Origin of the sequence: Xenorhabdus doucetiae (assembly GCF_000968195.1) — a bacterium.
In the GTDB taxonomy this organism is placed as follows: Bacteria; Pseudomonadota; Gammaproteobacteria; order Enterobacterales; family Enterobacteriaceae; genus Xenorhabdus; species Xenorhabdus doucetiae.
Genome location: NZ_FO704550.1, coordinates 2,825,063 through 2,882,733, shown reverse-complemented (window position 1 = coordinate 2,882,733; position 57,671 = coordinate 2,825,063). Strand labels below are relative to the sequence as shown.

Genomic DNA, 57,671 nt, shown 5'->3' with positions numbered 1-57,671 from the left:
TGCGATGTTGATCGGTTTTATTGCCCTGATCGCGGGAATTAATGCCATTTTCCATCTGGTATTTGGGATCACGTTCCAAGAGTGCATGGGATATGTGTTCTATCCGTTTGCCTGGATCATTGGCATTCCAAGTGATGAAGCACTGAAAGTCGGCAGTATCATGGCGACCAAGATGGTTTCCAATGAATTTGTGGCGATGCAGAGCCTGCAAGAAATTGCGGGTCAACTGAGTGAACATTCGAAAGGAATCCTGTCAGTATTTTTGGTTTCTTTCGCTAACTTCTCATCCATCGGGATTGTTGCCGGTGCCATTAAAGGGTTGGATGAAAAACAGGGTAATACGGTTGCACGTTTTGGTCTGAAACTGCTGTTTGGTTCAACGCTGGTAAGCTTCCTGTCCGCAGCCATTACCGGATTGATTTTGAGCTTCTAATCGATTTCATCGTTGGATTTGATAACAACAATCGAAAGTGGCATCTTGGCAGATGCCACTTTTTTTATATTTATCAGGCTAAAAGGAGATTCATAATGGGCTATTTTGACGGGAAAATTGCGATTGTCACGGGAGCGACAACCGGCGTTGGCGAAGGTATTGCGGAAGAATTATTCCATCGGGGAGCGACGGTCATTATTACGGGACGTCAATTTTCCCGTGCCAAACAAACAGCAAGGCGAATCGATCCCACGGAGCAGTGTGTGATCCCGATGGAAGCCGATGTCAGGGATCACCTTTCAGTCAAGGCATTGATTGACAATACCGTCAAGCAATGTGGTGGATTACATCTGTTGGTCAATAATGCAGGCATTACCGGGCCGCATGGTATCAATATTTGTGACTATTCCATTGATGATTGGAATGATGTGATTAATACCGATCTCAGCGGCACCTTTTTCGGCTTGAAATATGGTATTCCGGCGATCATTCAAAGCGGAGGCGGGGCGATTGTTAACCTGTCTTCCTCTAATGGAATTGTGGGTATTCCTGGCATTGCACCTTACACGACCGCCAAACATGGTGTGCTTGGCCTGACGCGTTCCGTTGCCCTGGAATTTGCAGATAAAGGGGTTCGCATTAATGCCGTTGGACCCGGTTATGTTGATACGCCGCATATGCAAACACTACCCGCAGAAGTTCGGGAATGGATGGCAAAGAGTCACCCAATGAAACGTATGGCAACCAGAGACGAAGTCGCAAAAACAGTGGCATTTTTACTGTCAGAGGAAAGCTCATTTACGACGGGCGCTTTCTACGCGGTGGATGGTGGTTATACGGCACAGTAGTATTGCTATTTATAGCCGATCTATAAGAAAAAATCCCTGAAAACTTGCGTCTTCAGGGATTTCTGAATTTTGGTGGAGCTAAGCGGGATCGAACCGCTGACCTCTTGCATGCCATGCAAGCGCTCTCCCAGCTGAGCTATAGCCCCACGAGTGGGTTCAGGTTTTGAAGACCAAATACTGACTGGAAATCACACCTATTTGGTGGAGCTAAGCGGGATCGAACCGCTGACCTCTTGCATGCCATGCAAGCGCTCTCCCAGCTGAGCTATAGCCCCAAATCAAAATCCTGTGGAACGGGGCGAATCATATGCAACCCAGAGAATTCTGTCAATGAATTCATTAATATTCTCGGTGTAAGCGTTGAAAAAGCCATCAATGACCCATTTTGAGCGCAAAAATAAAGGCACGACAATCAATTGCGTGCCTCTATTATTCCTGTTATTCACGCCATACTATTGACGGTAACAACATCTGACGGTAACAACATCTCTAAATAACGATTTATTGTGCCTCACGCTGCGCAATATAAGCCAGCGCCTTATCAATACGAGACAGTGAACGTGCCTGGTTAATCGCATGGATGGTGACATCCACACTCGGAGACTGGCCTGCACCGGTTACCGCAACACGCAGTGGCATACCGACTTTACCCATGCCAACTTCCAGCTCGTCAGCCGTCGCTTGAATCGCGTGATGGATATTCTCTGGTGTCCATTCAGTCAGCGCGGCCAGTTTCGCACGGGCAACTTCCAATGGCTGGCGGGCAACTGGGCGCAGATGTTTTTTCGCCGCATCGGCATCAAACTCAGCGAACTCTTCATAGAAATAACGACAAGATCCCGCCATCTCTTTCAGCGTCTTGCAGCGCTCACCCAGCAGTTTGATCAAATCAACCAATTCCGGGCCAGTGCGGGTATCAATCCCTTGCTGTTCAATATGCCACGCTAAATGTACTGCCACTTTCTCTGCCGGCAGGGTATTGATGTAATGATGGTTCAGCCATTGCAGTTTTTCCGTATTGAATGCACTGGCGGATTTACTGATCGCATCAAGGTCAAACAGTTCAGTCATTTCTTCAACGCTGAAAATTTCCTGATCGCCATGTGACCAGCCCAGACGAACCAGATAGTTCAATAGCGCCTCTGGCAGATAACCTTCATCACGGTACTGCATGACACTGACAGCGCCGTGACGTTTGGATAGCTTTTTACCATCGTCGCCGAGGATCATCGAAACATGGGCATATTCCGGAACAGGAGCGCCAAGCGCTTTCAGGATATTGATCTGACGCGGCGTGTTGTTGATATGGTCTTCACCACGAATAACGTGGGTGATTTCCATATCCCAATCATCAATAACCACACAGAAATTATACGTTGGTGAACCGTCGGTACGGCGAATGATCAAATCATCCAGCTCTTGGTTGCTGAATTCAATCGGGCCACGGATGCTGTCATTAAAAATAACAGAACCTTCTTGTGGGTTGCGGAAACGGACAACATGTGGCTCATCGTGGCTGTGCTGGCACTCGCTATCACGGCATCGTCCGTCATAACGTGGCTTTTCACCCTTCGCCATCTGAGTTTCACGCAGTTGTTCCAAATGCTCTTTAGAACAATAGCAGCGGTAAGCCGTGCCTTGCGCCAACATGTTATCAATAACGTGGTTGTAACGGTCGAAACGTTTAGTCTGATAATAAGGGCCTTCATCCCAATTCAGATTTAACCAGTTCATTCCGTCCATAATTGCGTCAATGGCTTCTTGCGTGGAACGTTCCAGATCGGTATCTTCGATGCGAAGAACAAATTCACCTTTATTGTGGCGACTGTATAACCAGGAATAAAGCGCAGTACGCGCACCACCAACATGCAGATAGCCGGTAGGACTTGGTGCAAAACGGGTTTTAATTTTACTCATCAGGAATTGCCTTAATTACCTTTCTCTTAATAAGGAGGGCATTTTATCACTGCACTTCAATTCCTCAATGGCGTTAACGGTGGGTTATTGAGAAAAGCCAAAATAGGTTGACCAATTGATACCCTGCCGTGATTATAATTGTTTCATTCTGTTTAATTTTACGACGAACGGTTGTTTTAGTAATAAAAAGCGTTGACTCACCTCGAACTATCCCTATAATGCGACTCCATCACGACGGGGCGATTAGCTCAGTTGGTAGAGCATCTCCCTTACAAGGAGGGGGTCATCAGTTCGAATCTGGTATCGCCCACCATATTTCTCGCCGTGATAAACATGATTTTATGATTGGGCGATTAGCTCAGTTGGTAGAGCATCTCCCTTACAAGGAGGGGGTCATCAGTTCGAATCTGGTATCGCCCACCAATCATGAATCAGTGGTATTGATGTCGTTATAGTCATCTTGAAGTGGGCGATTAGCTCAGTTGGTAGAGCATCTCCCTTACAAGGAGGGGGTCATCAGTTCGAATCTGGTATCGCCCACCACTTCATCAGGTTGTTTCGTAACAGTATCACATTGATATTGAGAATGGGTCGTTAGCTCAGTCGGTAGAGCAGTTGACTTTTAATCAATTGGTCGCAGGTTCGAATCCTGCACGACCCACCATTCAAATATCAAAATCAAAATTATCTAATTGGGTCGTTAGCTCAGTCGGTAGAGCAGTTGACTTTTAATCAATTGGTCGCAGGTTCGAATCCTGCACGACCCACCATTTAGGTCTGAATCATGAAGTGGGCGATTAGCTCAGTTGGTAGAGCATCTCCCTTACAAGGAGGGGGTCATCAGTTCGAATCTGGTATCGCCCACCACTTCATCCCTCTCCCCTTTATCCGACTTTCTCTTTGCTCTAGAAATCTATCTCTTTAATCCATAATGCTTGAATTTTTCCAGCACCCGCTGCATTTCTGTTGCAGAGAGTATTGGAACAGTCTCCACAATTGGCAGCACTTTTAAGTAAAGTTGTGCTAATATCTCAATTTCATTTGCCAACCAGAGCGCTTTTTCCAGACTCACTTCCATGGCAATCATGCCATGATGCTGCATCAATAATGCCTTACTGTGGGTGATCCCCTTTTTTACATAGTCAGCCAATTCAGCCGTGCCAAACGTGGCATAGGGAATGCAGGGAACGTGATCGGTGCCTGTCACCGCGATCATATAGTGAATGGCGGGTATTGCGTGATTGAGAATGGAGACGGCCGTTGCATTAACCGCATGATTATGGACAACGGCATTGAGATCAGGGCGTGCTTGATAGCAAGCGAGATGAAAATGCCATTCGCTTGAAGGCACTTTATCGGCGGCATATTCACCTTGATAACTGACATAAACGATGTGATCCGGTGTCAGCTTTTCATAAGCGATGCCGCTGGGTGTTATCAAAAAACCATCCTGATAGCGGGCACTGATATTGCCTGATGTCCCTTGGTTCAATCCAAGTGCGTTCATTTTAAGGCAAGTTGCAATAATCTCTTGGGCGATTTGCTCTCTATTCATCATTTTTACCTTGCGTGATCATTACGGCTGTCGCCACAAATCAGGGAAAAGGGCCTGTAATCCTTCCGCACTGGCATCGCAAATTCCCCGTTCAGTAATCAACCCGGTGATAAGTTCAGCCGGTGTCACATCAAACGCATAATTTCCACATGATGTCCCGGCTGGTGCTGTATTGACCCAACTGCGTATCCCTTCAGGTGTGATGCCATAGACGTGGGATTGTTCTTCGCCCGAACGCTGTTCAATGGGAATTTCTTTGACGCCGTCCCAGACGGTAAAATCCAGGGTCGGGGATGGCAGAGCAACATAAAAAGGCACCTGATTGGCTTTGGCTGCCAATGCCTTGAGATAAGTCCCTATTTTGTTGCATACATCGCCTCGTGCGGTTGTCCGGTCTGTGCCGACAAGACAGAGATCGACTTTGCCGTGTTGCATCAAATGCCCGCCGGCATTATCCGCAATCAACGTATGGGGGACACCGTGTGAACCTAATTCGAACGCGGTTAATCCTCCTTGATTACGTGGGCGGGTTTCATCCACCCAGACATGCACCTTGATCCCGGCATCATGCGCCATATAAATGGGCGCCAGTGCGGTTCCCCAATCTACTGTCGCGAGCCAGCCGGCATTACAGTGTGTCAAAATATTGACGGTTTTGTCTGTGGGTTTGTTTGCTGCAATATGCTGGATTATTTTTAGCCCGTGCTCTCCAATTTTGCGACAGAGTTCCACATCTTCATCTGCGATGTCATTGGCGATACGATAAGCCGTTGTTTCACGTTGTGAACGCTCGCTATTTTCCAGTACTCGACAGGTTCGATCCAACGCCCACTTTAAGTTGATCGCGGTGGGACGAGTTTTAACCAAAATAGCGTAAGCCTGCCGCAAATTTTCATCGCTGTTTTCCTGACGCATGGCCAACGCCATACCATATGCGGCAACCGCACCAATCAACGGCGCTCCCCGCACCCACATCTCTTTGATAGCGGTTGCAGCATCTTGCAGAGTGCGCAGTTGAACAGTTTGTACTTCAAAAGGAAGTTTGGTCTGATCGAGAATTTCGACAGTATAACCATCGTCAGCCAGCCAAACAGAACGATAATGCGTGCCATTAATTTTCATATCAACCTCTTAACACTGTGCAATATAACGTCTAATCAGCGAAAACGTCGGATAATTTTCCCGATTGACTATCAATTCCCGCGCTAATTTCAGCGCCCGCTTCTCACAGATAGCACGCTGGTTTTGATCCTCAATCTGTTTGAAATCGGCAACTCCCGCAAACCCGACAATACGTCGATTGATCTCCAGACCGGCATAAGCAAGCGTGTCTTTCAATAAGGTGGATAAAAAATCATCCTGTACGGTTTTTAAGAAGGAAGCATCGAACGAACCTGGCTGATAAAGCACAACAGGATAGGCATCCCCAATCTCTTTTTCGTTCCATAATTGGCGGAAATGGCGTTCAAACACCGACCAGGTTGTTTCTATTTGCGCCAGAAGCCAGGTTTGATAATCAACACATTGCGCATGATTTTCTCGTAGGGCGGGTTGGGCAAAGTAAGCCATCAATAAATTACCGAGGTAGTTACCGATATCAAACGCCATGGGTCCCATAAAACTGAATTCCGGGTCAATGACCTTGGTAGAATCTGGCGTCACCATGATGGAGCCAGAATGAAGATCACCATGCAGCAAGGCTTGGGCTTGCGTCATGAATTGATACTTATACTGCATGGCGGCTTGAATAAGTGCTCGATCTTGCCAGATGGAATAGATTTCATCGTCAAGCTGAGGAGCCGTCCAGTTATTTCTTTCGGCATCAAAATAGGGTTCAGTAAAAATCAGATCTTCAGTGATCTTGCAAAGTTCATGATTATTGGCAAAGCGGGCAGTGAGATCTTTTTTCCCTTTACTGGTCATGCCGATATCGGAAGTATGGAACAGGGTATTCGCGAGAAAAATTCCCACATCTTCGGCGAGATTAGGCAGTTTTTCTCCAGCGATAAGGCGCTTACGTAGAATAATATGCTGAGACAAATACTCCATAACAAAGAGAGACATCTTCTCATCATAAAAATAGACCTCAGGGACATAGGCGTTGGCGACTCTTTTTTCTTCAATCAGGGCATGATATTCAAAATGCGAACGCATAAGGGAAAGCGGCCATGACTCCCCCGCAGCCCGTACATAAGGCAGGGCTTGTTTCACGACAATGGTTTTTTCTTTTCCGGAGACAATAAAGACTAAATTGAGATTTCCATCACCCACTTCTTGAATTTGCCAGGTTTCAGGAGAACCGCCGAGTGAAAGAGAGGTTGGTAAATTTTTAGCAAGATAGTGTGATAAAGATCCGCAAGTTTGTGGGATATACCCTATAGGGACATGAGCAGACATTATTTTTCATCCTGATAATTTCATGAAGGAAAGTTCATAAACGGCACAGCGATAACTCATTCTGCTGTAATGAAATTGACATTGGCTAACTATAAATATGCAGAAGTAAGCTGTCTGTGATGAAACTAGAATATCAGCTATGTTTGAGGTTAAATAACCTTACCCTTAAAAGCCCGTTTTGCAAGTTGTAGTGCTATTGACTACAATTTGCAGCCTATTGAGCGTTTTTTTATTCCTTAAGCAAGGAAAATATCGCTGGATAAACCTTATCTAAATCAATGTTATTGACATTTTCAGGATCATATAATGTGACACATTTATCTTTTTTAGCCAGTGGTGCCCAATTTTCAGGTTTTGTTACACCATAAAAGGCGACAAGTTTTTTCTGTAATGAAGCGGCTAAATGGCAGAGACCACCATCACCGACAACAATCAGTGTCATGTTATTCAATAAAGCTAAAAAAGCACTTAGCGAATCAGAGACGACAATTTCACTGCTTGCTCCTATACGTGATCTTAAATTCTCAGCTAAAAGAATATCCTGTTTAAAGGAAGAAATAATAAATCTTGCCTCTGGATACTTTTCAAGTATTTTATTTGCTATTAGCGTCAAGCGATCATTATTAATTAAACTGTACTTTCTGTTATTAGAAACAGAAAACAAGATCATGGGATATTGATATTCAATGGACTGAAAAGTCTCTTCAAATTTAATGTAAGGAAAAAACTCAGCAGATAATTCATTCTCATTAGGTGAAAATGTACGTAATACTTTTAATGCCTGATGATAACCATTCACGTGTTCCTTTTTTGTTGGGCAGTTAATTAGCTTTGCATGCCAATGCTTATCTGTAACAACAGCATAGCGTTTTTTAGCACCTAATAGCCATAAGAATAGATTATTTAGCTTCATAGGAGTAGGTTTAGCTGATATGGCAATCTCAAACTTTTCTCGGCGAAATGATAACGCAGTATTAATAATAGATAGGTATTTATTTCCTTTAGGAATAATATGGACATGGATTTCAGGGCACAAATAACGAGTAAGCTCAGCATTGCCAGCGTCTATAAATAGGCTAATCTCTGCGTTGGGATAGGTTTTCTGTAAGAATTTGATCAATGGTTGAGTACAAATAAGATCACCAAGCCCATTACGGCGCAATATGGCTATTTTCATATGATTTTATTAAAAAAACTTATCGTGTTAAATTGGTTTAACTATAACCGAAAGTAGAAAATAATGGTATAGAGTTTGGTTATTTAGCACCTTATTAATATCATATAAAACAACAAAACAGGAGGCTTTTCTATTGTCAGGAAGTAAGTTCAATAAAATTGAACATCTATGACAATCGTTACATGAAACGGTGATGCGTAATCATTGTTGCCAATTTATGTGGCAATTTTTTAAACATGTAAAAGGTTTCATGGAAGCCGCTTCATTACAACAGAAAAAAACCGGAATGATAAAAATGGATTTATCACTATTATGAAAATTTATTTATAAATAAATCAAACCCATGATATTTTTCTGTAAATAACATAAGAAATAGTTGTTCTATTTCCCATCTAAAGAATTAATCGAAGATATTTTTTTTAGTTCTTTAAGGTATTCAGGATTGTGTTCTAACAACCAGTGTAAAATCTTAGCGTTATCTAATAGATTATTTATATATGATTTTGCTATGACTAATTTTAAGGTGTTTGCACCATAGATCTCTTCAATCCGCTTTGTTTCATTCTGTATTGTTGCCATTTCTCGTTCTAGGCGTTGTATGTTTTTCCTTGCATCTGGTGTTATTGTTGTTTTTTTGTTTCGTTTTACTAATAATTCAGGGATAGTTACATCCAAAAGATGTAGTGCAAAACCCTTGCTAAAATTATCAACACTCACCATTATATTGGCAACCTCTATTTGTCGCAATGGTTTCATTTTCTTAAAAATATCAAATATAGCTCTAGGGGTATGTTTATCTGATAAGTTAATCAGATAAACTATCTGCATTACTGTTACAATCGATAACACGATAACCTGATTTTCTGCCTGTCCTTATGAAATCGAAGATAATACTTTCTGAGCCTGAACGAATAACATTGCAACAACTCGCTTTGAATCATCCCCACCGGGATATCCGTACGCGAGGAACGGGTTTGCTCATGCTTGCCAGAGGGAGCAAGCCGTCCCAGATCACCGCTGAAATAGGATGCAGTCTCCGGGTTATCTATAATTGGGTTCACATGTGGCACAATTCAGGGATAGCGGGATTATTAGGCGGTCATGCTGGAGGCCGGTATCTCGCTATGACGCCTGAAATGATTGCCACTGCGGTCGAAGCTGCCTGTGCAGAGTCCCTAACTCTCGCACGGATAGCCCAGTGCGTTGAGGCAAAGCATGGGCCCCTGCCTTGTACGCTTGAAACGCTGGCAAATACCCTGAAAAAGCAGGGGCTCACCTATAAACGCACCCGTCTATCGCTTAAAAAAAGCGCAACGAAACGGAGTTTGCTAACAAATCCGCCTTGCTGAATAAAATTAAGGCTGGAGCACAGTTAGGCCATTACCGTTTGGTCTATTTTGATGAGGCGGGTTTTGCCGCATCTCCTCCGGTGCAATATGGATGGAGTCCACGGGGTAAGCCCCATGAAACTGAGCCTCAAGAGCATGACAGGCGGTCAGTTCTGGGGGCGTTAAATTACACGGATAACACGCTGTTTTACCAGACAACGTCAGGCAGTATCACGCGAGATGACGTGATTGATTTTTTAGAGCAGCTCGCCCAACAAGGGGACAACCGCCTGACATTTTTAGTGTTGGATAATGCGCGTATCCATCACGGGATTGAAGAAAAAATCAGAAATAGCTGGTTACGAGAACACAACCTGTTTTTATTCTACCTTCCCGCCTACAGCCCAGAGCTGAATTTGATTGAAATCGTCTGGAAACAAGCCAAATACCATTGGCGACGTTTTATCACTTGGACTCAGGAGACAATGGAGAATGAATTAAATACGTTATTGGGCGGTTATGGTAACCAATTTGCAATTAATTTCTCTTGAGTACTTAATATTCTTGCTATGAGAGTTAAAATAAGATTCATTATTTTCTTGGCGAGATATTTACCTAAGATAGATTTTGAGAATACCCGTAGTCATTGAGTTTGTTTATATACAGAATATGTTGATCTGAAAACATTGACAGATAAATTTATCAAGGAACATTTTATTGATTAGTTTGTATACAACCAGATCTTTGTTTATTATGCAAATGATTCATCTTTATATTTTGCAATAGCCATGACTCCTGAGTAATTTGAGTCTGTTTTTCCTATTGTTATCAATGGAGAATATAAATATATAGTTTGTTCCATGTAACAGTAGGAACATCGGGTTATAACATACTGGATGAATAATGTTATTGAAAAACAAAGCTAAGAACATATGATTAGAGTGCATCTAAATCTAAATATAAATTTATTTACTAATAAATCAACTCGCATTATTAATTTTTCGCAGGATATGATTGTTAGTGAACGTCAATTAAATTGTAATAATCAATAATGAGATTAAAGGAAAGATAATGGCTGATATAGTCGTTGTGGGAGATCGTTTTGCTGAATTCAGTGAAAACGATAATGTATTTACGTTTACTCAGGCATTGAAGTTTCTTTCCTCTGCTAAATGTGAAAATGATTATCAGGTCATCTTTGGTCAGGGACTCTCTAAAGAAAATATTGAGGAGTTTAAAAATTCGTTATGTCATGGTGATACTCGCAAAACGTTACCGCCTCATCAGACTCATCTGTTGAAGGAAACAACTCGGAATACACATAAGCATAAAGCGGAAAATATTCTTATTTCTGAAACCATTAAAATAGGGGAAAGCTCATATCAATGTCATTTGTTGATTGATGACGACTGTGCGGAAATGGCCGACCACATAACTGGGCAACATATCCAGGGCATGGTTTTACTTGAAGCATGTCGGCAGATGGTTAATTCCGTCTCTGAACGGTTTCTTATCAAAACTGGTAGTGAAAAATCATTTGTTCTGCATTCGATGAATTCTGAATTTAAAGAATATCTCTTTCCGATTGCATCGAGCATGGAAATGACTATCAGGCATTTTCGCCGGGGATTAAAAGGGGATTTTACCACTGAATGTATTATTGCAGTAATACAAAACAGTACTGTATGTCTGTGCGTTACTGTCAAATTTAGTGCAATTGACAAAGGATATCTAAGTTTGATTGAGCGACAGATGGCAGCAGAATCGCTCAGTCATCTGTATTGAATTAGTAAGTTTTAGGAGTACGAAAATGAAAGAAATGCCGAGGCTTATCTGGTATCTGGTATTGGTTGCACTACTTGATTTTATCGGTTTGGGAATGGTGGTAGCGATATTCCCACACATGATGATTTCTGATGCCGTTTCACTATTCCCTGACGGTTGGGATCATCAAAAAAAGGTGATTATGTTGGGGGTTTTCCTTGCAATCTATCCTCTTGGCCAGTTTTTTGGTGCCTCCATACTGGGCAAAATGTCAGATATTTATGGTCGCAGAAAAATGATGCTAATTACTGTAGCGGGCACTGCTGTAGCCTTTGCCGCTAGTGGCTATGCGGTTGTTGAAGCATCGGTGGGACTACTGCTGTTTAGCCGTTTGCTGGCTGGGATGATGGCGGGTAACGTGGCGATTGCACAGGCAAGCATGGCTGATATCAGTGCGCCGGGCAATAAAACCAAAAACCTCTCCATGATTCAGACTGCTCTGGGTCTAGCCTGGGTAATAGGGCCGCCAATCGGAGGCTGGCTAACCAATTTCTCTCTGGGGCAATTCAGCGGATATATGACGCCGTTTGTTATTATGGCAGCCATCTTTACTCTGCTATTTATTTATACATTGCTTGTGTACCCCGATACCTTGGAAAGGCATACCCAGGAAAAAATAAATGTCTTTTCCGGTCTGGTACAAATAGCGAAAGCCTATAGCCATACTGAGCTGAGAATGGCATTTACTATCTGGACGGTTTTTGTTGCTGGCTGGTGGTTGTTTGAATCTTTCCTACCTGCTTATCTGCTAGATATTTACAGTTTCAGCTCGTTTCAGATTGGCTCTTTCCTCGCCTCAATGGGTGCAACCTACGCGCTATTCCAGTATCTAGTGGTAAGACACGTTGCCAAAGTTGCTCAACCTGAAAATATGGTGCGATATTCACTTGTTGTGTCATCACTTGCCGTAATGGCAATTTCAATAGTCAATAATGTTATTTATCTGCATATATTAATTACTATTTTCGTAACCTCCATGGGCTTTGCATTGACCGGACTGATAAGCAGTATTTCAAATCTTGCGCCGGAAAACGAGCAGGGAGAAATCATGGGTTCTATCAGTTCGATTCAGGCACTGGCCACGCTGATAGTCATGTTGTCGGGAGGTTTCCTTGATACCACTAATATCCGGGTAACGGTGGTGGGTGGCGGATTATTACTGTTAATTAGCTGGCTACTGTTTGTTATGCGTCTGGGAGTCATTAATCGCAAAGCGATTCGCTAGGTATGCATAAGGAGCAGCAATGAAAAACCATTATCAGGTATTAATCGTGGGTGCTGGCCCTGTCGGACTACTGCTGGCGTGCAGGCTGAAGAAAAGTGGAATCGATGTAGTAGTGGTCGAAAAAAGATCTTCTCGCTCAACTCATTCGAAAGCATTGTCAATGAACGCTGCCTCACTGGCTTTATTACGCTCTCTTGGTGTACTGGAGCGTTTCGAACGGTCAGGAATAGAGATAAGTGATATTTCAATTTACTGGAATCAGCAGCGCGTTTCACACATCGATTATCGCCAGTTGAACTGTTGTTATCAGCACATTCTTGCCATTCCACAACCGGAAACTGAACGTTTACTGGAAGAGTATTTTATTGAGTTGGATGGAGAAATCAGACGTTCCGTTACGTTAAGCGCGATTGATGTTGACTCCGATAGTATTAGTGCCCGCCTCTCCGATGGAACGACGCTGACCTGTGACTATCTGATAGGTTGTGACGGTAGCCACAGCACAGTGCGCGACTTTGCCGGTATCACCTTCAGTGGTTTCGACTACGGCATTGATTTTTACTTGTTTGATGCTCAGGTCAAATGGCAGGGCAAACGTGATGAAGTGCATTATTTTATCGACGAGCAGGGCTTTATTATTATCCCACTGGCAGATGGCAACCATCGTTTTGTATTGCGATGTCCTCGGAAAGATGAGTCTCTGCCATCGCTAGCTGAGTATCAGACAGTGCTATCACGTTACATCCCGCAGCCCATTGTCATTGAACGTGTTGTCTGGGAGTCAAAATCTCAGTTTTACAATCGGCTAGCCAATCAGTACCGGGTGGGAAATATTTTTCTTGCTGGTGACGCCTGTCACCTCTTCAGTCCTATCGGGGGGCTGGGAATGAATACTGGCTTTCAGGATGCCTGGAATCTTGCATGGAAGTTGACTGCGGTAATCCGCCAGCGACAGCCTGATGATCTGCTTGATACTTACGATGAGGAGCGGCGTAGCGTGGCGGTGATACTGCGTGACAGCACCGATACCAACACCCGCCTTATTGCGCGTATCGACCGTGACAGCGAAAAAACTCGCTGCTGGTTGCCCCTCTTCAGCAACAGGGATCGTGCGAGAACGCTACATCCACAATTGTTTTCAGGGCTGGCACAGCACTACATCAGGTCATCGCTGATTTGTGAAAGTAGGTGTCTAGCGGGAAAATATCTGCCGTATCTCACACTTATCCAACAGGGAAACCGTGTTAGCAGTTACGACATCGTGGACGGCGAAAATTATCATCTTATTGTGCGTAGCGAAAGTGATAAGCAGGAGCTGATTACCTCTCTGAGTGATTATCATCTGGCGGTATATTTTGTCGAAGTTAACGGCCCGGATCAAAAAATCGAACTTCAACCCGAAGAATACCTTCTGGTGCGCCCTGACGGTTTCGTCGCTATTCACGAAAGTTTGGGAACTCTGGAAGTCGTTACTCACTATATTGAAACAAATAAAATAAGGTATTCGCTATGAAAGATAAAATACGTCATGTCATTATTCAGTCAGTGACAGAGCTCAATGCCACCTTGCCCGAGCCACTACCGATTGAAACTGGCGATGAGTGCTTTATTTATCGGCATGACTCTCATCTTGATTCAATGTCTCTGGTAATGCTGATTGCTGATTTGGAAAGTAAACTGGAAGATGATTTTGACATCTCATTAACGCTGGCAAATGAGAAATCCATGTCGGCTAAAAATAGTCCATTTTCATCGGTAGGTCGACTGACCGATTACATTTTTGATTTAATTGAAGGACAGTATCATGCGTAAGCCCGTTACCTTAATTACCGGAACTCGCAAAGGAATTGGCAAGTACCTAGCAGAGCATTATGTGGCTCAGGGGCATATTGTCGTAGGATGCAGTCGTTCTGATGTAGACTGGCAATTAGCTGGCTACCATCATTTTCTGGCCGACGTGATAGATGAGCAGGCGGTAAAAGCATTATTTAAATATATCCGTCAAGAGTTTGGCGTTCTGGATAATTTAATTAATAACGCAGGAATTGCCTCAATGAATCATCTGATGCTGACCCCGTTATCCACCATAAACAATATATTTAATACCAATGTGGCGGGTACTTTCCTATTTTGTAGAGAAGCTGCTAAAACGATGGCAAAGAATAGGTACGGTCGTATTGTTAACTTTACCACTGTGGCGACACCTCTGAAGCTTGAAGGTGAAGCTATTTATGCTGCCTCTAAAGCGGCGGTCTACTCCCTTACAGAAGTGCTAGCGCGCGAACTGGCGGAGTTTAATATCACCGTCAACGCCGTGGGTCCTACACCGATTGATACCGATCTCATCCGCTCTGTGCCTCAGGATAAAATGGATCGCCTGATTGCCCGTCAGGCCATCACTCGTAAAGGAGTGCTGCGGGATGTATCTAATGTCACTGATTTCTTTCTGCAGAAAGAGAGCGACTTTATTACAGGTCAGAATATTTATCTGGGAGGAGTCTGATGGACAGTGATCTGTTATTTGAGCACCTTCACAACAACGGCGACCGGATTGCCTGCTGGTATCAACAGAAGTCATACAGCTATAAATGGTTACTGTCACGATGTGATGAACTGACCCGAACCTTCAGCACGGTCGGTGTGATTGCTGGCACAATTGTTTCCGTCATCGCCGATTACCATCCGGACTCTTTGGCTTCACTGCTCGCGTTGATCAGGCTAAAAGCAATTGTTCAGCCAATGACTCGCCTCAGTGAAAAAGCCATCGCCAGAAACAGCGAAATTTGCAGCAGTGAATTCAAGTTGTGGATTGACGAAGATGGGCTCAAAGATATTAGATTCACGAGGATGAAGGGAGAACATGCATTAATTGATAACTTGCGCCGTTCCGGTCAGGCGGGCTTGATTATTATGTCTTCCGGGACGTCGGGACAAAGTAAAGCCATTGTGCATAACCTTGAGCAGTTGATTCGCACTGTGAAACCCTCTTTACAACCGAGGACGGTGATTTCGTTTCTGCTGTTTGACCACATTGGCGGCATCAATACCATGTTGAGTGCGTTTGCCAGCGGTAACTGTCTGGTCGTTCCTGAACTGCGAACGCCAGAGTGCATCAGTGAAGCTATCTCGCGTTATCAAGTTGATGTACTGATTACCTCACCATCTTTTCTTAACCTGATGATCTTAAAAAATTGCTTTGAAAATAATTCGCTACAGGTACTAAAGCAGATTAACTATGGTAGCGAAGTGATGCCTGCTTCAATACTGAGTTACCTGACGGAAAAATTACCGACAACCAGACTGACTCAGGCTTATGGGCTTTCTGAGGCCGGCGTAATAAAAACTCGCAGCGATGATAACCAGTCAACTTTCATTCGTATTGTTGACGAGAATGTCCAGATCAGAGTGAGAGAGAACAAACTGGAAATACTCTCAAAAACGTCAATGCTGGGTTATATGAACGCACCTTCACCCTTTACAGCCGATGGGTGGTTAATAACCGGTGATGTGGTGGAAATGCGCGACGATAGCTTTCGCATCGTTGGTAGGGATACGGAGGTGATTAACGTCGGGGGTGAAAAAGTTTACCCCGGAGAAGTAGAGAACATCATTCTTCAACTCCCAGGAGTAGAAGATGTGGTGGTGAATGCAGAGAAAAACGCCATATTGGGAAATATCGTTGTCGCAAGAATAAAAGCCAATGGTGATACCGATTTTATTCAATTGCGTCGTGAAGTGATTTTATGGTGTAAGAGGCATCTTCCCTTATTTAAGGTTCCACAGAAAATCACCTTCATTAATGAAGGTGATTATGGCCTGCGATTTAAAAAGAAACGTCAACCAGTTATTACCTGAGGTAAAAAATGAATAAGACACTGCTGCTCTCCGATCTGGCTGAACTACTGGAAGTGGATATCACCTTACTGAATGATGACTATGTTCTTGACTCAAAGGGACGCTGGGACTCTCTGGCGATTGTTTCGGTAATCGGTGCGATTGATCAGCACTATGTGGTACAGGTTAATGGGGAAGATCTTGGTCTCTGTCAACGAGTGGGCGATATATTTAACCTGGTATTTAATCAAAATATTGTGGATGTGGAATGAACGTCACACTGCGTGGTTTAAAAATAGAGGCGGTTGCCGCCTCTGTTCCGTTAACAAAGCTGACGCTGGCGCAACTGGCGCAGCAATTTGGTGAAGCGGAAGTGGCGAGAATTGCTATCAGTACCGGCATCAGCCAGCTGGGTATTGCGCACGCCCCTCTGCGAGCTTCTGACCTGTGCGTGCAAGCAGCATGCAAAATTTTCAGTGAACAAACCCATCCCGACGAGATCGACGGTGTGATTTTTGTTTCACAAACGCCGGACTATCTGATGCCCGCCACTTCCTGCGTGCTACAACAGAGGTTAGGGCTATGCCAGAATGTGGTTGCCTTTGATATTAACTATGGCTGCTCCGGCTATATTTACGGACTGTATCAGGCAGCGCTACTGATAAGTTCACAGAGCTGCCGCAAGGTCCTGCTCTGCGCTGGTGACACGATAACCCAACATATTGCTGACAACGACCATAAACTTCGCATGGTGCTGGGAGATGCCGGCAGTGCAACCGTCATCGCTGCTGGTGAGGATGAATGGGCTTTTGACATACATACCGACGGCAGTGGCTATGACAAGCTCATCGTTCCGCAAGGAGAGGATTTACGTCACGGTTATCTGCAGATGGACGGGGCGGCCGTGATGGAGTTTGCGCTTAAAGTGGTACACAACTCTGTGAATAAAGCGCTCGAAATGAAAGGATGGGATAAACAGCAGGTAGATCATTTCGTTCTGCACCAACCCAACCGCTTTATGTTGCAGTACCTCACTAAAAAACTGCGGGTCGCCGCTGAAAAAGTACCAATTGCGGTGGAAAATTACGGTAACACTGGCCCGACATCCATCCCTCTAACTCTCTGCCAGTATTTCAGCAATAGCGGACAACAGCCGGGAACGGCCATTATGTCGGGGTTCGGCGTCGGCTTGTCCTGGGGAGCGGTAGGCCTCAGTCTGAAGGATGCTCGCATGTTCCCTCCCTTAACCTATACTAGCTGAAGGAAGTGTTGTCATGTCGTACAGTGTATTTTTAGATGTGGATGAAACGCTAATTAACTGTAAAACCCTGCTGGATACGTTTAGGCATCATTTGTACGCAGTACACGGCGCCTCAGTGGGGGAGGCGCGTTTTGCTTATGCAATGGACACACTCTCTGATGCTCAGGCTGCCGGTCTTAGCGATCGGGCAAGTTTAAATCAGCTTTACTACCGACATTTTGCCGGCATTGACGTAGCCAGCTTAGCCGCCACCTGTGAATCTTGGTTTAATTCTACCGGCATAAAACTGTTGAAAACCCGAGTACATGACGAAATCATCCACCATCAGCAACGTAATGCCCAGATTGTGCTGGTGTCAGGTTCATATCACGCATGTTTGGAACCGCTGTCGCGCTATCTCAAAGCTGATGCCGTTCTTTGTACCGAACTGGTTAGCGCACGGGGCGTGTATACGGGTGAACTACAAGGCTGCCCGGCCATTGGTGAGGGAAAAGCACGACGCATCGCAGATTATATCTCGCAGCATCGACTCTCTCTGCGTAACTCCTTTGCTTATGGCGACCATCAGAGCGATGTACCCATGCTAGAAATGGCGGATGAGAAAGTGATCGTCGATAACTACGATCTCTACTCCACCCTTAAAGTTCGCTGGCCTGAGCTGGTATGGCTCGACAGCCAGCAGGCATCTTGAGGTCAGCATTTTACTGTTCCGCTCTGCGGTGGGGAGTTCAGAATATCGTTCACATTAACCAGTGCATTTACTTTCTGTTATGGGTAAATATTATTGTCATAATAACCATCTATACATTAAAACCCCTTAATAGGGGCTTTAATGTATAGATGGTCGGATGGATAAGATCACTGCAATTAAAACATTAGACGAATTCAGCAAGATGGGAAAAAACATCTTCCTCTTGCAAAATCTGGCGGTCATCTTTGCTGATGAAGCGCCACGAACCACGAACATTGAAAAAGTCCACTGACCGCCTTATCAAGGTCGAGTTGCTGGTGCGCATCACCAAAGGGGTTTATGCAAATGCACGCGTGAGCTTGGGCGCTTATCCACTGGAGAGCATCGCAATCAATATTCGACGTGGCGAATACAGCTACCTCAGTCTGGAATCAGCATTGTCCCATATAGGATTATCTCCCAGATCCCTACCGACTCACGATCATGTCTATCGGCAGGTCAGGAAAATGTGAAACTCCGTAGGGTATCATTGAGATCACGCACACTAATAAGAAACCGAGTGAAATCCTGAAAGGAACGCTGGAAAACCGTGGACCGATGCGTATCGCAAGAAAAGAAACTGCTCTAGACCTGTAGTACTCACTACAGTGCAAAAGGCGTTGTACTCACCAGTGATCAACGTCGTTCCTTCCAAAATGTAACTGTACTACCTCAAACAGAGTCTGGCAGACACCATAAAAACCGGATAGCGGTCAGATCGAGTTTGAACCAGTACACATTAACCGCGCCTACATTTATATCCCACCACACTGAAAACGATAGCCGCCATTTTGATATTCCCACTTAGCATTTCCTGCCGGTTTCAATGCCATAAATCGCCCTGTCTTAACAAACCCCATGTTGGTATAAGCCCTTACGGCACCGCCGGTGGGACTCGCATGTAAAACACCGGCGCAGCCCAATTGCAACGATTTATTCACGGCATGTTCAATCAATATGATGCCACTGTTTTGAATACCCGGATGCGTCACGAAAATCAAAATCTCAGGTGAATGATTAATAAAATAAGCATCCACCGAAGCGAATGAATCAGATGATTTTTTCTCTTTCACAGCGAGTATCAACAAGCCAACCGGCGTCCATTTAAAATAAGAGATAAGACAATAATATCCGGTTGTGGGATTCCTCCCCTCCTGCTTTTTATTTAACACATCATAGGCACATTTAAGCATGTCACAAGTATCTTCATACCTGCTTTGCCATTTCCGTTTGTCTTCATCCAAACCTTGATCGAATATATTCTCCCACCCATCCATCACGATTTGATTGCCCATGTTATAAATAATATTTATTGTTTTCAGGACAGACTCTTCCTTTAACGTTATTGGCGCTTTAGGGTAAAGAGAGATTGAAGAAATATCTGAGCTGGATTGCGCTCGATCTAATGGGCTGGGTATATTCTTTTTTTTCACATCGAAAGAATTTGATCTAAATATCATGCTCTCCCCCAGTAACAATAAAATACAGATTTAATAAATGAATTAATTTGTTATTTCTCTCCGTAGTTGTTCTTGATATTTTCTTCTTCGCCATAAGATTTCTAATATCACAAACCACAAGGGTGTGCCATATAACGCAACACGGGTGTCATAATCAAATACCATGATCACCACCGTAAAAGCAAAAAATAGCAAAGTACACCAGGTCATCGGAATGCCCAGCGGCATTTTATAGATGGATTTTTTATGCAGATCAGGTCGTTGCTTGCGGTAAGCCAGATAAGCAAGCAGGATCATGCACCAACTGTAAATCACCATAATAGCCGCTACGGTTGTCACAATCGTAAATAATTTCATCACATCAGGAATAAGAAACAGCAGGAATACCCCGCTTGCCATACAGAGAATGGAGAATATCAGGCTGAATACCGGAACGGCGCTGCTTATGGAAAGTTGCCCGAATTTATGATGGGCCAGTTTTTCGGTAGACAGGCCATAAAGCATTCGGGTACAGGCATATAACCCACTGTTTGCTGAAGACATGGCCGAAGTGAGTGCCACAAAGTTGATCACCGCAGCGGCGGCAGGTAACCCGGCCAGTGCAAATAACGTCACAAATGGGCTGATTTCCGGTGAAATTTGTGGCCATGAGGTCACCGCGATGATGCACATCATGGAGAGTACGTAAAAAATAATGATCCTGATGGGAATACTGTTGATCGCTTTGGGTAAGATTTTTTCCGGCTCTTTGGTTTCAGCCGTTACCGTGCCAACCAACTCAATCCCGGTAAAGGAGAAAATGGCGATTTGAAAACCGGCAAAAAAGCCGAAAATACCATTTGGCAGGAATACGTCAGGCTCCGTCAAATGACGGACTGAGGCTGTCACGCCATTGGGTGAGTTCCATCCCACAATCACCATACCGACACCCACGACAATCAGGGCAACTATCGCCACCACTTTGATCATGGCAAACCAGAATTCCGCCTCACCAAACAGCCGGACTGAGAAAAAGTTACACCAGCACATCAATCCCAAGATAAACAGTGCCGTTAACCAAAGCCAACTGTCCGGGAACCAATACTGGATATAGCCACCACACACCACAACATCGGCGATGCAACTGACAATCCAACTCATCCAATAAGTCCATCCCAGAAAATAACTGGCCTTATCGCCAAGATAATCTGCGACAAAATCAGCAAACGTTCTGTAATCTAATTTGGTGAGCAACAGTTCCCCCATTGCCCTCATGACCATAAAAGCGAAAAAGCCAATCAAAAGATAAGTCAGGATAATTGACGTTCCTGATACGGCAATCGTCTTTCCTGTTCCCATGAACAGCCCCGTGCCAATAGCACCCCCAATAGCGATCAACTGCACATGGCGCTTACCTAATCCACGGTGAAGTTTCTGCGCACCGACGGATGGTTCCTCTACGGGTGTTTTTAATGATCTCGTCATCAATAACCTCTACGGTTTGCGTTTTTATACATTGATTATGTGAATTTCTCTAACCTTAATCTTTTTCTAACAACAATATTTCTCCAACAACAGTCCTGCCCGCAGCCCAATCGCCACATGCGCATTAGGAAACAGAATAAAGTTGGCAGGTGAGGTGATTTTCCAGGATTGATTTTGCTGGCGGGCGATGACAAAACCTTGCGGTAATTCAGTAAAGTTTTTTGTGTCTTCGGGGATATTGAGCTGAAAACTCTCATGTTGTTTGATAATGGCATCCACCACACGATAGCGTTTAAGCGCCGGTTTATCCCGTTTGATGGAAAACCGGCCGGCGATCAAATCCTGCAAGGCCGCGGTCATATTGCTGAACCTTGCCAGATCGTTTTGCCCGAAAGGCAGCGCCTTGCCGATTTCCAACGTGCAACTGTCCGCATTGAAATATTCGCTGGTAAAGTGACTGAACGTCCCCCCGGCTGTGTTATGAAAGACCAGCGCATCAATATTACTGTCTTCCAGCCATTGTAAAAAATCCGCGGCATATTCACGTGCCTGATAGGGCAACAGCGCAAACTGCTCATGGCAGGAACCCCGGATGGCGGTGTGAAGGTCAAGGTGCCTGCGTTTCGTTGATGCCATCACTGCGGGTTGATTAAAAAATTGGCGGATAACCGATTCCAGTTCCCTCGCGCGGTTTGATTCATTTCCCAACGGAAAATTTCGGTAACGGCCGCCAAACATGCGGTTGAGATCTTGCTCAAGATAGCGCTTTCCTGCACGCATGGCGGGTAAATTGCCAAATACCAACAGAAGGTTGTGCTGCAATGGCAGATTTCCCTGCGCCAGTTGTGACACTATCTGGATCAGTATTTCCACGGGCGCCGTTTCATTACCATGAATGCCCGCTGAGATAATCAACGTATCAGGAGGGATCTCTTGCGGTGATCGTTGCGATGATGTTTGCGGCAACAGTTGCAATACCCCTTCTGCCAACCAGGTTGATGTGATGGTGGGCGGAAAACACACATTATTTTCAATTTTGTTTTCCGGCAATATGGTGTTGTTAAGTAATAGCGTCAGTAAATCCATTTCATCTCCCGATTAACGCTGGAACTCATAAATCGAACCCAATTTGAGGATCTGCGTCAGTTCATCAAGGGCAGCGTAAACGTCTCTCAATAGCTGGGGATCAGCGAGATCAGCGACATACAGAGCATCGCGATAATGGCGTTCAACCCATGTCGTCAGACGTTGATACAGTTCTGGTGTCATCAAGGTAGCCGGATTGACCGCGGCCAATTCGTGTTCGTTCAAAACCACCCTGAGCCGCAAACACGCCGGCCCACCGCCATTACGCATACTTTCCCGCAAGTCAAAAAAGTGGAGCTGTGTGATGGGAGAATTTCCTTGCGCAATCAATGCTTGCAGATATGCCGAGACATTGTGATTCTGCCGGCACTCTTCCGGTAAAATCAGCATCATGTTGCCATCCGGCTGGCTCAACAACTGGCTGTTAAATAAGTAAGAACTGACGGTATCCTGAAGGCTGACCTGTTCTGTCGGCACTTCAATAGCAATCAAGGCGTGCCCAAGCCGGGCCATCTTTTCCCTCAACTCAGTCAATACGGACTGCGGATGTAAAAACGCCTGCTGATGATAGAAAAGCACATTGCGGTTGCTGACGGCGATGACATCGTTATGAAACACCCCGCTGTCAATAGCAACCGAGCTTTGTTGGGCGAAGATGGTTCTGTCGTCTTCAAGCTGATGCAGGCGGGCAATAGCCTGACTGGCCTCCAGTGTCTGCCGTGCCGGGTAGCGCGCAGGTGCTACCCCTTCCTGCAACGCCTTGCGCCCATAGACAAATAACTGGACGCCCGCGTCATCATATTCGCCGCAAAAACGATTATGGTTCGCCGCCCCTTCATCTCCCCAATCGGCATGTTGTGGCAGCGGATCATGATGCACAAAACAGTTTTGATCCGGAAAAGTGGCTTTCATGGCCCGTGAAGTCGTGGAGCTTTCCAGCGAACGGTGCAACTTATTATTTAAATTTGCCACCGTGAAATGCACCCGCTGATCCGCACTGTCTGCGGAAGGTGAAACCGTCGCCGCATTTGCCGTCCACATGGAAGAGGCGGAACTGAGGTTGGACAGCAATAATGGGGAATAGCGGGCGGCTTTATTTAATACCTGTTCGTCACTGCCGGTAAACCCCAGTTGCCGCAATACCGGCAGGTTAGGACGTTGTTGCGGGGGCAAAACCCCCTGTACCAGCCCCATATCAGACAACGCTTTCATTTTCATCAATCCCTGAAGTGCGGCTTTACGGGGATTGGACCCTTGCCCCCGATGATTGATGGACGCCTTATTCCCCGTTGACAGGCCGGCATAATGGTGGGTCATGCCCACCAGACCATCAAAATTGGCTTCAATACCTGACATAATTACCTCTCACCTCCGATTGATGAATGAAAAAAATCAAGCCCTGGTGTCGGTGTTGCAGGCAAAACCACACTTTCAGCGGTCAGGGAAGCCATCGGCCAGGCACAATAATCCGCGGCATAATAGGCACTGGGGCGGTGATTGCCGGATGCCCCAATTCCCCCAAACGGGGCTTTGCCGGATGCCCCTGTCAGCGGCTTATTCCAATTCACGATCCCCGCCCTCGCCTCTTGTAATAGCCTTTCAAACAGACCAGCATCAGGCGAAATCAGCCCCGATGCCAGCCCAAACCGGGTATCATTCGCTAGCGCGATGGCTTCGTCGAACGTGGTATACCGCCTTACCGTTAACAGGGGGCCGAAATATTCTTCATCCGGGATCGCGTTGACATGGGTCAGATCAATGATGCCCGGCGTCATCAACGTTGAATGTGGATCAGGCTGCGTTAAGGTGAGCAACGCGACCCCGCCCAAGGCCAACAATTTGGATTGCGCTTCCAGTAAACTTTGCGCGGCGGCCAACGAGATGACGCCGCCCATAAACGGTTGGGGATCAGCATCCCAACGAGCGGGGACAATCTGGGCGCTGGCCTCAAGTAACCGTTGGATTAAGGCATCGCCCCTTTCCCCTTGCTTCACCAGCAACCGGCGGGCACAAGTACAGCGCTGCCCGGCGGAGATAAAGGCCGACTGGATAATGGTGTAAACGGCGGCGTCGATATCGTCATAATCATCCACAATCAGGGCATTGTTACCGCCCATCTCCAGCGCCAGCATTTTCTCCGGTTGGCCGGCTAATACGCGGTGGAAGTGAAAGCCGGTTGCCGCACTGCCGGTAAACAGCACACCATCTATTTCACGACTGTCCAGCAAAGCGCCCCCCGTTTCTTTACTCCCTTGCACCAGATTCAGCACCCCGGCAGGCAATCCCGCCTTAATCCACAATGCTACGGTTTTCTCCGCGGTGATTGGCGTCAATTCACTGGGTTTGAACACCAGTGTATTACCGGCAATCAGTGCCGGGACAATATGCCCATTGGGTAAATGCCCCGGGAAATTATAGGGGCCGAAGACTGCCATCACGCCGTGGGGACGATGCTGCAATATCGCTTTCCCGTCCGGCATGGGTGTTTCAGAGTACCCCGTCCGTTGCGCCCAGGCTTCAAGCGAAATGGCGATCTTGCCAATCATGGACTGGACTTCTGTCCGGGTTTCCCACAGGGGCTTGCTGGTTTCCTCGCTAATGACTTGAGCCATCTTTTCTTTTTCTTGCGCCAGCAAACCGGCAAAGGTCTGAATAATCGCGATGCGTTTTTCCACCGCCAATCTGGACCAGGCAAGAAACGCTTGGCGGGCGGACTGGCAGGCTGCCCCTACCTGATCGGCAGACGCGCCGTTCGCCTGCCATAAAACCTGTTGATCGACAGGAGAATATTTAACGACAGGCAGACCTTGCCCTGCTACCCATGCACCGCCAATGTAATTTGCTTGATGATTCATTGTGAAATCCTTTAATGGCAAAAGCCCTTAATGACAAAGTATTAATTGTGAATACACCTAAGAGAAAAGAGAAACGAAGCGTACCGGATCGCCATCATCCACCTGGAGTACCTCCATTTCGGCGGAGGTAAGCGGCAATTCATCGCTATCCAGAGGTGCAAAAATATTCAACAGGAGCGCTCTAAATGCCTGAAAATTCAGATTAGAAACAATGTACTGTGTGCCCGCCGATGATCGGGAAACCGAATCGCTTCTTTTAACATGCACAATCCGGCTGGCTTTGATTGTGCGTACATTGTCAATCTCAGCATCCAGGATGGCGCCCGCATCAAAAATATCGACCGCACCGTGATAGGCAAATCCCTCTTTTTCCAAGATGGCACGGGCGGGCAAGGTATTTTCGTGCACCTGACCAATGACCTGACGAGCCTCTTCTGGCAACAAAGGAACATAAATCGGATGAAACGGCATCAACTCGGCAATAAACGTTTTGCAGCCAATGCCAGTCAAATAGTCAGCTTGTGCAAAGGGAACCGTGAAGAAATGTTTGCCAAGGGCATTCCAAAATGGCGATTCACCCTGTTGATCCACCACTCCACGCATTTCCGCAAAAATAGATTGCGGGAACAGGTGCCTGAATGCGGAAATAAACAGAAATCGGCTTCGGGAAAGAAACACCCCATTGCCTCCCCCCTGATAATCAGGGGCAAGGAACAACGTACACAATTCACTGCATCCGGTATAATCCTGCCCGACCACCAGCGTTTCAAAGGTGTTGTAAACCCCCAATTCGCGGGAAGCCCGTACTGATTTATGTACGCGGAAATTGTAGAAAGGCTCCTCCAGCCCCACCGCAACTTCCAGCGCACTGACGCCAACAACACGATGCTGTTCCGTGTCTTCCAAGGTAAATAAAAACCCTTGTTGTGCTCGTCCCCTTGCATTGTTGAAAGAATCAATGCTGCGTGAAATCCGTGCCGTCAGATATTCCTGATTACTGGGTAATGTCGTCAGGCCAACGCCAGCACGGGACGAAAGATTGAGGATATCCTCTAAATCTTCATGTTGAACGGATCTAAATAGCATCATGATCTCACCCCAATTCGGCTCTATTCCTGAACAAATCGCTTAAGGGCGTTTTCAAGGCGGATGAAACCGTCGTTGATATCCTGCGGTTCGATATTTAACGCAGGCGCAAAACGCAACACATTGGGGCCGGCTATCAGGGCAATTAATCCCTCTTCCGCAGCGATATTGGTCAGGGTTTTCGCCTTGCCCTGATATTTTTCAACCAGCTCAGCACCCAGCAATAACCCTTTGCCCCGTAATTCACTAAATACCGGATAACGTTGATTGAGATCGGACATCCGTTGCATAAATTCATGATGGCGTTCCTGCACCCCGGCAAGGAACGCCGGCTGGTTCACCAGTTCGACGACGGTGTTGGCAACGGCTGCCGCCAGTGGGTTTCCGCCAAAGGTTGTACCGTGTGTTCCCGGCTGGAATACCTCTGCGATATGCTGCCTAACCAACATGGCACCAATCGGGAACCCACCCCCTAACCCCTTGGCACTGGTCAAGATATCCGGCTCTATGCCGGTTTCCTCATAGGCATATAAATACCCCGTCCGTCCGACGCCGGTTTGGATTTCGTCAAAAATCAGCAACGCTTGATGTTGATCACACAACTCGCGCAATGCTTGCAAAAATGCCGGTTTGGCCGGGATCACGCCACCTTCTCCAATGATCGGCTCAACAATCACGGCGCAGGTTTTTTCTGAAATATGGGCTTTAATCGCGTCGATATCGTTGAATGGCAGGTGGCTAATTTGCTGTGGCAATGGCGCAAAATCTTGGGAATATTTGGGTTGCCCGCCGACAGTCACCGTAAATAATGTTCTGCCGTGAAAGGAATTCTCAAATGAAATAATTTCGTTCTTATGATGACCATATTTATCCAGAGCATATTTCCGGGCAATTTTTAATGCCGCTTCATTCGCTTCCGCCCCGGAATTACAGAAAAAAACCTTATCTGCAAATGTATTTTCAACCAAGTATTTCGCCAGTTTTAAGACGGGTTCATTTGTATAACCATTACCAATATGCCATAAGTTTTCCATTTGAAAATTTAATACATTCTTTAATTGATCATTGGCATGACCCAGTGAGTTAACGGCAATCCCTCCTGCAAAATCAATGTATTCCTTACTATTTTGATCCCAGACCCGTGAACCTTTGGCAACCACCGGGATAAAATTCGCAGGTGAAAAACAGGGAACCATATACTGGTCAAACCAATTTCTGTGAATTGCATTCGGCATTTGTTTTTCCTCAATTTATTAGGCTATAAAATTAAATTTAATTTTATATACCATTAAATTTAATTTTTCATGGATGGCTGTATTTCATTTATTAATTCATTATTTCGATAAATTTCCAATGACATTATCGCAGGCGTTTTTTGAACCTTTTTGATCAGTAATTGACCTCATAATCTCTTTGGGTTTTAACAAAGTCAATACAATTAAATCACAATTAATTTACTTTATGAGGTCTTTCACAATTTATAACAATGCACTGACTTTCTATTTATGCAGCATTTATGCATAAAAAAATAAATAAAAAGAGGTATTGAAACGAAGATAATGGAAATGACGTAATTTCGTTCAATAATTATTCATAAATCGTGACTCTCTGATTTGCCCATAATCTGAAATTTATATTTGCAATTAACAATTTTTACCTTTGTTTCTGAGTGGGTACGGTGACTGTCAAGGATTCATCAAAACAATATTTAAAGTCCCCCTGATAATACGGTAGAAATATTGCTGAATTTCTTATTTTCTCCTCGTCAGAAAAAGATTTAACTTGTTGATTCCAATGACCATGTAATCTCATGGCACCGCTAAAATAAAAATAGTATTAGGTTAAATAATTAACTAACATTAATTATCATCAGTGAAATCACATCAAGGCCAGCTATTATATAGACACCAAATTTCAATTTACAATATAAATAATCAACAAAGTAACAATTTGTTATCTATTAGGTAGAGGTATGCAAAGAAAATTCAATAAACTATATAACTGATTAAATTATATCATTTATATAGTTTCTCTTTATAATCAAGTTAATTTATCATTTACCTCAGGGAATAGTTTTCATCACAGTTATATTTATTAATATCGTCATATTATAAATCACGCTTGCAGTTTGATAAGAAAAAAACAACCATAATGGATTGAGTAAACAGATATATGAATTTTCATATTAATTATAACCTTCGACAATGGCTTGTTCTTTATGACTCTAATAGCTTATTTATATCGTCAATCTTGGGTATTACTGCTGGTATCGACAATAAGCGCATTAATTAGTGGGTTTGCCGGTGCTTCGATAGTCGGGATGATCAGTCAAGGCGTGACAGAAAAGATTAACCTCAATACATTTCTTTGGAGTTTTTTTGGTATCTGTTTTATTTTTTTTATTACTAAAACCCTATCGGAAATTACATTATCTCATTTAGCCCAATCCACTGTTTTTTCATTACGCCTAAGTTTAAGTAATAAAATTTTACGGGCACCACTTAAAAAACTCCATAAACTTGGGCGGCATGGCTTATTGGCGGTTTTGACTAAAGACGTCGATGTTTTCGTACACTCCTTTATGCTGGCACCGTCAGTTTTTGGTAATATCACCCTCATCATCGCCTGTTTTGGTTATTTAGCCTGGATGTCCTGGCAACTGTTTCTCATTCTGGCTGTGTTCTGCCTTATCGGTATGTATGTGTTTTATCTGTGGGAAAAATATCCATTACAATTAATGACACAGATGCGTGATCAAATCGATAAAATATACCTTAATTTCCAAAGCCTGATTGATGGTAGTAAAGAGCTGCAACTCAATAAACAAAAAGGCCATCTTTTTATTAATAAAGTGATTGCCCCGGCAGCCAAAGTATTTCAAGAAGTCTGCGTCAAGGCAAACTCCAGCTATGCCTGGGTTATTAATGCCAGTTCTGTCACATTTTATGTCATCATTGGTGTGATCGTTTTTGTTGTCCCGATTTGGCTTCCCCAAGAGCCATCAACGCTGGTGACGGTATCGCTGCTGGTGCTCTTTTTATCCGGTCCCATCAGTGAAGTTATCGGCGCCATTCCTGAACTGAGGGAAGCGGAAGTTTCACTCAATAAAATGCGCCGCCTTGACAGTGAACTGGAAGAAACCCTGTCCGTACAGGTCGAAGGCCCTAATCCATTCAACAAGCCACAAGCAATAACACTTGAGCTAAAAGAGGTGATCCACCATTACACGACCGATAAAGAAGATCGCCAGTTCGCACTCGGTCCATTAAGTTTGAAAATATCGCAAGGTGAAATTGTTTTTATTGTCGGGGGAAACGGCAGTGGGAAAACCACGCTCGCCATGTTACTTGTTGGCCTGTTTGAGCAAGAAGCCGGTACTATTTTACTCAATGGAGTGCAAGTCACGCCGGCTAATAATGAGCATTATCGTCAACATTTTGCAGCCGTTTTTTCTGATTACCATCTGTTTGAGCAACTGCTCAATAGCGATGCGGATGTCACTGAAAAAGCAACGCATTATATTGCAGCATTAAACATGGCGCATAAAGTTAAAATTGTGGATGGCGGCTTTTCCACCACCCATCTTTCCGCGGGTCAACGGAAACGACTGGCTTTAGTTTCAGCTTATTTGGAAGACCGCCCGATTTATCTGTTTGATGAGTGGGCAGCCGATCAAGATCCCGTGTTTAAACGCTTATTTTATACTGAACTGCTGCCAGAATTAAAAGCCAGTGGTAAAACCGTTCTGGTCATCAGTCATGATGATGCTTACTTTAATATTGCCGACCGCATTATCAAATTAGAGGATGGTCATATTAAAGAGGTCAGTTAGACATCAATAAAATGAAATAATGCTCATAGCAAAGAGCCTAATAAAATAGGCTCTTATTTCACTTTATACGCCCGAAAAATATTGAGTAACAGCATGAGCATAAAATAGAAATAGATTTATGTTCTATTTCATCGGGTTATTTTTATCTGTTTAAACTCAAGTGTGATTTTTTGTTTTATCCGTTCTCATGCTTTTATTTTTTAATATACCCATAAAAAGGGAGCTATAGAATGAATTACCCGGAAGAATTGAAATCATTCCCTTTATCCGAAGCTCAACGCAGCCGCTGGTTTCAATATCAAATTGCCCCAGATAAACGCGGTCAGAATAATAGTGCCTTTTGTGCCCGCATTAAAGGCTTAACCGCTCAGTGTTTAGAAGCCGCCCTGAATAAATTGGTGCAAAGACACCCGATGCTGCGAGCAAGTTTTGGGCTATTCCACGATGAATTGGGTTATTGCATCGCAGAGCGTTCTGAAATCACACTGACCCGCCATGATGCCCAACACGTTAACGAAGAAACGCTTAAGCAGCGTGTGCAAGACGACTGCTGGCACCTATTTGATCTGGCACATCCGCTTCGGGTTTATGCCAGTTGGTATCAGTGCAACCCGCAAGAAAGCATCATGGTTTTGACCTTTGATCATCTGGCGGTTGATGGCTGGTCTTATTGGATACTGTTGGATGAACTTGATGCCCTGCTTTCTGCCAAGCCTCTGGAAAATGCACCAGAAAATGGTTTCCACGATTATGTGGCATGGCAGCAACAATGGTTAAACAGTGCCGGTGCCAAAAAACAGCAACAATTCTGGCAAAACACACTGGCCGGCGATTTGCCTGTCATTCAATGGTCACCGAAGCAATGGCCACCTAAAAATAGCCCCCTGTCCGCCACAGGAAAAATATCTTTAAAGAAAATAATTAATCCGCCGCTGAAACACAAACTGCAAGCACTGGCGCTAAATTATGATAACAGCCTGTTTACTCTCTTTCTGGCCGCCTACCAAATCCTTTTAAACCGCTATACCGACACGGATGACATCATTATCGGCTCTATCCTGCCGGGCAGGGGCCGTGCCCGTTGGGGAAAATTGGTGGGCGAATTTATCAATCCCGTTGCCTTACGCTGCCAGATAAACGGGGAGATGACGGTACAGGAACATATTACACAAGCAGCGAAAATCATCCGGCAAGGGATTGAAAACCAGAAGTACCCGTTCGCCAGAGTGCTGGAACAACTGAAATTGCAACGCCATACAGACGTTCACCCCGTTTTCCAGACGGTCATGATATACCAAAAAGCCCGATATATTGGCGATCTCACCACCCTGTGGATGGCGGAAGATGACAATGTCACGATACCGTGGGGAAATGCACAATTGCGGCCTTTTCCCTATCCTCTCTATGCCGATGTTCCCGTTCCATTAATGGTCAATGTGTTAGAAGCCGACGATCATATCGGTTATACCTTTCATTACGATACGGCGGTATTTGATGCGGAATTTATCTCCCAGCTTATGCAGAATCTTTTGGCTCTGCTGGAAGCGATGGTGGATGACGAACAGCAAACGGTTAATCGTTTGCCTTTGATGGATGAACAAGCACGTCAACACGTTATTCATGATTTTAACGCCACGGATAAACCTTTTCCGCAACACGCCTTAATCCATCAATTTGTTGAACAACAAGTGGCACGCAACCCGACGGCAACGGCGCTGCTGTATGGAAATACTCAACTCAGTTATATGACGTTGAATCAGCGGGCTAACCAACTGGCTCATGCCCTCGTCGCAGCGGGCATTCATCCGGATGATCGTGTCGCCATCTGCATGGAGCGCAGCCTGGATATGGTTATTGCCCTGTTGGGCATTTTAAAATCCGGCGCTGCTTATGTACCACTCGATCCTGAATATCCTACCGATAGGTTAGCCTATGTTTTGTCGGACAGTGAACCTGTGCTCCTGCTAACCCATCATGGCTTACAAGAAAAACTCCCTGTGACCGAAATGCCTGTCTGGATTTTGGATAATCCAACCGTTCAGGCCAACATCGCTCGCCAAGCCGACGATAACTTAGACGCGGCTCATTTGGGGTTGACATCACGTCATTTGGCCTATGTGCTCTACACGTCCGGTTCAACGGGTTTACCCAAGGGGGTGATGGTAGAACATATTGGTGTGGTGAACCTGCTGCTCTCCATGCAGGAAATATTACACATGACTGCCGATGACACGATGCTCGCCGCCACCACCATTGGCTTTGATATCGCCGGCCTGGAACTCTATTTACCTTTATTCATCGGTAGCCGCATTGTCTTGGCGCCATCACTGGCCGCGAAAGATCCAAAACAATTAGCCGCATTGATCACGTCACACCATATCAAAATCGTACAGGCAACGCCCACTTCCTGGCGAATGCTGCTCGATTCAGGCTGGACAGGTGCAAACATCAAGGCATTAAGCGGCGGGGAAGCGTTGCCTTGCGAACTGGCACAGCGCTTAAAAGAAAAAGTCAGTGGCTTGTGGAACCTGTACGGACCGACAGAAACAACCATCTGGTCAACCGCATCCACCAATCTTTTGCCGGAACAGGGCAACCATAACAGCCAATCTCAAATCACCATTGGCCGCCCGATAGCCAACACGCAAATCTATTTGCTTGATAAGCATAATCAACCCGTTCCCATTGGGGTCAGCGGTGAAATTCATATCGGCGGTAGCGGATTGGCGCGCGGTTATCTGAATTTACCTGAACTGACCGCAGAACGCTTTATTGCTGATCCATTCAGTACCGATCCTAATGCCCGGCTGTATAAAACGGGGGATCTGGGACGTTGGCTCGCGGATGGCAGCATCGCCTATCTGGGGCGCAACGATTTTCAGGTCAAAATTCGCGGATTACGCATTGAACTGGGTGAGATTGAAACCCGCCTGATCCAATGCACCGGCGTTCGTGAAGCCGTCGTTGTTGCCCGTGAAAGTGGCGTCGGTGACAAGCGATTGGTCGCCTATGTGATTCCGGCTCCGGACAGCACGCCGGATATCTCTCAACTTCGTCAACAACTAAGCCGGCATCTCGCTGATTACATGATACCGAGCGCCTTTGTGATGATGACGTCTTTCCCTCTCTCGCCAAACGGCAAACTGGATCGCAAGGCGCTGCCCGCTCCCGATCACTCCGCCATATCAAGGCGTGAATTTGCGGCACCGGAAGGCGAAACCGAAGCGCAATTGGCGGCCATTTGGCAAGCATTATTGGGATTGGATCGGGTAAGCCGCTATGACGACTTTTTCGAACTGGGCGGTCATTCCTTATTGGTGCTACAGCTACAGTCGCAAATTAAACAAGCATTTGATGTTGAATTATCCCTTCATCAACTGTTTTCCCATTCCACCCTCTGTCAGCTTGAAGAATGTATTATCGACTCTCTATTACTGCAATTTGATTCAGAGTCTCTGCAAGATATTTATAAATCAATGAATTAGCGTTTACTTTACCTTGTTTTAAGTGGTGATAATCAAATGAATAATAACGAGCTTTCATCTTTACCCTTAGCAGAACGCAGAAGACTCCTTGAGTTAGCTAAAGCAGCCAAACTGAACCGCCAATCGGCGCAAAAAACCGCCATCACCGCCCAGCCGCGGGATAACGGCATACCATTATCTTGGACACAACAACGCTTATGGTTTCTGGCTCAATTAGATCCTGCCGCACAAGCGGCATACCATATGTCGGTGGGGTTGAACCTCCAAGGCAAACTGAATCTGCCCGCTTTGCAAGCGGCCTTGGATCGTATTGTCGCACGCCATGAAATTCTGCGTACTACGATTGTGACGGTAGAAGAGGAAGCACAACAACGCATTAGTGATGCAGGTTGTGGCTTTTCCCTGACACAAGAAGATTTCAGCCCATTATTCTCAGAACAACAAGCGGAACAACAGGCCGCGATTGAGAAAGCGGCCGATCTTGAGGCCAATCATCCTTTTGATTTAGTCAATGGCCCGCTGGCGCGGGGAAGATTGCTGAAACTGGCGGAAGATCGGCATATCCTGCTGTTAACTCAGCATCATATTATCTCTGATGGTTGGTCAATTGGTGTTTTTATGCACGAATTGTCCACACTTTATCGCGCATTCAGCCAAGGGCAGCCTGATCCCCTGCCAGCCCTGACCATTCAGTATGCGGATTATGTTCTCTGGCAGAAAAATGCGTTACAGGAAGCAGTACAGGAAAGAGCACAGGAAAGACAGGTTGAGTTCTGGCGTAACACCCTGCAAGGCGCGCCCGCACTGCTGGAACTCCCCACGGATCGGCCACGCCCGGCGAAGCAGAGCTATCTCGGCGGACGAGTTAATATTGCTCTGCCTCCCGCATTGCAGGCCGGTTTGAAAGCACTCAGCCAGCGCCATGGCACCACCTTATTTATGACGTTATTGGCGGGATGGGCGGTCTTGCTCTCCCGTATCAGCGGTCAGGATGATATTGTGGTTGGTACTCCCGTTGCCAATCGCCAACAACCTGAATTGGCTCCCTTAATCGGCTTTTTTGCCAATACGTTGGCATTGCGGGTGCCATTGCACGATAACCCCCGTGTCAGTGAACTCTTGGCACAAGTGAAAGAACAAGCTATCAATGCCTTCGCCCATCAAGATCTGCCCTTCGAGCAATTGGTCGAAATTTTGCAACCTCCGCGCAACCTGAGCCATAGCCCGATTTTTCAGGTCATGCTGGCAACCAACAATACGCCGGGACCCCGGCATTTCGACCTGCCGGGGTTGGTACTGGATGAGCGGCCATTAATCAGAAACAGCGCTTATTTCGATCTGACTCTCACGCTGGATGAGACGGAAAACGGTTTAGTCGGTGATTTGGAATATGCCCGTGATCTGTTCGACCACGCGACGATTGAACGTCTGGTCAGCCAGTTATATAGCCTGCTGGCCGCGATGGTGGCGGATGACAGCCAACGAGTGGCTGAACTGCCGCTGCTGACCCCCCAACAGCGTAACCAAGTGTTGGTCGATTTCAATGATACCGCCCTCAGCTATCCGCAGGATAAGCTGATCCACCAACTGTTTGAGCAGCAAGCAGAATCAATGCCTGATGTGATTGCCTTGGTGTATCAAGATAGCCAACTGAGTTATGCCGCATTGAACCAGCGGGCTAACCAACTGGCACACCACCTGATTGCCTTTGGCATACGCCCGGACGATCGCGTGGCGCTGTGTGTCGAACGCAGTCCGGAGATGATCATCGGCATGTTGGCGATCCTCAAAGCCGGGGCGGGTTACGTTCCTTTCGATCCCGAATACCCTGCCGAACGGCTGGCTTATCAGTTGTCAGACAGCACGCCGAGGTTATTACTGACCCAACAACATTTACAGGCGAGTTTACCGCTGACGGAGGTGCCGGTCTGGTTGCTGGATAGTGAAACTCACCGCAATACGGTAGCACAACAGCCGACACACAATCCTGATGCCAGCCAGTTAGGGCTTTTGCCACACCATCTGGCCTATATCATCTACACTTCCGGTTCGACCGGCGTGCCTAAAGGCGTGATGCTGGAACATCGCAATGTGGTCAATTTTATCCACGCCCAACATCAAATCAGTCAGCCCCGGCCGGGGGATCGCATCCTGCAATTTGCGACGATGGCATTTGACACCTCCGTGTCTGATATTTTCCCGACACTGGCCGCGGGCGCGACGTTAGTCCTGCGTCCTGCGCATATCCGCGTGCCGGATAACGAGTTTGTTGATTTTTTACAGCAGCAGAAAATCACCATCATGGATGTGCCGACGGCGTTCTGGCACCAATGGGTACAGGAGATGAAAGCCGATCGCACCAGTTTCAGCCCTTACCTGAATACGGTTATTGTCGGGGGTGAAAAAGCAGAACACCGCCATTGGGTGGATTGGCAATCGTTACCGGAAACGCAATTCTGCCGCTGGATCAACACCTATGGCCCAACGGAAACCACGGTTATCGTGACTTCACTGATACTGAATGGGGATGACTCTTGCGAAGTCGTGAACAACATTCCCATTGGCCGTCCCAATGCCAATTCCCGCCTCTATATTCTCGATCCCCTGGGTCAACCGGTTCCCATCGGGGTCAGCGGGGAGATTTATATTGGGGGAGCCGGCGTCGCCCGGGGTTATTTGAACCTTCCGGAACTGACGGCAGAACGTTTTGTCGCCGATCCGTTCAGCGAAGAACCCGGTGCCCGTCTGTATAAAAGCGGCGATCTGGGACGCTGGCTGCCAGACGGTCATATTGAATACCTGGGACGCAATGATTTTCAGGTCAAAATACGCGGCTTTCGGATTGAATTGGGCGAAATCGAAGCACAATTGGCCGCTTGTGACGGTGTCAAAGATGTTGTGGTCATTGTCCGTGAAGACTCGGCCGGTGACAAGCGTCTGGTGGCCTACTTGCTGCCCCAGCCTAATGTTACGCTCACCCCTTCCCATCTGCGTGAACAGTTGAGCATCCATTTGATGGAGCACATGATCCCCAGTGCCTTTGTCATACTGGAGGCTTTCCCGCTGACCGGCAGTGGTAAGTTAGATCGCAAAGCATTGCCGGCACCGGATCGGTCTGCGATTGCCAGCCGCGAGTATGAAGCCCCGCAAGGGGAAATTGAGCAGAAACTGGCAGCCGTCTGGCAATCCCTGCTGGGGCTGGAACACGTTGGACGCCACGACAATTTCTTTGAGTTGGGAGGACACTCTTTGCTGACAGTGCAAATGGCTTCCCGCTTACGTCAGGTTTTTAATACCGGCGTGGATTTGCAGGCACTGTTCACGCATCCCATTTTGTCCGATTTGGCACAATTACTGAGTACCGCCAGCCAGCCCGCGCAGCATTTATCCTCCCCACCCGCGCAGCCGGTGATCTTACCCGCCGACCGACAACAGGAGCTGCCACTCTCTTGGGCACAACAACGTCTGTGGTTCCTGGCACAGTTAGATTCTGCCGCCCAGACGGCGTATCACATCTCCGGCGGATTGCGTCTGAAAGGTCAGCTAAACCTGAACGCACTGCAAGCGACGTTGAACAGGATCGTTGCACGCCACGAAATTCTGCGCACCACGATTAAAATGGAAGACGGCATAGCGCAACAAGTGATTGCCGAAGCGGATTGTGGTTTTAATTTAACCCTTAGCGATCTCAGCCCGTTAACGGAGGCAGAAAAACAGGCAGCCATTGATGAAGCGGCCCAGTTTGAAGCTCACCATCCGTTTGATTTTGCCCTTGAGCCCTTAATTCGCGGGCAACTGCTGAAACTCACCCATGATGAACATGTCCTGCTGTTAACTCAGCACCACATGATTTCGGATGGCTGGTCACTGAATGTCCTGATATACGAATTGACCACTCTCTACCATGCTTTTACTCAAGGACAAGACGATCCACTGCCTGCACTAACAATACAATATGCTGATTATGCCCTCTGGCAACGGCAATGGTTGCAAGGTGAGGTGTTGGAAAAACAGGTCAATTTCTGGCGAGAAGCACTGCAAGGTGCCCCTGCTTTACTGGAGCTGCCGACAGACAGAGCACGCCCTGCAGTTCAGAGCTACCACGGGGATCAGGTGGCATTGACGCTGTCACCTGAATTAAGTGATGGCATAAAAACGTTGAGCCAACGCCACAATTCCACCTTATTTATGACATTGCTGACCGCATGGTCAATCTTGCTTTCCCGTATCAGCGGTCAACACGATATTGTGATTGGTACACCTATCGCTAACCGGCAGCACAGCGAATTAGAGCCGTTGATCGGTTTCTTCGCCAATACACTGGCGCTCAGGGTTAAACTGGAAGATAACCCCACGGTTAGCTCACTATTGGCGCAAGTCAAAGCCCATGCACTGGCCGCCTATGTCCATCAAGACTTGCCATTCGAGCAACTGGTCGAAGCGCTGCAACCGCCACGTAGCCTGAGTCATAGCCCAATATTTCAGGTTATGCTCGCGCTGGATAACACACCAATACAGCAATCTCTTGAATTATCGGGTTTAGTACTGGATGAACTGCCATTAGTCCGAAAAAGCACCCATTTCGATCTGTCGCTTTCCATGAACGAAACCGAGAAGGGTTTAGTCGGTGAACTGGAATATGCCAGTGATCTGTTTGATCGCGCCAGCATTGAACGGCTGGCCGGCTACCTGCAAACCCTGCTGGCCGCGATGGTGGCAGATGATTCCCTGCGCGTGCAAGCGTTACCGCTGCTGCAACCGCAACAACGCAACCAATTATTGCTGGCTTTCAACGATACGACGCTGGCCTATCCGCAAGACAGGCTGATCCACACACTGTTCGAGCAACAAGTGGAACAGACGCCTGATGCCACCGCATTAGTGTTTGGCGATAGCCAACTGAGTTACGACGAACTGAACCGTCATGCTAACCAACTGGCTCACCAACTTATTGCAGCCGGCGTGCGCCCCGATGACCGCGTGGCGATTTGTGTCGAGCGCAGTCCGGCGCTGATCATCGGCCTGTACGCTATCCTGAAAGCGGGTGCGGGTTATGTTCCCCTCGATCCGGAATACCCGGCCGAACGTCTGGCTTATCAACTGGCGGACAGCAAACCGGCATTATTGCTGACTCAGCAACATTTGCAGGAACGTTTGCCAAGCCAAAATATCCCGGTCTGGTTGCTGGATGATGAAGCCCACCGCAATCAGGTAGCCAAACAGCCGAACCATAATCCTGATGCCCGCCCAATGGGACTCCAGCCACACCATCTGGCCTACATTATCTATACCTCCGGTTCGACGGGGCAGCCCAAGGGCGTGATGCTGGAGCATCGCAATGTGGTGAATTTTATCCATGCCCAACAGCAGACCAGCGAGCCTAAATGCGGGGATCGCATTCTGCAATTTGCCACTATCGCGTTTGATACCTCGGTCTCGGATATCTTCCCGACGCTGGCATCCGGTGCGACACTGGTTCTGCGTCCGCCACATATCAGAGTACCGGATACGACATTTGTTGACTTCTTGCGCGAGCAGAAAATCACCATCATCGATATGCCGACGGCTTTCTGGCATCACTGGGTGCAGGAGATGATGGCCGGACGCAGTGGTTTTAGTCCCTATCTGCACACGATTATTGTGGGCGGTGAAAAAGCTGAGCATCGCCACCTGCTAAGCTGGCTCTCCAGTCCCGAAACTCAGTCCTGCCGCTGGATTAACTCTTATGGCCCGACGGAAACCACGGTGATTGCTACCACACTGACCGTGGATAACCGGCAAGTGCCCTATTCGGGTGACAATATTCCGATTGGCCGCCCACTACCCAATACGCGGATTTATATTCTGGACACGCAAGGCCAGCCGGTGCCGATCGGCGTCAGCGGTGAAATCCATATTGCCGGCATCGGCGTTGCACGGGGTTACCTGAACCGAGCCGATTTAACCGCCGAGAAATTTGTTGCTGATCCGTTCAATGAACACGCTGATGCCCGTATGTATAAAACCGGTGACTTAGGGCGCTGGCTGCCCAACGGCATGATCGAATATCTGGGACGCAACGATTTTCAGGTCAAGATCCGCGGGTTCCGCATTGAGATGGGCGAAATTGAGGCGCAACTGGCCGCCTGTGCAGGCGTCAGCGATGCGGTGGTGATCGCCCGTGAAGCAGAAAGCGGCGACAAACGGCTGGTCGCTTATGTCATCCCACAATCCGGCTTTACGCCCGATGCCAATCACCTGCGTGAACAACTGAGTAGCCGTCTGGCCAGCTATATGGTGCCCAGCGCATTTGTCATGCTGGACGCTTTCCCGCTGACCGGAAGCGGCAAACTGGATCGCAAGGCATTGCCGGCACCGGATCGCACCGCCATTGCCAGCCGTGAATATGCAGCGCCCCAAGGTGAAATTGAACAGCAGATTGCCGCCATCCTACAGAATTTATTGGGATTAGAACAAATCGGACGTCACGACAGCTTTTTTGATTTAGGCGGCAACTCCTTATCCATCATTCAGCTCATGGCAAGATTGCGTGATGAATTCCAGCTTGAAATATCCATACAGGACATTTTTACCCATCCGGAACTTGCTGAACTCGCTGAACTTATCACATCAAAACAGATTGAAACCTTTTTCGCCCAAGACGATCTCGAATCGCTGCAAAAAGAATTAGAGAACTTGTCTGAAGATGAACTGCGTGCCCTATTAAATGGAGATAGTGAATTAAATGAGTAACAAAGAACTAAGCCTAAAAGAGCTAAGCCTACTTGAATTAAGACAAGCGGTACTCCAGAAAAAAATTAACCAACGCATCAAAAAGAGTCAGACTGGCGACAAGGGGCAGGACGGGGAAAAAAGGCACATTGTACCGAGAAGCGCCGACCAGCAAACGCTCCCGCTGTCTTGGGCACAACAGCGTTTATGGTTTCTGGCACAATTAGATCCGGCCGCACAAACGGCCTATCACATTCCGGGTGGCCTGCGTCTGCAAGGCGATCTGAATCTGGCTGCCCTGCAAGCCGCACTGGACAGAATTGTCGCCCGTCATGAAATTCTGCGCACCACTATCAAAGTGGTCGCAGGCCAGGCCCTGCAAGTGATTAGCGAACCCGATAGCGGCTTCTTTCTGGCCGTGGAAGATCTCAGCCAGTTACCTGCGCAAGAGCAACCCACCGCCATTGAAGAGGCCATCCAGCGGGAAACCCACCAGTCCTTTGATTTTGCCCAAGGCCCCCTCATCCGGGGCTGTCTGCTGCGGCTGGCGGAAAATGAACATATCCTGTTGTTAACCCAGCATCATATTATTTCCGATGGCTGGTCTCTCAACATCTTGATGCACGAACTTTCCACACTTTATCATGCGTTCAGCGAAGGCCGGGATGATCCCCTGCCCGCCTTGACACTGCAATACGCGGACTACGCCCTTTGGCAAAGGCAGTGGTTACAGGGCGAGCGACTGGAAAAACAGGTCAGTTTCTGGCGAGAAGCGCTGCAAGATGCACCCGCTTTGCTGGAACTGCCGACTGACCGGCCACGCCCGGAGAAACAGAGTTATGCCGGAGGATCGGTCGATATCGCCCTGTCACCGACATTAAGTGCCGGATTAAGCAGCCTGAGCCAGCGCCACGGGACAACCCTGTTTATGACGCTGCTGGCGGGATGGGCGATTTTACTTTCCCGCCTGAGCGGGCAGAAAGATCTGGTGATAGGTACACCGGTGGCTAACCGGCAACACAGCGAATTGGAGCCGTTGATCGGATTCTTTGTCAACACACTGGCCCTGCGAATTCAATTAGATGACAATCCAACAGTCAGCACGCTGCTGGACAGGGTTAAAGCCCATGCGCTGCAAGCCTATGCACATCAAGATTTGCCGTTCGAACAGTTGGTCGAAGCACTCAAACCCCCGCGCAGCCTCAGCTACAGCCCGATTTTTCAGGTCATGCTGTCAGTGGATAATACCCCAGGCCAGCAAAATGTCGCCTTGCCGGATACCACGATCAGTGAAATCAATCTGGCCGAAAACAGCGCACATTTCGATCTGTCCCTCTCCCTGAGTGACAGCGAAACGGGTTTAGTCGGCGGGCTGGAATATACCAGTGACCTGTTTGATCATGCCAGCGTTGAACGTATTGCCAGTTACCTGCAAACCCTGCTGGCGGCCATGGTTAACGATGATGCTCAACCGGTGGACAGTTTGCCACTCTTGCAGCCACCGCAACGCGCTCAGGTATTGGTGGATTTTAATGATACCGCCTGCCCGCTGCCGCCAACCTTATTAATCCATCAACGGTTTGAACAACAGGCAGAACAAACCCCTGACGCCACGGCATTAGAATTTGGCGACAGCCAACTGAGCTATACCGAACTGAACCGCCATGCCAACCAACTGGCGCATCATTTAATCGCTTCCGGTGTTCGACCCGATGATCGCATCGCCATCTGTGCGGAGCGCAGTCCGGCACTGATCATCGGCCTGTACGCTATCCTGAAAGCGGGTGCGGGTTACGTTCCCCTCGATCCGGAATACCCTGCTGAACGTCTGGCCTATCAGTTGTCAGACAGCAAACCGGTGTTATTGCTGACTCAGCAACATTTACAGGAACGCTTGCCAACCCCAAATATCCCGGTCTGGTTGCTGGACGATGAGAACCACAGAAATCAGGTGGCAAAACAACCGGACCATAATCCCGACGCCTGCCAAATGGGACTCCAGCCCCACCATCTGGCCTATATCATCTACACTTCCGGTTCCACGGGGCAGCCCAAGGGCGTGATGCTGGAGCACCGCAATGTGGTGAACTTTATTCATGCCCAACAGCAGACCAGCGAGCCTAAAATAGGGGATCGCATTCTGCAATTTGCCACTATCGCGTTTGATACCTCGGTCTCGGATATTTTTCCGACGCTGGCATCCGGTGCGACACTGGTTCTGCGTCCGCCGCATATCCGCGTGCCGGATATGACGTTTGTCACCTTCTTGCGTGAGCAGAAAATCACCATTATGGATATGCCGACCGCTTTCTGGCATTACTGGGTGCAGGAGATGATGGCGGGTCGCAGTGGTTTCAGCCCCTATCTGCACACGATTATTGTGGGCGGCGAAAAAGCCGAACATCGCCACCTGCTAAGCTGGCTGTCCAGCCCGGAAACGCAATCCTGCCGCTGGATTAACTCTTATGGCCCGACCGAAACCACGGTGATTGCCACCACGCTGACCGTGGATAACCGGCAAGTGCCCTATTCGGGTGACAATATTCCGATTGGCCGCCCACTGCCTAATACGCGGATTTATATTCTGGACACGCAAGGCCAGCCTGTGCCGATCGGCGTCGGTGGCGAAATCCATATTGCCGGTGCTGGTGTTGCCCGTGGTTATTTAAATCGCCCTGATTTAACCGCCGAGAAATTTGTTGCTGATCCGTTCAGTGAACACGCTGATGCCCGCATGTATAAAACCGGCGATTTGGGGCGCTGGCTGCCCAACGGCATGATCGAATATCTGGGACGCAACGATTTTCAGGTCAAGATCCGCGGGTTCCGCATTGAGATGGGCGAAATTGAGGCGCAACTGGCTGCTTGTGAAGGTGTCAGCGATACCGTGGTGATTGCCCGTGAAGAAGAAACGGGTGATAAACGGCTGGTGGCTTATCTGATCCCACAAACCGGCAGCACACTCAATCCGGCTGAATTACGTAAGCAATTGAGTACCCGCTTGATGGAGCATATGCTGCCGAGTGCGTTTGTTATTCTTGATGCTTTCCCGCTGTCTGCCAACGGTAAACTGGATCGCAAAGCACTGCCGGTGCCGGATCGCAGCGCTATTGTCAGCCGTGAATACGAAGCCCCACAAGGGGAAACCGAACAGAAACTGGCGGCCATCTGGCAACTCCTGCTCAATGTGGAACAGGTCGGGCGCCAGGATAATTTCTTTGAACTGGGCGGGCATTCCCTGCTGGTAGTTAATTTGATTGAGCAATTGCGCTCCCACGGCCTGTCCCTCGATGTCAGTACCGTATTCGCGGCACCTACTCTGGCAGCAATGAGCGCCCTTATCGATCACCCTAGCACCCAAGCTAATGCCACACAGAATGCCATACCGGAAGTGCCGCCTAATCTGATCAGGGAAGACAGTGCGGTCATTACCCCGGATATGCTGCCCTTGGTGACACTGACCCAAGACCAGATCGACCAGATTGTTTCCCATGTCACAGGCGGTATCCCCAACGTACAGGATATCTATCCATTGGGACCCTTGCAGGAAGGTATTCTGTTCCACCACTTGCTGGAAACGGAAGGCGATCTCTATCTGGACAACCATTTGATGGTTTTCGACAGCCGGGCACGGTTGGACAGTTTCTTGCAGGCACTCCAACAGGTGATCAACCGGCACGATATTCTGCGCAGTGCCGTGCACCGGAAAGCACTGCTTAAACCTGTACAGGTTGTTTATCGTCAGGCCGCGCTGCCAATCATTGAACTGACGTTATCAGCGGAAGAACAGGCGACAGAACCCGCCAAAACCCAGCTACGCCGTCTCACTGATCCCCGTGCAATACGGATGGATATTAGCAAAGCGCCATTATTGGCGGCTTATATCGCCAAAGATCCGGCTTCCGAACGCTGGCTGCTCTCCTTGCTGTATCATCACTTAGTTTGTGATCACGTCTCACTGGATATGATATTCAGTGAAATACAAATCCTGTTGTTGGGCGAAAGCGAAAATTTACCCGTGCCGTTACCTTACCGTAATTTTATCGCGCAGATCCGCAACGTGCCGTTAGACGTTCACCAAAACTATTTCCGTGAATTATTGGGCGATGTGGAAGAACCCACCCTGCCATTCGGCTTGCTTGACGTACAAGGTAGCAGCCTCAATGAGATAGTTGAAAACGTCTTCACGTTAGATGACAAACTGGCTCAAGATCTGCGTGATTGCGCGCGTCAATTGGGCATGAGTGCCGCCGTGTTGTTCCATGTCGCTTGGGCGCAGGTACTGGCGCGGTGCAGCGGACGGGACGATGTAATATTCGGCACTGTCTTGTTGGGACGCTTGCAGGGGGGGATCGGCGCTTCCGAGGTGCTCGGCATGTTTATCAATACCCTGCCTGTCCGCGTTAAGTTACAGGGGCGTAGCGTTAAACAGGCGGTGCAGGAAACCTATCAGCAATTAAGTACACTGCTGGAACATGAACAGGCACCGCTGGCCGTAGTTCAACGTTGCAGCGGCATTCAGGCGCCCTTGCCGCTGTTTAACAGCCTGCTGAATTTCCGCCATAGCCCGCGTGAAGATGAACATGCCGCGTCAATCGCCTGGCAAGGCATTGAGGAAATCGAGGGCGAAGAGCGCAGCAATTATCCCTTATCGCTGGATGTGGATGATTTTGATGACGGGTTCTCACTGACCGCACAATGCAGCCGGCAGATTAATCCGGCACAGATCAATGCCTATATGAATACGGCGCTGGAAGGGATGGTAGCCGCGCTGCGCCATGCCCCTGAGCAAGCCATCGCGTCAATTGATATCCTGTCACTGGCTGAACGCACACAATTACTGGCAACCTTTAACGCTACCGCCGTCGAATATCCGCAAGCAGGGTTAATCCACCAACTACTTGAACAACAGGCAGTGCGGACACCAGATGCCACCGCGCTGATATTTGGCGACAGGCAATTAAGCTATGCAGAACTAAACCGCCATGCTAACCAACTGGCACACCAACTTATTGCATCCGGCGTGCGCCCCGATGATCGCATTGCTATCTGTGTTGATCGCAGTCCGGCGCTGATCATCGGCCTGTACGCTATCCTGAAAGCCGGTGCAGGTTACGTTCCCCTCGATCCGGAATACCCGGCCGAACGCTTGGCTTATCAACTGGCGGACAGCAAGCCAGTGTTATTGCTGACTCAGCAACATTTGCAGGAACTCTTGCCAACCCCAAATATCCCGGTCTGGTTGCTGGACGATAAGAGCCACCACAATCAGGTGGCAAAACAGCCGGACCATAACCCTGATGCCAGCCAAATGGGACTCCAGCCACACCATCTGGCCTATGTTATCTATACCTCCGGCTCGACAGGTCAGCCCAAGGGCGTGATGCTGGAGCACCGCAATGTGGTGAATTTTATCCATGCCCAGCGCCAGACCAGCGAACCTAAATTTGGGGATCGTATCCTGCAATTTGCCACCATCGCGTTTGATACCTCAGTATCGGATATCTTCCCGACGCTGGCATCCGGTGCGACACTGGTTCTGCGTCCGCCCCATATCCGCATACCAGATATGACGTTCGTCACCTTCTTGCGTGAACAGAAAATCACCATCATCGATATGCCCACCGCTTTCTGGCATCACTGGGTGCAGGAGATGATGGCGGGTCGCAGTGGTTTCAGCCCCTATCTGCACACGATTATTGTGGGCGGAGAAAAAGCCGAACATCGCCACCTGCTAAGCTGGCTGTCCAGTCCGGAAACCCAATCCTGCCGCTGGATTAACTCTTATGGCCCGACCGAAACCACGGTGATTGCCACCACGCTGACCGTGGATAACCGACAAGTGCCCTATTCGGGTGACAATATTCCGATTGGCCGCCCACTGCCTAATACGCGCATTTATATTCTGGACGCACTCGGACAACCGGCTCCTTTGGGTGTCAGCGGCGAAATCCATATCGGTGGTGCCGGCGTTGCCCGCGGTTATTTAAACCGCCCTGATTTAACCGCCGAGAAATTTGTTGCTGATCCCTTCAGTCAACAACCTGATGCGCGCATGTATAAAACCGGCGATCTGGGGCGCTGGCTGCCCAACGGCACGATTGAATATCTGGGACGCAACGATTTTCAGGTCAAGATCCGCGGGTTCCGCATTGAGATGGGCGAAATTGAGGCGCAACTGGTCACCTGCGAAGGCGTCAGCGATGCGGTGGTGATCGCCCGCGAAGCAGAAAGCGGCGACAAACGGCTGGTCGCTTATGTCATCCCGGCAACCGGTGTCACGCTGAAACCGGCCGATCTGCGCCAGCAACTGGGTAGCCGGCTGATGGAATATATGTTGCCCAGCGCATTTGTCATGCTGGAGGCTTTCCCGCTGTCCGCCAACGGTAAACTGGATCGCAAGGCATTGCCGGCGCCGGATCGCAGCGCCATTGTCAGCCGTGAATACGCAGCGCCACAAGGGGAAACTGAACAGAAACTGGCGGCAGTCTGGCAATCCCTGCTCAATCTGGAACAGGTCGGGCGCCATGACCATTTCTTCGAACTGGGCGGGCATTCCCTGCTGGTGGTCAGCCTGATCGAACAGTTGCGCCAACAAGGGCTGTCCCTTGATGTCAGTGCGGTATTCTCGGCACCCACGCTGGCAGCCATGGGCGCCCGCTTAAGCCAGAGCCGTGATCAAGAAACGGATCCCTGACCATTCCGCCGAATCTGATCCGCGAAGACAGCCAGATCATTACCCCGAATAGTCTGCCCTTGGTGGCATTAACGCAGCCCCAAATTGACCAAATCGTGGCCCACGTACCGGGCGGCGTCGCCAATATTCAGGATATTTACCCCCTTGGGCCATTGCAGGAAGGGATTCTGTTCCACCATTTGCTGGCAGAAACCGGTGACACCTATCTTGAAAATATTCTGATGAACTTTGACCGCCGGACACGGCTGGATAGCTTCTTGCAGGCGCTGCAACAGGTGATTAATCGCCATGACATTCTGCGCAGCGCTTTCCACTGGCACGAACTGCCGGCACCGGTACAAGTTGTCTACCGTCATGCCCCGCTGCCCATTACTGAGGTTTCATTATCCGCCGGCGAAAGCGCCGAAACGCAATTGCAGCGTCTCACCGATCCGGATTTAATCCGCCTGGATATTACCCAAGCGCCGTTACTGGCTGCCTATATCGCCAACGATCCCGACGCCGATCGGTGGTGGCTGAGTTTGCTGCATCATCATCTGGTCTGTGACCATCTGTCACTGGAAATGATGTTCAGCGAAGTCCAGTCCCTGCTCTTGGGCAAAGAAGAGACGCTGCCGACGCCGCTGCCTTACCGCAATTTTATTGCCCAAATCCGTAAAGTGCCGATTGAAACCCATCAAGCCTATTTCCGGCAACGGCTGGGCGATGTGGAAGAGCCCACGCTGCCGTTCGGCTTACTGGATGTACAAGGGAACCCGCGCGATGAGCACGATCACATCGTCGAAGATATCTTCACGCTGGATAACGCACTGGCACAACAAATCCGGGATTGCGCCCGTCAGCAAGGCATCAGTTCAGCGGTGCTGTTCCATGTGGCTTGGGCACACGTGCTGGCCCAATTCTGCGGGCGTGACGATGTGGTGTTCGGCACTGTGCTGTTGGGGCGCTTGCAGGGGGGGATCGGGGCATCCGAAGTGCTCGGTATGTTTATCAATACCCTGCCTGTCCGCGTTAAGTTACAAGGGCGCAGCGTTAAACAGGCGGTACAGGAAACTTATCAATTCTTAAGTGAATTACTGGATCACGAACAGACACCGCTGGCGATTGCCCAGCGTTGCAGCGGGGTTCAGGCGTCACTGCCGCTGTTTAACAGCCTGCTGAATTTCCGCCACAGCCCGCGTGAAGATGAACACGTCGCGGCAACCGCCTGGGAAGGTATTCAGGTGTTGGACAGCGAAGAGCGCAGCAATTATCCCTTATCGCTGGATGTGGATGATTTTGATGACGGGTTCGAGCTTACCGCGCAATGCAGCCAGAAAGTAGATCCGGTGCGGATTAATGCTTATGTCAACATGGCGCTGAAAGGTATTGTGGCCGCACTGCAACATGATCCTAACAACCGCTCCAATCTATCGATATTCTGCCATTGGCAGAGCGCACGCAATTACTGGCAACATTTAATGATACCGCTGCCGGGCATCCGCAAGCGGCCTTAATCCACTCACTGTTTGAACAGCAGGCAGAACAGACACCGGATGCCGTAGCGCTGGTATTTGGCGGGAGCGAACTGAGTTATGCAGAACTGAACCGCCATGCCAACCAACTGGCACATTATCTGATTGCATCCGGCGTGCGCCCCGATGATCGCATTGCTATCTGTGTTGATCGCAGTCCGGCGCTGATCATCGGCCTGTACGCTATCCTGAAAGCGGGTGCGGGTTACGTTCCCCTCGATCCGGAATACCCGGCCGAACGCTTGGCCTATCAGTTGTCAGACAGCAAGCCGGTGTTATTGCTGACTCAGCAACATTTGCAGGAACGCTTGCCAACCCAAGATATCCCGGTCTGGTTGCTGGACGATGAGTACCACCAAAATCAGGTGGCAAAACAGCCGGACCATAACCCTGATGCCCGCCAAATGGGACTCCAGCCACACCATCTGGCCTATGTTATCTATACCTCCGGCTCGACAGGTCAGCCCAAGGGCGTGATGCTGGAGCACCGTAATGTGGTGAACTTTATCCATGCCCAACAGCAGACCAGCGAGCCTAAATTGGGGGATCGTATCCTGCAATTTGCCACTATCGCGTTTGATACCTCGGTCTCGGATATTTTCCCGACGCTGGCATCCGGTGCGACACTGGTTCTGCGCCCACCGCATATCAGGGTGCCGGATAAAGCGTTTGTCGAGCTGTTAAATGAGCAGAAAATCACCATTATAGATATGCCTACGGCCTTCTGGCATCAATGGGTACAAGAGATGATGGCGGAACGCAGTGGCTTCGGCAAATACCTGCACACGGTTATCGTCGGCGGAGAAAAAGCGGAACTGCGCCATTTACAGAACTGGCAATCGATGCCGGCAACGCAATCTTGCCGTTGGATCAACTCTTACGGCCCAACCGAAACCACGGTGATTGCGACCACATTAAAAATGGATGGCACAGTCAAAGCCGATGGCCAACAATTGGCTGATATCACCGATAACATCCCGATTGGCTATCCCTTGCCCAACACGCGGATTTATATTCTGGATACCTTTGGCAAGCCGGTTCCTCTGGGAGTCAGTGGTGAAATCTATATCGGTGGTGCCGGTGTTGCCCGTGGTTATCTGAACCGCCCCGATTTAACCGCCGAGAAATTTGTCGCTGATCCGTTCAGCCAACAACCCGATGCACGCATGTACAAAACCGGGGATCTGGGGCGCTGGTTGCCCAATGGCACGATTGAGTATCTGGGACGCAACGATTTTCAGGTTAAGCTGCGTGGATTCCGCATTGAACTGGGGGAAATCGAAACCCGCCTGGTGCAGTGTCAGGGCGTGCAGGAAGCGATTGTCCTTGTGCGGGAAACTGCACCCGATGATAAGCGTCTCATCGCCTATATTCAGCCTCAATCCGGGGTAAAACTGAGCCCCAGTGCACTGCGTCAGCAACTCGCTCAACATCTTGCCGAATATATGCTGCCGAGCGCATTTGTCACCCTTGATGCTTTTCCGCTGACGGCTAATGGCAAAATCGACCGTCAGGCATTCCCTGCTCCCGATCAATCCGCCATTGTGGTTCGCGATTATGAAGCGCCCCAAGGCGAGATTGAAACGGCACTGGCTCAGATCTGGCAAGAGCTGCTTGGGTTAGAACGTGTCAGCCGCCATGACCATTTCTTTGAATTGGGCGGGCATTCGTTGCTGATCCTGAAAGCCGGCTCTTTGGCGGTCGAAAAACTGGGGCTTCCGCAGAATATGATGGCGAGATTAATGACATTTACGACCATCAAAGATCAAGCCAGCGCCATTGAAGATCAAGATAATATCGCTGTTGGTGCGATGGTTGGTCTGTCACGGAACCTCAAAGCAACGCCGCTGTTCTTTGCGCCCGGTGCCGGAGGGCATGTGCTCTATTTGCGGGAATTGGCGACCGCACTGGAAGGGACTTACTCCGTTTGGGGCATGCAATCGCCAGAGTTGGATGGGCGCAGCGCTCCCCCACAAAGCCTTGAGGCAATGGCCGGCATCATGATCGACTCCCTTAAGAAAGTGCAGCCAAACGGCCCTTATTACCTGGGCGGGCACTCTTTCGGTGGCTGGCTTGCATTCGAAATGGCGCGACAGCTTGTCCAACAGGGGGAAAACATTGGCTTACTGGCTGTAGTCGATAGCGAATCGCCCCTTGAGAGCTTAACCCAAAGGGTCGAGTCCGAATGGTCTGACAGCCGCTGGCTGGCCGAGTTTGGCAATGTGCTGGCGGCATTGGCGGGCGCAGAAGAAAACTTTACCGAGGAAGAATTCCAATCCATAACAGAAGAAGAGCAATTCGATAGCTTGCGACTTCGTTTGATTGAAGAGGAACTGTTACCGCCTCAAGTTGAACCTAAGGAAATCGCCACCTATTTAAGCGTGTTCAAGGCTCACTCTTTGACGACTTATCAGCCGCAAGAGCGCTATACCGGGACACTCCACCTGTTTCTGGCCAGCGATAATCAACAGTACGAAGCACACGATATCTCTGCCGAGAGCATGATTGATGGATGGGAAGCGCTGGTGACTGGGGAAGTTATTTCCGAAACGTTATCGGGTGATCACATCACCCTTATGCGTCAACCTTTTGTACAAGGTTTAGCATCGGCTATAGCCGGGGTGAATAAATCAGGTAAATAACCCCACAACGTTTCTGGCAGCCTTATCTGATAATAAACCTCGTTATTTTTAACGAGGTTTTTTCGTTATCGGAAAATAAGAACGGTAAACCCGTCGCGGTAGTTGTTTCTATGGATGAATATCAAAGTGTCGAATTATTCAAATTGCAATTGTTGCAATTAAGGGCAATTCAAGCCAAAGCGGATATGGAAGCAGGCAAGCGGGTCAATGGTGATGACTTTTTTGATCAACTGGAAGCGGGGCAACACAATCAAGTATTATTTATTTGAATAAACAGTGCGGTTATAAAAAACAGAGCAAAAAAACATTACAAATTTAAACGCCATCATTTATTAATATAATACAACATAAAATCAAACATGAATGTTTTTTAAAGACAACACTCAATATAAGAGCCGCCCATTATCTTGACATATAAACCAATCCTCTTATTCTAGTTATTTAACTTGGTAACCGAACATAAGGATAAAACCTATTATGTCCAAAGAAAAATTAACTAATGGCGCTATATTTTATACGCAAAAAAATTATGCGGGTTCTTCCTATGAATATCCAGAAAATAGTACAGAAGTCAATTTAGCGGGTACACCATTAAACGATAAATTTTTTTCCGTTGAAATTGGAACAGGCTCTATCATATTCGCCTGGCGACATAGCACTGACAGTGAGCCTGGGCAAATTTATCGTGAATGGGATACAAGCCAACCCGATATCAGCGATATTCAAGGATTAACAAAGTTTATTGTATCGCCTTCAAACCGTGATCTACTGGCAGTAAAATTAATTAACGAATCAGGTGTAAATCAAAGATTCAGAGCACATATCCAAACTTATACCATCCCCAACGCAGTAGATTGTTATTCAGATGGGGATTATGAAATTGTTGGTCTAATACCAAAAGATCATCAGCTATACGTTACGTCCGTCGTGATATTTAATCAGAGTAATATTCCTGTTACTCAAGGTGCAGTCTATTTTCAATATAATGGTACTGACCTTGATATTGTTGCTTATGATGAGACAAAACCGCCCCATATGCGGTTTGAAAAAGCAGATGGCTATCACTTTAAATTCTTTTTGGAAAAATTTTCTGACCATCAATAAAAGAAAAAGTGAAATAATAAATTAAGACCAATTAAAACAAGGGGTAGGTATCGTAAATATACACACCCCTGTTTTAAATAATTCCTTAATACCAATGGAAAATCTTTATCCCTGCAATAAATATCACCATACTTATCAAGCACAGAATACATGAGCTTTTCCATATCAACTCTTTAATCCATAAACACTCTTCTTTAATTTAAAAACGATTCTATTTGATTGTTACGCGCCAACCATAAAGAGAGCGCTTTTAGTGAATCTTGGGTGAATTCATCACAACGGGCGGTAATTTCTTCCGGCGTTAACCAGTAAACTGCGGTGACTTCTTCTTCCTGCAAAGCAAATGGGCCATGACTAACACAACTGAACAAACCACCCCATATCCGGCAAGTGTCCTCTTCATAGTAGAAAAGACCATGTTCGGCAAAAGGAACGCCTGCAATCCCCAACTCCTCTTCAGCTTCCCGCTTGGCAGCATCAAGAAAAGTTTCGCCCTGCGTCACAACACCACCTGCCGTTGCATCTAATTTTCCCGGATAAAAATCTTTCGTTTCTGTACGGTGCTGAACCAGTATTTTGCCCATTCCATCATGTACGACAATATAAGTTGCACGATGCCTCAAGTTCTGTGCTCTCATCTGCTGACGAGTCGATTGCGCGATGACTTCATTGTCTTCATTGACGATATCAATCCATTCAATGTTTGTTGGTTTTTCTTTCATTATCCTAAAAGCCTTCTATCAATGCGTTACCTGTTAGTTTTTGCAGTAAATTTATAACATTTTATCGACAAACGGTGGTAAGGTAACTCTGGTACATTTTTTATCAGTTATTATTACTAGAGGTTATATGATAGATCTATACTATGCTCCAACCCCAAATGGCTATAAGATCACCCTTTTTCTTGAAGAAGTCGGCATTCCTTACACCATCCACCCGATCAATATCAATACCGGCGAACAGTTCAAACCTGAATTTCTTGCCATCGCTCCCAATAACAAGATCCCGGCCATTGTCGATCATCAACCCACCGGCGGGGGAGAACCTATCTCTATCTTCGAATCAGGTGCCATTTTACTTTATCTGGCAAACAAAACAGGCCAGCTATTAAGTCAAGATTTGCGTGAACGTACCGAACAATTGCAATGGCTGTTTTGGCAGGTTGCCGGCTTTGGCCCCATGCTCGGTCAAAATCACCATTTCAATCACTATGCTCCAGAAGTTGTTCCCTATGCCATTAATCGCTATGTGGAAGAATCAAAGCGTTTATATAAGGTGCTAAATACCCAACTGGAAAAAACCGCCTATCTTGGTGGAAACGAGTATAGCATTGCTGATATCGCCACTTATCCGTGGGCAAAATGCTATGAACACCAAAAAATCGATTTGCAGGCTTATCCTGCGGTTGCAAAATGGCTGGATAAGATCAGGCAACGCCCTGCGACACAAGCCGCCTATGAAAGTATAAAACTTGATATTGATAACAGATAGCAGCATATTTCGCTGTCACTTAAGTCATCCCTTGTTATAGTCAAATACACGATTACCTTTTGTTACAGGGGGTGGCTATGCGTATCTTAATTACGGGGGGAACCGGGTTGATTGGTCATCACTTGATCTGCCAACTCCTTTCGCTCTCCCATTCCGTCACCATTTTGAGTCGTTCACCACAAAAAGTGTATTCTCTGTTTTCTGATCGCGTTGAATGCTGGATAACATTAAATGACCAGCGCGATCTCAACGGCTTTGATGCGGTTATTAATCTTGCTGGCGAGCCTATTGTCAATAAGCGATGGACACCGAAACAAAAAAGGAAACTTTGCCAAAGCCGCTGGCAAATTACGGCACAATTGAGCAATCTCATTAAGGCCAGTGAGTCTCCACCATCGGTATTTATTTCCGGTTCAGCCGTTGGCTATTATGGCGATCAAGGGCAATCCGTCGTTACCGAAAGCGATCTCCCACACAATGAATTTGCCCATCAGCTTTGTGAACGTTGGGAGCAGCTTGCTTTACAGGCCAAAAGTGATAAAACCCGTGTATGCTTGTTACGCACGGGCATTGTATTGGCACCAAAAGGCGGGGCGCTGCAAAAAATGCTGCCACTGTTCCGGTTGGGTTTAGGTGGCGCAATCGGCAATGGTAAGCAGTATATGCCGTGGATACACATTGATGACATGGTTAATGGTATCTATTACTTGTTGGTATCACCTGGGCTACAGGGCCCCTTTAATATGACATCGCCTTATCCTGTCCATAATGAGCTGTTTAGTGCCACACTCGCAGGTGTATTGCACCGCCCGGCTTTTATGCGCATTCCCGCCTTTGTATTAAAAGCGATGATGGGAGAAGCCGCAGAATTAGTTTTAGGTGGTCAACAAGCTATCCCTCAGAAGCTGGAAGAAGCGGGATTTGGTTTCCGTTATTTTCAACTGGAAGAAGCCTTGCAAGATGTCATAAAAGCAAAAGACCATGCAGGCTAATTTTTGTCTCCGCCGATCTAATGATACTGTTGTGATTGATTCGCAACAGCATCATTATCACTTAGTCACTATCCCCAATGGGTTTAGCTCCCTGCCAACGGCTAAACAGATCTTCTGGCAAGTCAATATCGAACTGATCAAGCACACGGTTAACCGTCTGGTCGATGATATCCTGAATATGTTCAGGGCGATGATAGAATGCGGGAACAGGCGGCATGATCACCGCCCCAATTTCTGCTGCCTGTAGCATTAATCTCAGATGCCCCAAGTGTAAGGGGGTTTCTCTTACCCCCAACACTAACTTGCGATGCTCTTTTAAAACCACATCTGCGGCACGGGTCATTAAGCCATCCGTGTAGCTATGCACAATACCTGACAGGGTTTTTATGGAACAGGGCAAAATGACCATACCCAATGTTTTAAAAGATCCAGAGGAAATGGCGGCGGCAATATCACGATTGTCATGGACAACATCAGCCAGCGCCTGTACCTCTCGCAAAGTATAATCCGTCTCCAATGCCAGAGTCTGCCGAGCCGATTGGCTAATGACCAAATGCGTTTCAATGCCCTCTACTGACTGCAAAACTTGCAGTAACCTGACACCATAAATCGCACCACTTGCTCCGGTCAGCCCGACAATCAATTTTTTCATGTTTTCCTCTGAGATTCTGGCTATATCGTCGTACTTCAAGATACATTGATTATCTCCCCGCGTTGCGGGGAGATAATCAGTTGTTTTCGTCTTACGAGCGGCAACTTGAAGTTGATAAGATATATAACTGCATGATAATAACAATATTATCCTTCATTATATATTTCCAGATCCTCTATTTCGCTCTGTCCGCGCACTTTCATGGCATCGTCCTTACGTAAATTTTCCAGATAGTCGAGGTAAATCTGGTCAATGTCTTTCGTCACATAGATACCATCAAAGACAGAGCATTCGAATTTTTCAATATCAGGGTTTTCTTCCCGTACCGCTTGCACCAGATCGTGGAGATCTTGATATATCAGCGCATCAGCCCCAATAAGCTGGCGAATTTCATCCACTTCCCGGCCGTGAGCAATCAGTTCATTGGCATTTGGCATGTCAATACCATAAACATTCGGGAAGCGAACTTCCGGTGCCGCCGAAGCAAAGTAGACTTTCTTAGCGCCCGCTTCACGCGCCAACTCGACAATTTGCTCCGACGTGGTGCCACGCACAATAGAATCATCCACCAGCAGAACATTTTTGCCCCGGAATTCAGCGCGGTTGGCATTCAGTTTACGGCGAACGGATTTACGGCGCTCCTGCTGACCCGGCATGATAAAGGTACGCCCGACATAACGATTTTTGACAAATCCCTGACGATAGGGTTTATCCAGAATATGGGCGATTTCCAGTGCAATGTCACAGGAGGTTTCCGGTACGGGGATCACCACATCAATATGCAGGTCTTCCCATTCACGGGCGATTTTTTCCCCCAATTTTTTCCCCATCCGTAGCCGCGCGTTATATACCGATACCTTGTCAATAAAGGAATCCGGGCGGGCGAGATAAACAAATTCGAACAGACAAGGGGTCAATGACGGGGTTTCTGCACACTGGCGGGTAAATAATTGCCCGTTTTCAGTGATATAAATCGCTTCACCGGAAGCGACATCACGCAGGAATTCAAAACCTAAGGTATCCAGCGCCACACTTTCCGACGCCACCATATATTCATTGCGGCCATCTTCCCGCGTTTTCTTTCCCAACACCAGAGGACGGATACCGTGTGGATCACGAAAAGCCACTATCCCATGCCCAATAATCATGGCAACGCAGGCATACGCACCGCGAATTTTTTTGTGCATGTTTGCAACTGCCGAGAAGATATCATCAGGCTCTAAGGGGAAATGGGGAAATTGGGCTAATTCATTGGCGAAAATATTCAGTAGGATTTCAGAATCTGAGGTGGTATTGACATGGCGGCGGGCATTTTCAAACAGCATTTTTTTCAATTCATGTGCGTTTGTCAGATTGCCGTTATGTGCCAATGTGATACCGAAAGGAGAATTCACATAAAAAGGTTGTGCTTCAGAGGCACTGGAACTGCCCGCCGTAGGATAACGAACATGCCCAATCCCGATGGTTCCCTGTAAACGTAGCATGTGCCGTGTTTCAAACACATCCTTGACCAAACCATTAGCCTTACGTAAACGAAAACCATTGTTACCATCAATAGTTGCAATACCTGCTGCATCTTGTCCACGGTGCTGAAGCACCGTTAATGCATCATAAATCGACTGGTTAACCGGTGTAAAACCGACGATACCGACAATACCGCACATGTAGCCTTTCCTCATCAGCCAAGCGGAGAGCGTTATCTCTCCGGCAGGAAACTCGACGCACTTTGCAGGTAGTCAAAAAACCACCTGATGATTTGACTGAACTGTGGGATCAATTGTGATTGTTGCCAATCCTGACTTTTGGGGAGGGGCGTGAAAGAGTCTGCAACAAACAGGAGAGCAGACACAATCAGGACACCGCGCAAGGCCCCAAAACAGATCCCCAGAACCCGATCTGTACCTGACAGGCCTGTTCGCTGGACAAGTGAACCAATAACATAGTTTACTACCGCACCAACAATCAGTGTTGCAATAAATAAGATGGCAATCGCTATCCCATTCCGCACCAGTTCATCTTCAAGGCGAGTAAAATACGCCGCCAAATAAGTATAGAAGTGGCTGGCAACAAA

The 57,671-nt window shown here is 47.5% G+C and carries 41 protein-coding genes, 8 tRNA genes and 1 pseudogene (2 of these 50 running past the window's edge); 31 read left to right on the top strand and 19 right to left on the bottom strand.

The features are described from left to right. Both XDD1_RS12495 and XDD1_RS12490 read left to right on the top strand, forming a co-directional pair. Positions 1–433: the final stretch of a NupC/NupG family nucleoside CNT transporter gene (locus XDD1_RS12495; RefSeq protein WP_045971600.1), read on the top strand. It extends 758 nt beyond the left edge of the window; the window shows 433 of its 1,191 coding nt (coding positions 759–1,191); its start codon lies beyond the left edge, outside the window; the stop codon is at positions 431–433. Between the two features lie 95 nt (positions 434–528). Continuing rightward, positions 529–1,281, top strand: coding sequence for an SDR family NAD(P)-dependent oxidoreductase (locus XDD1_RS12490; protein WP_045971598.1), 753 nt, complete (start codon positions 529–531; stop codon positions 1,279–1,281). 70 nt (positions 1,282–1,351) lie between these two features. Here the strand turns inward: XDD1_RS12490 and XDD1_RS12485 are convergent. From XDD1_RS12485 to gltX, 3 genes are all read right to left on the bottom strand, one after another. Continuing rightward, positions 1,352–1,427 (bottom strand) — tRNA-Ala (locus XDD1_RS12485). A gap of 53 nt (positions 1,428–1,480) precedes the next feature. Then, positions 1,481–1,556, bottom strand: a tRNA-Ala gene (locus XDD1_RS12480). A 226-nt stretch (positions 1,557–1,782) separates the two neighbouring features. Then, positions 1,783–3,198, bottom strand: a complete 1,416-nt coding sequence (gene gltX / locus XDD1_RS12475) for a glutamate--tRNA ligase (protein WP_045971596.1) — start codon at positions 3,196–3,198, stop codon at positions 1,783–1,785. A 237-nt stretch (positions 3,199–3,435) separates the two neighbouring features. Here gltX and XDD1_RS12470 point away from each other — a divergent pair. The 6 genes from XDD1_RS12470 (at position 3,436) to XDD1_RS12445 (ending at position 4,065) form a co-directional block, all read left to right on the top strand. Then, a tRNA-Val gene (locus XDD1_RS12470) sits at positions 3,436–3,511 on the top strand. Between the two features lie 34 nt (positions 3,512–3,545). Further along, positions 3,546–3,621 (top strand) — tRNA-Val (locus XDD1_RS12465). 44 nt (positions 3,622–3,665) lie between these two features. Beyond that, positions 3,666–3,741: transfer RNA gene (locus XDD1_RS12460), tRNA-Val, on the top strand. 45 nt (positions 3,742–3,786) lie between these two features. Beyond that, positions 3,787–3,862: transfer RNA gene (locus XDD1_RS12455), tRNA-Lys, on the top strand. Between the two features lie 30 nt (positions 3,863–3,892). Next, positions 3,893–3,968 (top strand) — tRNA-Lys (locus XDD1_RS12450). A 21-nt stretch (positions 3,969–3,989) separates the two neighbouring features. Further along, positions 3,990–4,065 (top strand) — tRNA-Val (locus XDD1_RS12445). A gap of 46 nt (positions 4,066–4,111) precedes the next feature. Here XDD1_RS12445 and XDD1_RS12440 read toward each other — a convergent pair. The 5 genes from XDD1_RS12440 to XDD1_RS12420 all read right to left on the bottom strand — a co-directional run bounded on the left by XDD1_RS12440 (position 4,112) and on the right by XDD1_RS12420 (position 9,176). After that, positions 4,112–4,753: an L-fuculose-phosphate aldolase gene (locus XDD1_RS12440; RefSeq protein ID WP_045971594.1), complete on the bottom strand. Its 642-nt coding sequence runs from the start codon at positions 4,751–4,753 to the stop codon at positions 4,112–4,114. Positions 4,754–4,774: 21 nt separating this feature from the next. Next, the gene (gene mtnA, locus XDD1_RS12435; protein WP_045971592.1) at positions 4,775–5,875 is read right to left on the bottom strand and encodes an S-methyl-5-thioribose-1-phosphate isomerase; all 1,101 of its coding nucleotides are present in this window, start codon (positions 5,873–5,875) and stop codon (positions 4,775–4,777) included. Positions 5,876–5,884: 9 nt separating this feature from the next. Beyond that, complete coding sequence (gene mtnK, locus XDD1_RS12430) at positions 5,885–7,150, bottom strand: S-methyl-5-thioribose kinase (protein ID WP_045971590.1); 1,266 nt, start codon at positions 7,148–7,150, stop codon at positions 5,885–5,887. Positions 7,151–7,379: 229 nt separating this feature from the next. Beyond that, positions 7,380–8,327 (bottom strand): glycosyltransferase family 9 protein, encoded by a 948-nt coding sequence (locus XDD1_RS12425; protein WP_084721028.1) that lies wholly within the window; start codon positions 8,325–8,327, stop codon positions 7,380–7,382. A gap of 381 nt (positions 8,328–8,708) precedes the next feature. Then, the gene (locus XDD1_RS12420) at positions 8,709–9,176 is read right to left on the bottom strand and encodes a plasmid partitioning protein RepB C-terminal domain-containing protein (protein WP_148885979.1); all 468 of its coding nucleotides are present in this window, start codon (positions 9,174–9,176) and stop codon (positions 8,709–8,711) included. 26 nt (positions 9,177–9,202) lie between these two features. Here XDD1_RS12420 and XDD1_RS12415 point away from each other — a divergent pair, with 26 nt between their 5' ends. The 13 genes from XDD1_RS12415 to XDD1_RS20010 all read left to right on the top strand — a co-directional run bounded on the left by XDD1_RS12415 (position 9,203) and on the right by XDD1_RS20010 (position 19,002). Beyond that, complete coding sequence (locus tag XDD1_RS12415) at positions 9,203–9,676, top strand: helix-turn-helix domain-containing protein (protein WP_045968011.1); 474 nt, start codon at positions 9,203–9,205, stop codon at positions 9,674–9,676. Beyond that, a complete protein-coding gene (locus tag XDD1_RS12410) occupies positions 9,670–10,206 on the top strand; it encodes an IS630 family transposase (protein WP_084720900.1) in 537 nt (178 codons plus the stop codon). Before XDD1_RS12415 ends, XDD1_RS12410 begins: the two co-directional genes overlap by 7 nt. A 520-nt stretch (positions 10,207–10,726) precedes the next feature. After that, positions 10,727–11,440, top strand: coding sequence for an AfsA-related hotdog domain-containing protein (locus XDD1_RS12405; protein WP_045971586.1), 714 nt, complete (start codon positions 10,727–10,729; stop codon positions 11,438–11,440). A gap of 25 nt (positions 11,441–11,465) precedes the next feature. Then, complete coding sequence (locus tag XDD1_RS12400) at positions 11,466–12,704, top strand: MFS transporter (protein ID WP_045971584.1); 1,239 nt, start codon at positions 11,466–11,468, stop codon at positions 12,702–12,704. Positions 12,705–12,723: 19 nt separating this feature from the next. Further along, complete coding sequence (locus XDD1_RS12395) at positions 12,724–14,217, top strand: FAD-dependent oxidoreductase (protein ID WP_052705701.1); 1,494 nt, start codon at positions 12,724–12,726, stop codon at positions 14,215–14,217. Then, positions 14,214–14,516, top strand: coding sequence for a hypothetical protein (locus XDD1_RS12390; RefSeq protein ID WP_045971582.1), 303 nt, complete (start codon positions 14,214–14,216; stop codon positions 14,514–14,516). Before XDD1_RS12395 ends, XDD1_RS12390 begins: the two co-directional genes overlap by 4 nt. Next, complete coding sequence (locus XDD1_RS12385) at positions 14,509–15,207, top strand: SDR family NAD(P)-dependent oxidoreductase (RefSeq protein ID WP_045971580.1); 699 nt, start codon at positions 14,509–14,511, stop codon at positions 15,205–15,207. Before XDD1_RS12390 ends, XDD1_RS12385 begins: the two co-directional genes overlap by 8 nt. Continuing rightward, the gene (locus tag XDD1_RS12380; protein ID WP_045971578.1) at positions 15,207–16,559 is read left to right on the top strand and encodes an ANL family adenylate-forming protein; all 1,353 of its coding nucleotides are present in this window, start codon (positions 15,207–15,209) and stop codon (positions 16,557–16,559) included. Before XDD1_RS12385 ends, XDD1_RS12380 begins: the two co-directional genes overlap by 1 nt. 8 nt (positions 16,560–16,567) lie before the next feature. Next, a complete protein-coding gene (locus XDD1_RS12375; protein ID WP_045971576.1) occupies positions 16,568–16,810 on the top strand; it encodes a hypothetical protein in 243 nt (80 codons plus the stop codon). Beyond that, entirely contained in the window at positions 16,807–17,799 is a 993-nt protein-coding gene (locus XDD1_RS12370) for a 3-oxoacyl-ACP synthase III family protein (RefSeq protein WP_045971575.1), read from the top strand. Before XDD1_RS12375 ends, XDD1_RS12370 begins: the two co-directional genes overlap by 4 nt. 13 nt (positions 17,800–17,812) lie before the next feature. Further along, a complete protein-coding gene (locus tag XDD1_RS12365) occupies positions 17,813–18,490 on the top strand; it encodes an HAD-IB family hydrolase (protein WP_045971573.1) in 678 nt (225 codons plus the stop codon). Positions 18,491–18,647: 157 nt separating this feature from the next. Beyond that, on the top strand, positions 18,648–18,782 hold the full coding sequence (locus XDD1_RS20230; RefSeq protein ID WP_269450519.1) for a hypothetical protein: 135 nt from the start codon (positions 18,648–18,650) through the stop codon (positions 18,780–18,782). Continuing rightward, complete coding sequence (locus XDD1_RS20010) at positions 18,766–19,002, top strand: hypothetical protein (RefSeq protein ID WP_231854408.1); 237 nt, start codon at positions 18,766–18,768, stop codon at positions 19,000–19,002. The genes XDD1_RS20230 and XDD1_RS20010 overlap by 17 nt, the downstream gene beginning before the upstream one ends. Before the next feature lie 282 nt (positions 19,003–19,284). On the opposite strand, the gene XDD1_RS12355 is transcribed toward XDD1_RS20010, so the two are convergent. From XDD1_RS12355 to XDD1_RS12325, 7 genes are all read right to left on the bottom strand, one after another. Then, the gene (locus tag XDD1_RS12355) at positions 19,285–20,007 is read right to left on the bottom strand and encodes an N-acetyltransferase (RefSeq protein WP_148886140.1); all 723 of its coding nucleotides are present in this window, start codon (positions 20,005–20,007) and stop codon (positions 19,285–19,287) included. A gap of 24 nt (positions 20,008–20,031) precedes the next feature. Further along, positions 20,032–21,453, bottom strand: a complete 1,422-nt coding sequence (locus tag XDD1_RS12350; protein WP_045971569.1) for an amino acid permease — start codon at positions 21,451–21,453, stop codon at positions 20,032–20,034. A gap of 66 nt (positions 21,454–21,519) precedes the next feature. Then, positions 21,520–22,539, bottom strand: coding sequence for a succinylglutamate desuccinylase (astE, locus tag XDD1_RS12345; protein WP_052705700.1), 1,020 nt, complete (start codon positions 22,537–22,539; stop codon positions 21,520–21,522). A 12-nt stretch (positions 22,540–22,551) separates the two neighbouring features. Then, the gene (gene astB / locus XDD1_RS12340) at positions 22,552–23,895 is read right to left on the bottom strand and encodes an N-succinylarginine dihydrolase (RefSeq protein WP_045971567.1); all 1,344 of its coding nucleotides are present in this window, start codon (positions 23,893–23,895) and stop codon (positions 22,552–22,554) included. Positions 23,896–23,897: 2 nt separating this feature from the next. Further along, positions 23,898–25,394, bottom strand: coding sequence for a succinylglutamate-semialdehyde dehydrogenase (astD, locus tag XDD1_RS12335; protein ID WP_045971565.1), 1,497 nt, complete (start codon positions 25,392–25,394; stop codon positions 23,898–23,900). Positions 25,395–25,451: 57 nt separating this feature from the next. Continuing rightward, on the bottom strand, positions 25,452–26,480 hold the full coding sequence (gene astA / locus XDD1_RS12330) for an arginine N-succinyltransferase (protein WP_231854516.1): 1,029 nt from the start codon (positions 26,478–26,480) through the stop codon (positions 25,452–25,454). 23 nt (positions 26,481–26,503) lie between these two features. Beyond that, on the bottom strand, positions 26,504–27,715 hold the full coding sequence (locus XDD1_RS12325) for an aspartate aminotransferase family protein (protein ID WP_084721026.1): 1,212 nt from the start codon (positions 27,713–27,715) through the stop codon (positions 26,504–26,506). Between the two features lie 983 nt (positions 27,716–28,698). Here XDD1_RS12325 and XDD1_RS12320 point away from each other — a divergent pair. From XDD1_RS12320 to XDD1_RS12295, 8 genes and pseudogenes are all read left to right on the top strand, one after another. Beyond that, complete coding sequence (locus XDD1_RS12320) at positions 28,699–30,312, top strand: cyclic peptide export ABC transporter (protein ID WP_045971560.1); 1,614 nt, start codon at positions 28,699–28,701, stop codon at positions 30,310–30,312. 230 nt (positions 30,313–30,542) lie between these two features. Continuing rightward, positions 30,543–33,797 (top strand): non-ribosomal peptide synthetase, encoded by a 3,255-nt coding sequence (locus XDD1_RS12315; RefSeq protein WP_045971558.1) that lies wholly within the window; start codon positions 30,543–30,545, stop codon positions 33,795–33,797. 36 nt (positions 33,798–33,833) lie between these two features. Continuing rightward, on the top strand, positions 33,834–40,529 hold the full coding sequence (locus XDD1_RS12310) for a non-ribosomal peptide synthetase (RefSeq protein ID WP_084721024.1): 6,696 nt from the start codon (positions 33,834–33,836) through the stop codon (positions 40,527–40,529). Beyond that, on the top strand, positions 40,522–47,205 hold the full coding sequence (locus XDD1_RS20005) for a non-ribosomal peptide synthetase (protein ID WP_231854407.1): 6,684 nt from the start codon (positions 40,522–40,524) through the stop codon (positions 47,203–47,205). Before XDD1_RS12310 ends, XDD1_RS20005 begins: the two co-directional genes overlap by 8 nt. A gap of 62 nt (positions 47,206–47,267) precedes the next feature. Beyond that, the gene (locus XDD1_RS20000) at positions 47,268–48,701 is read left to right on the top strand and encodes a condensation domain-containing protein (protein ID WP_339373441.1); all 1,434 of its coding nucleotides are present in this window, start codon (positions 47,268–47,270) and stop codon (positions 48,699–48,701) included. Further along, positions 48,689–51,361 (top strand): annotated as a pseudogene (locus tag XDD1_RS19995) (non-ribosomal peptide synthetase); the annotation flags it as partial. The gene XDD1_RS20000 and the pseudogene XDD1_RS19995, both read left to right, overlap by 13 nt. Before the next feature lie 110 nt (positions 51,362–51,471). Then, on the top strand, positions 51,472–51,630 hold the full coding sequence (locus XDD1_RS19455; RefSeq protein WP_148886055.1) for a hypothetical protein: 159 nt from the start codon (positions 51,472–51,474) through the stop codon (positions 51,628–51,630). 208 nt (positions 51,631–51,838) lie between these two features. After that, entirely contained in the window at positions 51,839–52,465 is a 627-nt protein-coding gene (locus XDD1_RS12295) for a beta/gamma crystallin domain-containing protein (RefSeq protein WP_045971555.1), read from the top strand. A 194-nt stretch (positions 52,466–52,659) separates the two neighbouring features. Here the strand turns inward: XDD1_RS12295 and yfcD are convergent, their stop codons facing one another. Beyond that, positions 52,660–53,187 (bottom strand): NUDIX hydrolase YfcD, encoded by a 528-nt coding sequence (yfcD, locus tag XDD1_RS12290; protein ID WP_045971553.1) that lies wholly within the window; start codon positions 53,185–53,187, stop codon positions 52,660–52,662. A gap of 127 nt (positions 53,188–53,314) precedes the next feature. On the opposite strand from yfcD, the gene XDD1_RS12285 reads away from it, so the two are divergent. Both XDD1_RS12285 and XDD1_RS12280 read left to right on the top strand, forming a co-directional pair. Then, complete coding sequence (locus XDD1_RS12285; RefSeq protein WP_045971551.1) at positions 53,315–53,956, top strand: glutathione binding-like protein; 642 nt, start codon at positions 53,315–53,317, stop codon at positions 53,954–53,956. A gap of 77 nt (positions 53,957–54,033) precedes the next feature. Further along, the gene (locus XDD1_RS12280; protein WP_045971549.1) at positions 54,034–54,948 is read left to right on the top strand and encodes a TIGR01777 family oxidoreductase; all 915 of its coding nucleotides are present in this window, start codon (positions 54,034–54,036) and stop codon (positions 54,946–54,948) included. A gap of 61 nt (positions 54,949–55,009) precedes the next feature. Here the strand turns inward: XDD1_RS12280 and XDD1_RS12275 are convergent, their stop codons facing one another. The 3 genes from XDD1_RS12275 to cvpA all read right to left on the bottom strand — a co-directional run. After that, positions 55,010–55,600 (bottom strand): UbiX family flavin prenyltransferase, encoded by a 591-nt coding sequence (locus XDD1_RS12275; RefSeq protein WP_045971547.1) that lies wholly within the window; start codon positions 55,598–55,600, stop codon positions 55,010–55,012. A gap of 146 nt (positions 55,601–55,746) precedes the next feature. Then, positions 55,747–57,264, bottom strand: a complete 1,518-nt coding sequence (gene purF, locus XDD1_RS12270; RefSeq protein WP_045971545.1) for an amidophosphoribosyltransferase — start codon at positions 57,262–57,264, stop codon at positions 55,747–55,749. Between the two features lie 32 nt (positions 57,265–57,296). Then, positions 57,297–57,671 carry the 3' portion of a colicin V production protein gene (cvpA, locus tag XDD1_RS12265; RefSeq protein WP_045971542.1) on the bottom strand. 114 nt of this gene lie beyond the right edge of the window, so 375 of the gene's 489 nt are visible here — the last part of the coding sequence; its start codon lies off the right edge, out of view — the gene reads right to left on this strand; it ends in the stop codon at positions 57,297–57,299.

Excerpts from the sequence above, each read along its gene's own strand:
- XDD1_RS12490 (WP_045971598.1), top strand. The coding sequence starts at position 529 with ATGGGCTATTTTGACGGGAAAATTGCGATTGTCACGGGAGCGACAACC.
- gltX (WP_045971596.1), bottom strand. The coding sequence starts at position 3,198 with ATGAGTAAAATTAAAACCCGTTTTGCACCAAGTCCTACCGGCTATCTG.
- XDD1_RS12440 (WP_045971594.1), bottom strand. The coding sequence starts at position 4,753 with ATGAATAGAGAGCAAATCGCCCAAGAGATTATTGCAACTTGCCTTAAA.
- mtnA (WP_045971592.1), bottom strand. The coding sequence starts at position 5,875 with ATGAAAATTAATGGCACGCATTATCGTTCTGTTTGGCTGGCTGACGAT.
- mtnK (WP_045971590.1), bottom strand. The coding sequence starts at position 7,150 with ATGTCTGCTCATGTCCCTATAGGGTATATCCCACAAACTTGCGGATCT.
- XDD1_RS12425 (WP_084721028.1), bottom strand. The coding sequence starts at position 8,327 with ATGAAAATAGCCATATTGCGCCGTAATGGGCTTGGTGATCTTATTTGT.
- XDD1_RS12415 (WP_045968011.1), top strand. The coding sequence starts at position 9,203 with ATGAAATCGAAGATAATACTTTCTGAGCCTGAACGAATAACATTGCAA.
- XDD1_RS12405 (WP_045971586.1), top strand. The coding sequence starts at position 10,727 with ATGGCTGATATAGTCGTTGTGGGAGATCGTTTTGCTGAATTCAGTGAA.
- XDD1_RS12400 (WP_045971584.1), top strand. The coding sequence starts at position 11,466 with ATGAAAGAAATGCCGAGGCTTATCTGGTATCTGGTATTGGTTGCACTA.
- XDD1_RS12395 (WP_052705701.1), top strand. The coding sequence starts at position 12,724 with ATGAAAAACCATTATCAGGTATTAATCGTGGGTGCTGGCCCTGTCGGA.
- XDD1_RS12390 (WP_045971582.1), top strand. The coding sequence starts at position 14,214 with ATGAAAGATAAAATACGTCATGTCATTATTCAGTCAGTGACAGAGCTC.
- XDD1_RS12385 (WP_045971580.1), top strand. The coding sequence starts at position 14,509 with ATGCGTAAGCCCGTTACCTTAATTACCGGAACTCGCAAAGGAATTGGC.
- XDD1_RS12380 (WP_045971578.1), top strand. The coding sequence starts at position 15,207 with ATGGACAGTGATCTGTTATTTGAGCACCTTCACAACAACGGCGACCGG.
- XDD1_RS12375 (WP_045971576.1), top strand. The coding sequence starts at position 16,568 with ATGAATAAGACACTGCTGCTCTCCGATCTGGCTGAACTACTGGAAGTG.
- XDD1_RS12370 (WP_045971575.1), top strand. The coding sequence starts at position 16,807 with ATGAACGTCACACTGCGTGGTTTAAAAATAGAGGCGGTTGCCGCCTCT.
- XDD1_RS12365 (WP_045971573.1), top strand. The coding sequence starts at position 17,813 with ATGTCGTACAGTGTATTTTTAGATGTGGATGAAACGCTAATTAACTGT.
- XDD1_RS20230 (WP_269450519.1), top strand. The coding sequence starts at position 18,648 with ATGGATAAGATCACTGCAATTAAAACATTAGACGAATTCAGCAAGATG.
- XDD1_RS12350 (WP_045971569.1), bottom strand. The coding sequence starts at position 21,453 with ATGACGAGATCATTAAAAACACCCGTAGAGGAACCATCCGTCGGTGCG.
- astE (WP_052705700.1), bottom strand. The coding sequence starts at position 22,539 with ATGGATTTACTGACGCTATTACTTAACAACACCATATTGCCGGAAAAC.
- astB (WP_045971567.1), bottom strand. The coding sequence starts at position 23,895 with ATGTCAGGTATTGAAGCCAATTTTGATGGTCTGGTGGGCATGACCCAC.
- astD (WP_045971565.1), bottom strand. The coding sequence starts at position 25,394 with ATGAATCATCAAGCAAATTACATTGGCGGTGCATGGGTAGCAGGGCAA.
- astA (WP_231854516.1), bottom strand. The coding sequence starts at position 26,480 with ATGCTATTTAGATCCGTTCAACATGAAGATTTAGAGGATATCCTCAAT.
- XDD1_RS12325 (WP_084721026.1), bottom strand. The coding sequence starts at position 27,715 with ATGCCGAATGCAATTCACAGAAATTGGTTTGACCAGTATATGGTTCCC.
- XDD1_RS12320 (WP_045971560.1), top strand. The coding sequence starts at position 28,699 with ATGACTCTAATAGCTTATTTATATCGTCAATCTTGGGTATTACTGCTG.
- XDD1_RS12315 (WP_045971558.1), top strand. The coding sequence starts at position 30,543 with ATGAATTACCCGGAAGAATTGAAATCATTCCCTTTATCCGAAGCTCAA.
- XDD1_RS12310 (WP_084721024.1), top strand. The coding sequence starts at position 33,834 with ATGAATAATAACGAGCTTTCATCTTTACCCTTAGCAGAACGCAGAAGA.
- XDD1_RS20005 (WP_231854407.1), top strand. The coding sequence starts at position 40,522 with ATGAGTAACAAAGAACTAAGCCTAAAAGAGCTAAGCCTACTTGAATTA.
- XDD1_RS19455 (WP_148886055.1), top strand. The coding sequence starts at position 51,472 with ATGGATGAATATCAAAGTGTCGAATTATTCAAATTGCAATTGTTGCAA.
- XDD1_RS12295 (WP_045971555.1), top strand. The coding sequence starts at position 51,839 with ATGTCCAAAGAAAAATTAACTAATGGCGCTATATTTTATACGCAAAAA.
- yfcD (WP_045971553.1), bottom strand. The coding sequence starts at position 53,187 with ATGAAAGAAAAACCAACAAACATTGAATGGATTGATATCGTCAATGAA.
- XDD1_RS12285 (WP_045971551.1), top strand. The coding sequence starts at position 53,315 with ATGATAGATCTATACTATGCTCCAACCCCAAATGGCTATAAGATCACC.
- XDD1_RS12280 (WP_045971549.1), top strand. The coding sequence starts at position 54,034 with ATGCGTATCTTAATTACGGGGGGAACCGGGTTGATTGGTCATCACTTG.
- XDD1_RS12275 (WP_045971547.1), bottom strand. The coding sequence starts at position 55,600 with ATGAAAAAATTGATTGTCGGGCTGACCGGAGCAAGTGGTGCGATTTAT.
- purF (WP_045971545.1), bottom strand. The coding sequence starts at position 57,264 with ATGTGCGGTATTGTCGGTATCGTCGGTTTTACACCGGTTAACCAGTCG.